Consider the following 55,090-nt stretch of genomic DNA (forward strand, 5'->3'; position numbering starts at 1 on the left):
TCACCGGAGAGTTGCAGGGCCATGAGCACCGGCTGCTGAAGGACATCAAGGCGCTGGACCTGCTCTACGACAAGACGCTGGAATTCTACGACGAACTCGCCCTCTACATCGCCGCCGGGGAGGAAAAGCTGCGCCGGATCGACGCCGAGGACATCCCCGCGGCAGAGGCCCGCGCCGGCGACGGCACGGGCGACGACGTGATCGACGCCCAAAGCCTGCGCGACCTGCGCGCCGCCCGCGACGACCTGGAGCGGCGGGTCCACGACCTGCGGCTGACCCGTCAGGTCACGATGCAGTCCCTGCCGTCGATCCGGCTGGTGCAGGAGAACGACAAGTCGCTGGTGATGAAGATCAACTCCACCCTGGTCAACACCGTGCCCCTGTGGGAGACGCAGCTGGCCCAGGCGGTGACGATCCAGCGGTCCGAGGAGGCCGCCGACGCGGTGAGATCGGCCAACGACCTGACCAACGAGCTGTTGACCTCGAACGCCAGGAACCTGCGCGGGGCCAACGCCAAGGTCCGCACCCAGGTCGAGCGCGGCGTGTTCGACATCGAGGCGGTCAAGACCGCCAATGCCGAGCTGATCGCCACCATAGAAGAGAGCCTGGCCATCGCCGACCGGGGCAAGGCCGCGCGCAGCGCCGCCGAGGGCGACCTGGCGAAGATGGAATCCGACCTGCGCGACACCCTGTCCCGCGCCCGCGGCCGCGCCACCGCCGGGGGCGGCTGAGATGGGCGGGCGCGCGGCCCTGTCGGCTCTGGCGGCGGTCCTGGCCGCCGCGGGGTGCGTCCAGTCCACCGACACGGTGCCGGACAAGACCCCCCCCCAGGCGCGCGCCGCCCCTGAGCCGCCGCGCTCTCCCCGGCCCCCGGCCGCCCTACGAACCGATCCCGAGAGCGAGGCTCTGCGGGCCTATTACACGCGGGTCCAGGCCGGGCTGGAGGCTCAGGGGCTGCTGCGCCGGGACGGCGGCGGGCCGGATACGCCCTATGACGCCGACCGGCTGGCCGAGACGTTCCTGCAGCTGGCCTTCTACGAGGAATACGCCCCCGATACGGGCGTGCTGATCGCGCGCGAGACGCGCTCTCGGCTGCACCGCTGGACGGAGCCGGTGCGGATCGAGACCCGGTTCGGACGCTCCGTGCCGGCCGGTGAGCGGGTGCGCGACCGGGGCGACGTGGCGCGGTTTGCCGGCCGGCTGTCGCGGGCCGCGAACCACCCGATCTCTGCCGTGCCCCAGGGCGGCAACTTCGTGGTCTACATCGTCAATGAGGCGGAGCGCCGCGCGCTTGGCCCGGAGCTTTCGGCCCTGGTGCCGGGCATGGGGCCCACGGCGCTGGATTCGGTTCTGAACCTGCCGCGGTCCAGCTATTGCCTGGTCTTCGCCGCCGACCGGGAGGAGACCGGCGGCTACAGCCGCGCCGTGGCGATCATCCGGGCCGAGCACCCCCCCCTCCTGCGGCTGTCGTGCATCCACGAGGAGGTGGCGCAAGGGCTGGGGCTGGCCAACGACAGCCCGCGCGCCCGGCCGTCGATCTTCAACGACGACGAGGAATTCGCGCTTCTGACCACCATGGACGAGCAACTGCTGCGGATCCTCTACGACCCGCGGCTGAAACCCGGCATGAGCGAGGAAGAGGCGCGCCCCATGGTCTTTCGCATCGCGCGGGAGATCATGGGCGCGCAAAGCTGAGGCGCCGCCCCATCCGCAGGCCGGGCCGACAAGGCCCCGGGGATGGCGGGCGGCGCGGAAAAAGGGACGGACATGGCGATTTTCGATTTCCTCTCTGGCCAGTTCATCGACGTCATCCATTGGGTGGACGACCGGCAGGACCGGATGGTCTGGCGGTTCGAGCGTCAGGGCCACGAGATCAAGTACGGCGCCAAGCTGACGGTGCGCGAGGGCCAGGCCGCCGTCTTCGTCCACGAGGGGCAGCTGGCGGATGTGTTCATGCCCGGGCTCTACCTGCTGGAGACCAACAACCTGCCGCTGCTGACCAGCCTCCAGCACTGGGACCACGGTTTCCGCTCACCCTTCAAGTCCGAGATCTACTTCGTCAACACCACCCGGTTCACCGACCTCAAATGGGGCACCAGGAACCCGGTGATCCTGCGCGATCCGGAATTCGGGCCGACCCGCGTGCGCGCCTACGGGACCTATGCCGTCAAGGTCGCCGATCCCGGCCTGTTCCTGACCGAGATCGTCGGCACCGACGGCGAGTTCACCGCCGACGAGATCAGCTTTCAGATCCGCAACGTGATCGTGCAGGAATTCAGCCGCGCGGTGGCGCGATCGGGGATCCCGGTCCTCGACATGGCGGCGAACACGGGCGACCTGGGCAAGCTGGTGGCGGCCCAGATCGCCGGGACCGTCGCCGCCTACGGGCTGGGCATCCCGGAACTCTACGTCGAGAACATCTCATTGCCGCAGGTCGTGGAATCGGCGCTGGACAAGCGGACCTCCATGGGCATCAGCGGCGATCTGGGGCGGTTCACCCAGTACCAGGCGGCCGAGGCGCTGACCCGGCCCGGTTCCGGCGCCGGGGCGGCGATGGGCACGGGCTTCGGCGCCGGCCTGGGGATGCAGATGGGCGGGATGGCGGCCGGCCCCTGGGGTCCGCGCCCGGCCGCGCCGCCGCCGCCGCCGCCCGCGCCGGAACGGGTCTGGCACATCGCGGCGGAGGGCCGGACCAGCGGGCCGTTTTCCACCGCGCGGCTGGGTCGGATGGTCGCAGAGGGCACGCTTTCCCGCGACAGCCTGGTCTGGACCCAGGGGCAGGACGGCTGGATGCGGGCCGAGGACCTGGCCGATCTGGCCCGGCTCTTTACCGTCATGCCGCCACCGCCGCCGCCGCCGGGGCGGGAACCGGAATGATCCGGCACGCATTCCCAGCGGGATTCCGGCCCGGATCGAAGGATATGTTCCATGGCCCAGAGAGACTCCTACTCCGCGTCCCAGATCGCGCTGCACTGGGCCATCGTGCTGGCCGTCGCCGCGACCTGGCTGGCCAGCGACGGCATGGGCAAGCTGGTGGATCAGAAAATGCAGGGCACCCTGACCACGACCTGGCCGCTGCACGTGATCCTGGGGCTGACGGTCCTGACCCTTGCGGCGATCCGGCTGGTCGTGCGCCTGTCGCGGGGGGCGCCGGGCGCCAAGCCGGGCACGCCGGAACCGCTTGCCAAGGCGCGGCACTGGGGGCACGTCCTGCTCTACGTGCTGTTGATCGGCACGCCGCTGGGCGGGATCGCGGTGTGGTTCCTGGGGATCGACGCCGTCGCGCCATGGCATCCGATCGCCGGCAACGCGCTGGTCATCCTGGCCGGTCTGCACGCGGCACTGGGACTCTACCATCATTATGTGCGCAAGGACGGCACGCTGCGGCGGATGATGACGCCGAACCCCTGAACCTGGCCGCGCGCGGATGAGCATGGCGAAACTCCGCGCCGCGCGCCCGCGTGGCTTGGCCATGTCGCTTGGCCGATCGCTCCACCGCCGCCTGCCGGCCCGCCGGGCCTGGCTGAAGTCGCTGCATCTGGCGATGATCCCGCTGTTCGCCTGGTTCATGGTGATGCAGCCCGACGACGTGGTGCCCATGGGTGAGCTTGCCTGGGACATCCATTCCAAGCTGGCGCTGGTGTTCGTGTCCATGGTGCTCTTCTGGTATGCCGACTACCTGCGCCGCGGTCTGGCGGGACGGCCGGGGCCGAAGCTGGGACCCCGCGCACGGGCGTTTCACCGCGGCCTGCACCGCACGCTGATCTGGGGGCTGTTCCTGGTGGCGCTGTCGGGGTTCGGGCTGGGGCTGACCTCTGCCACGCTTCTCAAGGCGGGCGACATCCTGCCCGTGGCGCCGCCCCTGGACATGCCGCGGCTCAACGCGCTCATCGGCTGGTTCCACACGGTGGAGTTCTACGCGCTGGGCGGCGTCGTCCTGGTCCATGCGGGGTTCCATGTCTGGCGCCATGTCCGCCTGCGCGACAACGCGCTCAGGATCATGGCGCCCCGGGCGCTGCACCGGTTCCTGTAGGCCCGGCGGACGATTGCGAAGGCCCGCGGGCTCTTCTATCCCGGGGGGGGCGGATGACCGACGCGAGAGGCCCTTCGATGGTCGAGGATCAGCGCTTTCCCTGCCCTTCCTGCGGCGCGGACCTGACCTTCGACCCCGGCTCCGGCGATCTGGTCTGCGGGTTCTGCGGCCACCGCGAGGCGACCGCGGGCGCCGCCTATGCCGGGCCGGCGCTGCGAGAGATCGACTTCGCGCGCGCCATGGCCGACGGCCTGGGCGGCGCCGACACCGCCGAGACGCGGGTGAGCCATTGCCCGAACTGCGGCGCCGACATCACCCTGTCGCCGCAGATCCACGCCACGGTCTGCCCGTTCTGCGCCACCCCCTTCGTGGGCGATACCGGGGTGGAGCGGCGGATCAAACCCCAGGGCGTGCTGCCCTTCCGTGTCACGGAAGCCGAGGCGCGCAAGGCCCTGACCGACTGGCTGCACGGTCTGTGGTTCGCGCCGAACGCGCTGCGCCGCTTCGCGCGCAAGGGGCGGGCGATGACCGGGGTCTATCTGCCGTTCTGGACCTTCGACGCCCGGACCCGGGCGCGCTATCGCGGCGCGCGGGGCCATGTCGAGACGCGCAGCTATACCGATGGGGAAGGCCGGCGCCGGACCCGCACCGTGACCAGCTGGTTTCCCGCCTCCGGCGAGGTGTCGCGCGTCTTCGACGACATTTTGGTGTCCGGCTCAGGCACCCTCCCCGACGCGGATCACGCAGGCCTGGCACCCTGGGATCTGGCCGCCCTGGCGCCCTATTCCCCCAGCTATATCGCCGGTTTCCAGGCAGAGGCCTACGCCGTCGGCCCCGAGCCGGCCCGCGACACGGCCATGGCGATGATGGAACGCGCGATCCACGCCAACATCCGCCGCGACATCGGCGGCGACCGGCAGCGGATCGACCATGTGGCGTTCCAGGCCCGCGACGTGACCTTCAAGCACGTGCTGCTGCCGGTCTGGCTGGCCGTCTACACGTTCCGCGGCCGCATGTTCCGCGTCGCGCTGAACGGCCAGACCGGCCGGGTGACCGGAGAGCGGCCCTATTCGTGGATCAAGATCGGGCTTGCCGCCCTATTGGCGTTGATCGTGGCGGGCATCGCCTATTACACCGGGCAGCAGTCCTGAACGGAGGCGACACCATGATCCTGTGCGCGGGCGAAGCCCTGATCGACATGCTTCCGCGCGAAAGCGCCGCCGGAGAGCCTGCCTTCGCCCCCCATGTGGGCGGCGCGGTGCTGAACACCGCGGTGGCGCTGGCGCGGCTGGGGCGGCCGACGGCGTTCTTCTCGGGCATCTCCACGGATCTCTTCGGCGCGCAGATCGCCGGGGTGCTCAAGGCGGACGGGGTGGATGTGTCCTGGTCCCATCGCAGCGACCGGCCCACGACGCTGGCCTTCGTCACGCTGACCGGCGGCCAGGCGAAATACGCCTTTTACGACGAGAACACCGCCGGGCGGATGCTGGCAGAGGCCGACATCCCGCACGACATCGCGGCTGAGGCCTGTTTCTTCGGCGGCATCTCCCTGGCGGTGGAGCCCTGCGCGGACACCTATGAGGCGCTGTCGGCCCGGCTTGCGCCCGGCATGCCGATGATGATCGACCCCAACGTGCGCCCGGGCTTCATCCGCGACCGCGACGCCTATACGGCGCGGATCTGGCGGATGATCGGGCGGGCGGACGTGGTGAAGATCTCGGACGAGGATCTGGACTGGCTGATCGCGGGCGGCACGCTGGAGGACAAGGCACGCGCCGTGCTCGACCGCGGCCCGTCGCTGGTCTGCCTGACCCGCGGCGCAGAGGGCGCGACCGGGATCACGCGGCAGCACAGCGTTCCCGTCGCGTCGCGCCGGGTCACGGTGGTGGACACGGTGGGCGCGGGCGACACGTTCAACGCCGGCCTGCTGGCGTCGCTGTCGGAACAGGGGCTGCTGACGAAGGCGGCCATCGGCGCGCTGCCGGCCGAGGCGATCGAGGCGGCGCTGTCCCTGGGTGCGGCGGCCGCCGCCGTCACCGTGTCGCGCGCCGGGGCCAACCCGCCGCGCCGGGACGAGCTGACCGCCTAGAGCGGGATGAAATCAGCCTGAATCGATAGAGGATTCACAGGCCTGCATTTTGGTGATTCACTGTTGCCGACCACAAGATGGAGGGCGAGTAGTGGGTAGAGCACTTTCAATGGACCTTCGAGAGAGGGCAATGGCGCGGCTGTTGGGGGGCGAGAGCGTGCGTCAGGTCGCAGCGGCCCTGGATGTGGCTCCGTCCAGTGTTGTGAAGTGGTCGCAGCGTTTGCGTGCGACCGGGAGTTGCGCTCCGGCAGGGACAGGCGGCCACCCGCCACGCAAGATTGCAGGCGGGCATGAGGCGTGGCTTCTGGAGCGGATAACGGAGCCGTTCACACTGCGCGGACTGGTGGTGGAACTGGCCGAGCGCGGGCTCAAGGTCGACTACCGCACCGTCTGGGCCTTCGTGCGCCGCACGGGCTACTCGTTCAAAAAAAGACCCAACTCGCCGAGGAGCAGAACCGCCCCGACGTGAGCCGCCGCCGTGTGCGCTGGAAGCGGCACCAGGGCCGGATCGACCCCCGTCGTCTCGTGTTCATTGATGAAACCTGGGCCAAGACCAACATGGCCCCGCTGCGCGGCTGGGCTCCCAGAGGTGAACGCCTGATCGGGCGGGCCCCGCATGGTCACTGGCGCACCATGACCTTTATCGCAGCGCTGCGTCATGATCGGATCGACGCGCCCTTTGTTTTGGACGGTCCCGTCAACGGCGAAGCGTTCCGGGCTTATGTCGCGCACGTGCTCGTCCCAACCCTGCGCCCGGGCGATGTGGTGGTTATGGACAATCTGGGCAGCCACAAAGGGCAAGCCGTGCGGCAGGCGATCCGTAACGCGAAAGCGCATCTACTTTTTCTGCCGCCCTACAGCCCCGACCTGAACCCGATTGAACAGGTCTTCTCGAAGCTCAAACACATGCTCCGCAACGCAGCCGAGCGCACAATGGAGGCAACGTGGCGCAGGATCGGGACACTGCTCGACCGCTTCAGCCCACAGGAGTGCGCGAACTACCTCGCCAATACTGGATACGCTTCAAGCTAATCTCATCATGCTCTAGGGGCGGTTCAGCCGTCCGGGCCGTGGATCGCCTGTTGCACGATCCCCGCAAGGGCCAGATAGAGCGACGCGGCGATCAGCCCGACCTGAAGCGCCGGCCAGGGTTCGAAATCCTGCCAGGCCGCGGCGCCGGCCATCAGCGTCCAGGCCAGGGCCACCGGCAGCGTCACCCGGCGCCAGCGTTTGGTGCGCACCGGGTGGACGAATTTCAGCGGCAGGAACATCGCCACGGCCAGAAGCACCGTGATGGCCAGGATCGTCCACCACCGGGGCTCGACCGCGAAGAACACCAGCACAGCCATGTTCCAGCAGCCCGGAAAGCCCGAGAACGAATAGTCCCGCATCTTCATGCGGGTATCGGCGAAATAGACCACGCCGGCATAGGTGATGACGATGATCGCGATCCATCCGGTCCATCCCGGCAGCAATCCCGACGCGAAGAGCGCGTAGGCGGGGATGAACACATAGGTCAGGTAGTCGATGATGAGGTCCATCAGCACGCCGTCGTACTCTGGCGCGTTGGACTTGACGTCGTAGCGGCGGGCAAGGGGGCCGTCGATTCCGTCCACGGCGAAGGCCACCACCAGCCAGAGCCACATCAGACCCCAGGCGGACTCGACGGCGGCCAGCATCGCCAGCATGGCGAAGACCGCGCCGCTGGCGGTGAGAAAGTGAACCGAAAGGGCCTTGAGCGACGCGGTCATCGGGCAAGGATGGCAGGGAGAGGGAGGCGGCGCAACGGGCGGATCAGCGGTTCGCGGCCGGCTTGCGCTCGACCTTGACGGCAAGCCTGTCGAGCCGCCGCGACAGCCGCCGCTCCAGCGCGCCGCGCGCCAGCTTGAGCGACTGGATCAGGATCCGCGCCGTCATGGTCGACGGCTTGAGATCGACCGAGGCGAAGACCCGCGTGCCCTTGTCGCCCAGGTCCATGAGTTCGACGTTGCCCAAAGCCATCAGCCCGTCGATGGTCCCGCGGATCGCAAGCTGCTGATCGGGATCGAAGGTCACCACGGCCATGTCGGCCCGGCGCCGCCGCCCGCGATAGTCGAAGGCCACCCGCCACGCGGCCCGTGCCGGCGCGCTGCCGTCGTCCAGCCGGGACACGTCCACATCGGCGCCGCGGGCCTGGGCCTCATGGGCGGGGAAGTCGGCCAGCTTCGCGAAGACGTCGGCGGGCTGTGCTGCGATATCCTTGCGGGTTGAGATCTTCATGGCGATAGGCCCGGGATTCGCGCGGTTGGGCGGCAGGGTGAAGTCAATTCAGCCGGTCCGCAAGCCAGTTCATCAACAGGAAATGCGCGATCGCGCCCGGGCGGGCGGCGCCGACCCTTGGGTGCTCTCCGGCCATAACGGTCAGCACCTCCTCGCGCCGCATCCAGATCGCGTCCTCGATCTCGGTCGGATCGACGCGGATGCCGGTGCTGACGGCCGCGGCGTGGCAGCCGATCATCAGCGATGCGGGGAAGGGCCAAGGCTGGCTGGAAAGGTACGATACCGTCCCTATCCGCACGCCGGTCTCTTCCCATGTCTCGCGGCGGACGGCGGCCTCCACGGTCTCACCCGGCTCCACGAACCCCGCGAGCAGCGAATACATCCGCTCCGGCCAGCCGGGGGAGCGGCCCATGAGGACGGCGTTGCCGGCGGTGACCAGCATGATCACCACCGGATCGGTGCGCGGGAAATGATGGCGTCCGCAGGCGGGACAGGTGCGCTGCCAGCCAGCCTGGGACGGCAGGCTGGCTGCGCCGCATCGCGCGCAGAAGCCGTGGGTTCGGTGCCATTCGAAGAGCCCGCGCGCGGTGGCCGACAGTTCCGCGTCGCGGCGCGACAGCAGCGTCATGGCGGCGCGCAGGTCGGTGAAGGCACCCGTGGCGATCAGCGGATGACGCTGCACCGATGCATCCGCGAACGTCCCCGGCGCGCCCGCGCCCTCGGCGGGCGTCCAGTGCGACAGGTCCACGGCAAAGCGCGGCACGCCGCCGTCGCGGCCCAGGAACAAGGGCGGCGGCGCCCCATCGAGCGCCGGATGATCGGCGGCCAGGTCCACCAGCAGATGGCCGCCGCTTTCCGCATCGGTGTCCAGAAGCGGCTTGCCGCGCCAGAGCACGATGGTGCGCGCGGCGGGATCCGACAGGAGCGCCTTTTGCGCCGCCGCGCCGCGCTCTGCCGCCGCGCGATCCAGGCCGGAGCTGCCGAAGGTCACCTGTTCCGCGGTCCTCATGGGCCGGACCATCCCCCGCCGGGCGCCGGGGTGCAAGGCGCAAGCCAACGGCGTTTGCAACCTATGCGTGAAGTGATACGGAAGGGCATACACTGGGGAGTGTGTCGGTGACAGTGACTTTACGGCAGCCGGCGATGGCGGCCGCACGGGTTCTTCTGCGGATACTGGCGACGACGGACCTTCATGCGGAGATCCGGCCGTTCGACTATGCCGCGCGCCGGGCCGACCCCTCCAAGGGCCTCAGCCGCGCGGCAAGCGTCATCGCGCGGCTCTCGCAGGAGGTGCCCAACCGCATCCTGCTGGACAATGGCGACTTCCTCTTCGGCCGCAGTTACGGGGGGTTGTCGGATCGCGGCACCCGCGGCGTGGTGGCGGCGATGAACACGCTCGGCTACGATGCGGGCACGCTGGGCAACCACGAGTTCGACGCCGGAGTCGGGATGCTGGAAAGCGCCATGGCCGGGATCGACCGGCCGCTGGTCTGTGCCAACCTGTTCCTGAGAGAGACCGGCGCACCCTTCCTGCCGCCCGACGTGCTGATTCGGCGCGACGTCGAGGACGTGGCCGGCAACCGCACGACGGTGCGGATCGGCGTGGTGGGCTTCCTGCCGCCATCGACCATGCAGAGCACGGGACAGGCGGTGTCCCGCAAGCTGATCGTCGCGCCGGTGGCCGAGATCGCGGCCGAGCGGATCGCGGATCTCAGGGCGCGGGGTGCGGATCTGGTGATCGCGCTCTGCCACGAGGGGCTTTCGGCGGCGGATGGCGACGATCTGGCCCGGCAGCTTGCGGGGATGGGCGGGATCGACGCCATGGTGCTGGGCCACAGCCACGGGCTCTTTCCCGGGCCGGGCTATGACAAGGCGCCCGGCGTGGACCTGCGGCGCGCGACGGTGATGGGCGTGCCGACCGTCATGCCCGGATTCTGGGGGCGGCACGTGGGCCAGATCGACCTGGCGCTGGATCCCGCCCCCCGGGGATGGCGTGTCGCCCCCCTGGCGGCGCAATGCCATCCGGTGGCGCGTCTGGCCCAGGACCGGATCGTGGCGCTGGTTCCCTGCGCGCCGGCGGTGCTGCGGGCCAGCGCGCCGCTCCATGCGGAGGCGCTGCGCCAGAGTGGTCAGGCGCTGGGCCGCGTGTCGGCGCCGATGCAGACCTATTTCACCCGCGCCGGCAGTTGCCGGGCCACCCGCACCGTGGCCCGCGCCATGCGCCGCGCGGTCGAGCGGAAGCTGGCCGGCACGCGATGGGCCGAAATCCCCGTGGTGGGCCTGGCCGCACCCTCGGCCTGCGGCGGCCGCGGCGGGCCCGAGGACTACCTGGACCTGCCTGCGGGGCCGGTCTTCGACGCCGATCTGCGTCGGTTGCACCCGTTCAGCGACCGCGTCGCGGGGATCGTCACCGACGCGGGCCAGCTGACGCTGTGGCTGGAACGCAGCGTCAGCGCCCTGGCCCAGGTGCTGCCCGGACGGCTGGTGCCTTCGTTGGTCGACCCGGAGTTCCCGGCCGCCGATTTCGACCTGCCGGAGCCGGCGACGTTTCGCGTGGATCTGTCCCGCCCGGCGTCCTTCGGGCCGCGCGGCACGCGACGTGGCGCGCCCGCCGGCCGGGTCCATGGGCTGGAGCTGGACGGCGCGCCACTGGATCCGCGGCGGCCCGTGGTGCTGGCCACCACGGCGCATCGCGTGAACGGCGGCGCCGGATTTCCGCGCCCCGACGGCCGCACAGTGATCGAGACGGACGAGACCGTTCCCCTGGCGATCCAGCTGCTGCTGAGCGGGCCGGAGGATCTGGCCGCGGCGACGGCCTTCCGGCTCGACCCGCTGGCCCAGGCGCTGGCGCTGTTCCAGACCGGGCCAGCCGCATCGCTGCACCGTCCCGCCTTGCCGGGCATTCAGGTGCGGGACATGGGGGTCAACGCCAACGGGTATCTGTCCTATCTTCTGGCCTTCGGCGGCGAGGCTTGAAACCGGTCCCCGCCGGGGGTATCTGATCGGCTGAGAGGTTGGCACGGGCAGGCACCTCGCCAACCCGGTCAGGTCCGGAAGGAAGCAGCCGTAACGAGCCTCGTCTGGGTCGTTGTCCAGCCTCTCACCCCTCTCCCACGGCCCGCCCGGCCCCGTGCCGCGTCAGCGCACGCGGGGCGGCCTGGAGCGATAGACCGGCAGCCGCCAGCCAAGCGCCAGAGAGCCGGCGCGGAGCGCGAAGGTGGCGACCGCGCCCGCGGTCAGCGCCGGGGGAGGGCCCGCGCCCAGCCATGTGGCCAGGACCGACGCTGCGGACCCGGCAAGCGCGGCGGTCGCGTAGATCTCACCCTGCCGCAGCACCAGCGGCACCTCGTTCGCGACCACGTCGCGCAGCAGCCCGCCGAAGGTGCCGGTGGCCACGCCCATGACCAGCACGATGGGCCAGCTCTGCCCGCTTTCCAGCGCGACGCCGGTGCCTGCCGCGACGGCCGTCGCCAGCGCGCCGGCGTCCAGCCAGTAGAGCGCGCCGAGCCGGCTTTCCAGCAGATGGGCGGTGAAAAAGACCAGCACGGCGGCAAGCCCGGCCAGTCCGAGATAGCTGGGGCTTTCGATCCACAGCACCGGCCTGTCCAGCAGCAGGTCGCGCAGGGTGCCGCCGCCCAGGGCGGTGACCGTGGCCAGGAACGCAAAGCCGACCAGGTCGAGCTGCGCGCGCGAGGCGGTCAGCGCGCCGGTCAGCGCGAACACGAACACCGCCGCGTGGTCGAGGATCGAGACCGCGGTCATGGCGCGCTCACCGCTTGTAGGGTGCCATGCCGGCGCGGGCCAGTTCGTCCGCGCGCTCGTTCTCCGGGTGGCCGGCGTGGCCCTTGACCCACTCCCATTGTACGCGATGGGTGGCCTGCGCGGCATCGAGGCGCTTCCACAGATCCTCATTCTTCACCGGCTTCCTGGCCGAGGTCTTCCAGCCGTTCTTCTTCCAGCCGTGGATCCAGGAGGTGACGCCGTTCTTCACGTACTGGCTGTCGGTGACCATGGTGATCGTCGTGGGCCGGGTCAGCGATTCCAGCGCCGCGATGGCGGCCAGAAGCTCCATGCGGTTGTTGGTGGTCCCGGCCTCTCCGCCCGACAGTTCACGGCGCTTGACCTCAGACGGGCCGTCGCGGGCGATCAGCAGCGCGCCCCAGCCGCCGGGGCCGGGGTTTCCGGAGCAGGCTCCGTCGGTATAGGCGTAGAGATCGGGCATCGGGCCTCCGCTGGTCCGGGCCTTCCTAGGGCAGGGCGGCGCCGGACAGAAGGGGGGTCAGAGCGCCACGGGAAGAAGGCAGATCACGACCACGCCCGTCAGGATCAGCCGCAAGGAGAGCCACCAGACAGGGGCCAGCCCCTGAGCCTGGAACATCGCGTCGAGTCCCAGGATGCCGACGAACCCCGCGATCAGGTAGATGGCCGCCGAGGTCGGTCCGCCGCCGACGAAGAAAAACGCCCACAGCGCGGGCAGGGTCGACAGCGCATAGCCGGTCGCCGCGACCACGCCCGCCGCGCGGGTGGCAAACCCCCAGAGCACGCCGGACATGAAGCTGAGGATCACCGTCCCGTAGGCCAGCTGTACATACGGTCCGGTGAATCGCGGGCCCAGGACCCCGGCCGACCATTGCGCCAGAGACGGGTTCAGCGTCGTGGCAAGGCCCCAGAGAAACGGCATCAGCCCTGCAAGGCCGAGGGTAAGCGGTGCTGTGGGGATGCGTGTCATGTCTGGCCTTCGGCGTCGTGGACAGCAGAGCCTAGGGCGGTCGGGCCCGGGCACAAGCGCCGCGATGGCCGATTTCGGCGGCGGCGCGCGCGCCGGTCAGGCGCGCTCCAGCGCCAGCCGCGCGGCAAGCCCAGCAAAGAGCGCCGCGATGCCGCGCGAAAGCTAGCGAAGCGCGGACGGGTTCTGGAGCACGCGGTCCCGCGCCCGGGCCGCAAGCGCGCCGTAAAGGACAAAGACCGCGAAGGTGAGCGCCATGAACAGGCCCCCGAGGACGGCCATCTCCAGGGTCGCGGTGCCGGGATCGCCGGACAGGAACGGCGGCAGAAGCGCCAGAAAGAACACCGACAGCTTCGGGTTCAGGATGTTGATGAGCGCGCCGCGAAGGGCGATGCGGGGGCCGGACAGGGGCGCCGCATCCGGCGCGACAGACAGCGCGCCGCCCGTGCGGAGCGCCTGCCACGCCAGCCAGAGAAGATAGGCGATGCCTGCCAGTTTCACGACCTGGAAGGCCAGCGCGCTGGCGTGAAGAAGGGCGGCGAGCCCCACGGTGGCCGCGGCCAGATGCGGCACGATCCCGATGGTGCAGCCCAGCGCCGCCCAGACCGAAGCGCGCCGTCCGCGTCCCAGCCCCAGCGCGACGCAGTAGAGCACGCCGGTGCCGGGGATCACGACCACCACGAGCGCGGTCAGCAGGAACTGGAGCGAGATCACCGGCGGCTCTCCCCGGGTGGACGTGACGGCACGGGCGCGCGCGTCAAAGGCTCAGGCCGGTTCGCGCAGCACGCGGGGGACCTTGAACTCGACGTGTTCCTCGGCGGTGACGACCTTTTCGACGGTGACCGCGAAACGGGCGCGGAACGCATCCACGACCTCGTCGATCAGGACTTCCGGTGCGGAGGCTCCGGCGGTGATGCCGACGGTCGAGATCCCGTCCAGCGCGCGCCAGTCGATGTCGTCGGCACGCTGGACCAACTGGGCGTAGGGACAGCCGGCGCGGCGCCCGACCTCGACCAGGCGCCGGGAGTTCGAGGAGTTCGGCGCGCCCACCACCAGCATCGCGTCGATGGCGGGTGCCATGGCCTTCACGGCCTCCTGACGGTTGGTGGTGGCGTAGCAGATGTCTTCCTTGTGGGGGCCGACGATGGCCGGAAAGCGGGCCCTGAGGGCAGCGACGATCTCTGCGGTGTCGTCCACCGACAGGGTGGTCTGGGTGATGAACGCCAACCGCTCGGGATCGCGCACCTCCAGCTTGGCCACATCATCGGGCGTTTCGACCAGCAGCACCTCTCCCGGGGGCAACTGGCCCATGGTACCCAGCGTCTCCGGGTGGCCGGCATGGCCGATCATCACCATCTGGCGGCCGTTCTGGGAATGCCGCTCCGCCTCGATATGGACCTTCGAGACCAGCGGGCAGGTGGCGTCCACATAGACCATTTCTCTGGCGCGGGCTTCGGCGGGCACGGATCTGGGCACGCCATGGGCCGAGAAGATCACCGGGCGGTCGGAGGGCGCGTCGTCCAGATCCTCGACGAATACCGCGCCCTTGCCGCGCAGACCGTCCACGACGAACTTGTTGTGCACGATCTCATGGCGGACATAGACCGGCGCGCCCCATTTTTCGAGCGCCATCTCCACGATCTTGATCGCGCGGTCCACGCCGGCGCAGAATCCGCGCGGCGCGGCAAGGTAGAGGGTGAGCGGCGGTGCGGTCATGGAACGGTCTCCTTGCCCGACACCTAGTCGCCCGCGCGCCGCGCGTCCAGATCGGCCGGCCCGCCCGGAGCGACGGCCGGAGCCTCCGGCGGGGATATTTTGGGGAAAGATGAAGGGGCGCGTCACCCCGATCCGGCATGCGGCGCGGCCGGCACGCCGGATCGGAGCTTCACCTTTCACGGCCATCGGCTTCCCAGCCTGTACCGCCCCCCTACGATGACGCACGAAGCCTAACGGATGGTGAACGTCATTCATCTTTCCGCAAATATCCCGGGGGAGCCCGAAGGGCGGGGGCAGCGCCCCCCCTGTACCCGTTCGGGCCGCGCGGCGCGGTCACGATGCCCTATCCGGTCAGACCTGCGGTGGCCGCGGCCAGGACGGCGTAGCGGCCGGTCTTGGCGACGCTTACCAGCGTCAGGAACAGCCAGAACGGCGTTCGAAGCACTCCGGCGATCACGGTGATGCCGTCGCCGAACGGTGCCCAGCTCAGCAGCAGGCTCCACACCCCCCAGCGCCGGTACCAGTCTTGTGCGCGGTCCAGTTGCGCATCCGTCGCGGGAAACCAGCGCTTGCCGCGGAATCGCTCGAGGCCGAGGCCCATCGCGTAGTTCACGACCGATCCCAGGACGTTGCCGACCGACGCCACCAGCAGCAGCGCCCAGACCGGAAGCGTGCCGCGCAGCTGGAGACCGGCGAAGACGATCTCGGACTGGAAGGGCAGGATCGTCGCGGCGCCGAAAGCCGCGACGAAGAGCCCGGCGAGCGATCCGGCCAGTTCCAAGGCCCGTCCCGTTCAGGCGCTGGCAGAGCGGGCGGCTTGCTGCTCTTCGCGCGGCGGACGGCCGATGACCTCACGCAGCTCGGCGAGTTCGATGAAGTTGTCGGCCTGGCGGCGCAGCTCGTCCGCGATCATCGGCGGCTGCGAGCGGATGGTCGACACCACCGATATCCGGACGCCGGCGCGCTGCAGCGCCTCGACCAGGGGGCGGAAGTCGCCGTCGCCGGAGAACAGCACCGCATGGTCGATCCGCGGCGCAAGCTCCATGGCATCGACCGTCAGTTCGATGTCCATGTTGCCCTTCACTTTCCGGCGACCGCTGGCGTCGGTGTATTCCTTGGCCGGCTTCGTCACCAGGGTGAAGCCGTTGTAGTGCAGCCAGTCCACCAAGGGCCGGATCGGGGAATATTCTTCGCTCTCCAGAAGCGCGGTGTAATAGAAGGCCCGCAGAAGTTTGCCGCGCCGCATGAATTCCTGGCGCAAAAGTTTGTAGTCGATATCGAATCCCAAGGCCTTCGCGGCCGCGTAGAGATTCGCTCCGTCGATGAACAGAGCCAATCGCTCGTCCCGGTAAAACATCATGTTTCCTTTTCGCGCGCGGACCGAGGAAATGCTCGTTTCTCCGCGCATAGATGATGGCGTCCGTCGGCCTTATATAAGTGGCGCGGGACGCTCAACATATCCCTACGGACTAGAAACATGACATCCATGCTTGTCGCGCTTGGCGCCAATATTCCGGGTCCGGCAGGGCCGCCGGCCGACACGATCGCCGCGGCGATCCAGGCCATTGGAAACAGGGGCGTTTCCGTTCACAGCATGGCCCGCCTCTATGTCAGCGACGCGGTTCCGGCCGGGTCCGGTCCGGCATTCGTGAACACATGTGTCGCGGTCGAGAACGCGGCGTCGCCGCGATCCTTTCTGGACATGCTGCACGGGATCGAGGCGGAACTGGGCCGCCGCCGCATCCGCCGCTGGGCGCCGCGCACACTGGATCTCGACCTGATTGCCGCCGGGGATCTGGTGCTGCCGGACCCGCCGACGCAGACACGCTGGCGGATGCTGTCCCCGGACGCGCAGGCGCGGGACGCGCCGGACGGACCCGTCCTGCCGCACCCCCGGATGCAGGACCGCGCCTTCGTTCTGAAGCCGCTTGCCGACATCGCGCCGGACTGGCGCCACCCGCTGCTGGGCCTGAGCGTCGCCGACATGCTGTCGGCCCTGCCGCAGGCCGACCGCGATGCCGTGCGGCCCATGGCCTGAGGCGGCAGGCACCGTCCTTTCGCCTTGTCAATCCCCATCGGTTCGCCTATCTCGGCAGTCTCATTCCCCGGGGCCGCCGACCGGCCCGACCGTATCTGCTGGAGGCATCCAATGGCCCGCGTGACCGTCGAAGACTGTGTTGACAAGGTTCCGAACCGGTTCGAACTGGTGATGCTGGCCGCGCATCGCGCGCGGGAGATCACTGCCGGCTCTGCTCCGACGGTGGACCGCGACAACGACAAGAACCCGGTGGTGAGCCTGCGCGAGATCGCGGACGAGACCCAGCAGGCCGACCAACTGCGCGAGCGGATGATCGAGAGCAACCAGACCCAGATCGAGGTCGACGAGCCTGAGGAGGACGCCATGGCGCTCCTGATGGGGGTCGAGCAGGACAAGCCGGCCGAGGACGACATGTCCGAGGAAAAGCTTCTGCGCGCGCTGATGGAAGCCCAGAAGCAACAGTGACCCGGAGCGCAGAGGCGCTTGTTGAATGGATGACGGCGCGATCTGGACGGGAGATGCGGAACGGCTTGCCGCCCGCGTTCGCGCCTACAACCCGAAGTCCGACGCCGACCTGATCCGCCGCGCCTATGTCTACGGCGCCCAGATGCATGAGGGCCAGTACCGCCATTCAGGCGAGCCCTACATCACTCATCCCGTCGCCGTGGCCATGGTCCTGGCCGAGCAGCAGCTGGACGACGCCACCATCGTCACCGCGCTGCTCCACGACACGATCGAGGACACGCGATCGACCTACGGCGAGATCTCGAACACGTTCGGGCATGAGATCGCGGACCTGGTCGACGGGGTCACCAAGCTCACCAAGCTGCAGCTGAGCTCGACCGAGACCAAGCAGGCCGAGAATTTCCGCAAGCTCTTCATGGCGATGAGCCGCGACATGCGGGTGATCCTGGTCAAGCTGGCCGACCGGCTGCACAACATGCGCACGATTAAGTCCATGCGCCCCGACAAGCAGGAGCAGAAGGCGCGCGAAACCATGGACATCTACGCGCCGCTGGCCGGGCGCATGGGGATGCAGTGGATGCGCGAAGAGCTGGAGGACCTGGCCTTCGGCGTGCTCAATCCGGAAGGGCGGCAGTCGATCATCCGCCGCTTCGTGACCTTGCAGCGCGAGACCGGCGATGTCGTGGACAAGATCACCGCAGACATCCGCATCGAACTCGACCGCGCCGGGATCGCCGGAGAGGTGCAGGGGCGGGCCAAGAAGCCGTTCTCGATCTGGCGCAAGATGGAAGAGAAGAAGATCGGCTTCTCGCGGCTCAGCGACATCTACGGGTTCCGGGTGATCGTCGATACGGAGGAGGCGTGCTACCGGGTGCTGGGGGCGATCCACCAGCGCTGGCGGGCCGTGCCGGGCCGGTTCAAGGATTACATCAGCCAGCCGAAGTCGAACGGATACCGGTCGATCCACACCACCGTCTCGGGGCGCGACGGCAAGCGGGTGGAGGTCCAGATCCGCACCCGCGCCATGCACGAGGTGGCCGAGACCGGCGTGGCCGCGCATTGGTCCTACCGCGACGGGCAGCGGGTCGAGAACCCGTTCGCCGTCGATCCCAAGGGCTGGATCAGCGATCTGACAGAGCAGTTCGACGCGGCCGCGGACCACGACGAGTTCCTGGAGGCGGTGAAGCTGGAGATGTACACCGACCAGGTGTTCTGCTTCACCCCGAAGGGAGAGGTGGTGAAGCTGCCCAAGGGCGCCACGCCGCTGGATTTCGCCTATGCCATCCATACCCGTATCGGGGACCGGGCGGTGGGCGCCAAGGTGGATGCGATCCGGGTGCCGCTGTGGCATCGCCTGAGGAACGGCCAGTCCGTGGAGATCCTGACCGCCGAGGGCCAGAGCCCCCAGGCCAGTTGGCTTGACCTGGCGGTAACGGGGCGGGCGAAGTCGGCGATCCGCAAGACCCTGCGGGAGGCCGACCGGGACCGCTTCATCCGGCTGGGCACAGAGCTTCTCCGCGTGGCGTTCGACCAGATCGACAAGCGCGTGACGCAAAAGGTGCTGACCACCGCCGCGCGCGCTCTGGGACTGTCTTCGCCGGACGATTTGCTGGCTCAGCTCGGCTCGGCCGAGATCGAGACCCGGCGCGTGATCGAGGCGCTGTATCCGGGCCTGTCGGTCGACAACCGCGATGAGATCGACGCAGCCGCCGCCATCGTCGGGCTGGACCCGGAAGCCGCGTTCCGCCGCGCGCGCTGCTGCCAGCCGTTGCCCGGAGAGCGGATCGTCGGCATCACCTATCGCGGTGAAGGGGTTCTGGTCCATGCCATCGACTGCGAGACCCTGATCGACTACGAGAACGAGCCGGAGCGCTGGATCGACCTGGCCTGGCACGCCGGCAACCACCCCCCCGTCCACGACACGACCTTCGATCTGACGATCGCCAACGACGCCGGCGTGCTGGGGCGGATCTGCACGCTGATCGGTGCCCAGAAGGCCAACATCTCCGACCTGAACTTTCTGGAGCGGCGGCAGGACTTCTTTCGCGTGAAGATCGACGTAGAGGTGAAGAGCGTCGAGCACATGCACGCCGTGCGCATGGCGCTGGACGCCGAGCCCGACGTGGCCACGATAGAACGGGTGCGCGATCCCGGCCGCCTGCTCTGAACCGGAATGTTCAAGCGCCGCGATCCCAGGACCATCCTTGCCCGCACGGGCCGTCTGCTCTGGCCCCGCGGCGGTTGGTTCAGGGCGCTCACCTACGTGGCCCACCGGGTGCGCCGGCTGCCCGATCCCGCCTACAAGATCAGCCGCGGCATCGCGGCAGGCGTGTTCACCTGCTTCACCCCGTTCTTCGGCCTCCATTTCCTGATTTCTGCCGGACTGGCCTGGATCATGGGCGGCAATGTCCTGGCGGCCCTTCTGGCGACGTTCTTCGGCAATCCGCTGACCTTCCCGATCATCGCCGGTCTCTCCGTGGAACTGGGCAACCGGATGCTTGGCCGTGAGACCTACGTGCCGCTCTGGCAGGTGTTCGACGCCTTCAGCCGCGTGTCGATCGAACTGTGGCTGAACCTCAAGGCGGTGTTCACCTCTCGCACCGTGCAATGGATCCACATGGAGAGCTTTCTCGACAACGTGTTCCTGCCCTACCTTGTCGGCGGGCTGATTCCCGGGATCATCGCGGGCATCGCGGCCTATATGATCTCTCGGCCCGTCATCGGGGCCTACCAGAAAACCCGGACCGCCCGTCTGAAGGCGCGCGTCGCCAGGCGGCGCGAGCAGATAGAGGAGCGCATGGCCGAAAAGGGGGGCGACCCATGAACGACAGGCTGAGGCTTGGGGTGAACATCGACCACGTGGCGACGGTCCGCAACGCGCGCGGCGGCGACCTGCCCGATCCGGTGCGCGCGGCCCGGCTGGCAGAAGAGGCGGGTGCGGACGGGATCACCGCCCATCTGCGCGAGGACCGCCGCCACATCTCGGACGCCGATATCGAGGCGCTGATGGACGCCCTGTCGCTGCCGCTGAACCTGGAGATGGCGGCCACCGACGAGATGAAGGCCATCGCGCTGCGCCACCGGCCCCACGCGGTGTGCATCGTCCCCGAGCGGCGCGAGGAGCGAACCACCGAAGGCGGGCTGGAGGTCGCGCGCGACGAGAACCGCCTGGCGCATTTCATCGGGCCGCTGGCGGAGGCGGGCAGCCGGGTGTCGATCTTCATCGCCGCCGACCGTCCGCAGATCGAGGCCGCGGCGCGGATCGGCGCGGCGGTGGTGGAACTGCACACCGGAGCCTATTGCGATGCCCATGCCGACGGCCGGATCGCCGATCGCGACGCCGAGCTGGCGCGGCTGACCGACATGGCGGCGCTCGCTCAGGATCTGGGGCTGGAGGTCCATGCCGGCCATGGGCTGACCTACGACACGGTGCCGCCCGTCGCGGCACTGCCGCAGGTGCGCGAGCTCAATATCGGGCATTTCCTGATCGGCGAGGCGATCTTTCGCGGCCTGGCCCCGGCGATCGCGGAGATGCGCCGGGTGATGGACGCCGCGCGGACGTAAGGTCCCGTGTGCGCGGCGGGCTTCAGTCCTGCGCGCGGAGGATCCGGGCGGGACGCGCGCCCAGCGGCGCCCAGGCAAAGGCCAACCCGGCCGCCAGCGTGACCAGCACGCCGCCCGCCACGATAACCAGGGCGGAGAGCGGCGCGAAACGGAACTCGGTCTCCATGATATAGACCGAAACGCCCCAGCCGGCCGCCGCACCCGCCGCGGCGGCCACCAGACCGGCCGCCAGACCCAGGATCGCCCAGCGAAGCGCGAAGCTGGCAAGGATCGTGGCGCGGGCGGCGCCGACGGTCTTGAGCACCGCGGCCTCATAGGTGCGCGCCCGCGTTCCCGCGGCCGCGGCCCCGATCAGAACCACGGCGCCGGTGACCAGCGTGGCCCCCGCGCCGTAGGTGACCGCCGCCGCGACCCCGGCCAGGATATCGGCCACCCGGTCGATTGCGTCGCGGACGCGGATGGCGGTGATGTTGGGATAGGCGTCGGCCACCTCCCGCAGGATCCGCGCCTCGGCCCCCGGTTCGGCATAGACGGTGGCGATCCAGGTGTGCGGCGCGCCGTTCAGCGCCGCCGGGTTCATGGCCATGACGAAGCCGATTCCGGCATTCGAGAAATCGACCTCGCGGAACGAGGCGATCTCTGCCTCGATGTCGCGGCCCAGGATATTGACGGTCAGCCGGTCGCCCAGCGACAGGCCCAGCTCCGCGCCCTCCTCTGCGGCGAAGCTGATGAGGTTCGGGCCGGTATAGTCGGGCGGCCACCATTCGCCCGCGATGATGTCGGTGCCCGGCGGCGGCGTCCGGGAGTAGGTCACGCCGCGGTCGCCGCGCAGAACCCAGTGGTCGCCGGCCACTTCCGTCGCGTCCCGGCCGTTGATCCGGGTGATGATGCCGCGCAGCATCGGCGCGGCCTCTACCTCCGTGACTGCATCGTCGGCGGCAAGGATGTCCTTGAAGCCGTCGATCTGGCCGGGCTGGATGTCGACCATGAAATAGGACGGCGCGCGCTCTGGCAGATCACGCTCGATGGCGGCGCGGAGGTTGGCGTCGATCTGTCCCACCGCGGCCAGGACCGTGAGCCCGAGTCCCAGCGACAGCACCACGGCCACGGCCTCTCCTCCCGGACCGCCCACGGCCCCCAGCGCGGTCCTGAGTGCCGTGCGGCCGCGAAGCGCTGGACGGCGGGCGGCGGCGCGGGCCAGCCGCCGCGTCAGGACCGCCGTGCCCAGAAGTGCCGCAAAGGCGGCGATCAGCCCGCCCGCAGTGTAGAACGTCAGGGCGGGGATCCCCGAAAGCCACGCCGCGCTGCCGGTCAGCAGGACCAGAAGCGCGCCGGTGGCCACGATATAACCGCGCCGGGGCAGTCCCGCAGGCAGCCCGCCCGCATCGCGAAAAAGGGCCGCGGCGCGGATGTCCTGCGCCTTGGCCAGCGGCCAGAGCGTGAAGAGGGCCGCGGCGAGGGTTCCGTAGAGCGCGGCTTCGGCCAGCGGCCCGGGATAGACGGAGATCGCCGCGGGCACGGGCAGCCGCGTGGTCAGCAGCGGTTCCGCCAGCAGCGGCAGCGCCGCGCCGAGGGCCAGTCCAAGGAGCGTCGCCAGCGCCGTGATCGCGCCGATCTGCAGGGCGAAGGCGGTGAAAAGCGTGCGGGACTCGGCGCCCAGCGTCTTGAGCGTGGCGACGGTGGCGGTCTTTTCCACCATATGCGCGCGCACCGCAGAGGCGACCCCGATGCCGCCCACCGTCAGCCCGGCCAGGCCGACGAGCACCAGGAACGCCGACAGGCGTTCGACGAACATCTGGATGCCCGGCGCGCCGTTGCGACGGTCCCGCCAGCGATAGCCGCCATCGGGCAGGGCGGCGGACAGCCGCGCCTCTGCCGCGTCGAGGTCGGTGCCGGGCGGCATGCGGATGCCGTATTCGGTCTCGTAGAGCGTTCCTGGTGCGATCAGCCCGGTGCCGTCCAGGTCGTCGGTGAAGAGCAGCGTGCGGGGGCCGAGGGCGAAGCCGCCGCCGGCGTCGTCGGGTTCCGAGACGATCCGGGCGGCAAGGCGAAAGGTTTTTTCGCCCAGCCGGAAGGTGTCGCCGGTATCCAGGCCCAGCCGGTCGGCCAGAACCGGGTCCATGGCGGCCCCCGGCGGATCCCCCGCCAGCGTGTCGGCCAAGGCGCCGGGCGGATCGAGGGTGAGCGTGCCGTAGAGCGGATAGGCGGCATCCACGCCCTTGACCTCTGTCAGGGCCCGCTCCGTGTCCCCGTCGCGGGGGACGGTGACCATCGACCGAAAGGAAATCTTCTCTGACACATCGCCCAGGGCGTCCAGCGCGGCACGTTCGGCGGGGTCGGCGAAGCGGTAGGTGAACTCCGCGCTTGCGTCTCCGCCCAGCAGGGTGGCGCCCTCACGCGACAATCCTTCGGTGATCGCCGCGCGGACCGACCCCACGGCGGCGATGGCGGCGATGCCCAGCGTCAGGCAGGCCAGGAACACGCGAAACCCGCGCAGGCCCTGGCGAAAGCCGCTGCGCAGCTCTCTTCGCGCGATGCGAAGGGCGGGGGTCATGGGCGCACGGGCAGGGCGGCCGGCCCCTCTGTCCCCCGGCGATGCCGCATGGCGGGCGGCGGGCAGGTCATTCGGCGGCCTCCGCCCTGCGGGTCAGGCGACCGTCCTCCAGCCGGATCGTGCGCGAGCAGCGGGCGGCCAGGTCCGGCGCATGGGTCACCAGGACCAGCGTGGCGCCGGAGCGGGCGTTGAGGCCGAAGAGCAGGTCCATGATCGCCTGTCCGGTCGTGCCGTCGAGATTGCCGGTGGGCTCATCGGCCAGCAGGATGTCGGGCCGGGGTGCCGCGGCGCGGGCCAGGGCCACGCGCTGCTGCTCGCCGCCCGAAAGCTCGGACGGGTAATGGTCCATCCGCGCGCCCAGGCCCATGGCGGACAGTTCCGCGGCGGCGCGGTCGAAGGCGTCGGCATGCCCGGCCAGTTCCAGCGGCGTGGCGACGTTCTCCAGCGCGGTCATGGTGGGGATTAGGTGGAAGGACTGGAACACCACCCCCATATGAGAGCGGCGAAACCGGGCGAGCGCATCCTCCGACAGGGCCGTGAGGTCATGCCCGAGGGCGGTCACGGTGCCGCCGGTGGCGCGCTCCAGCCCGCCCATGACCATGAGGAGAGACGACTTGCCCGACCCCGAAGGTCCCACCAGCCCCAGCGTCTCGCCGCGCGCGACGTCGAGAGTCACGCCGCGCAGGATCTCGACCGGACCGGCGTTGCCGTCCAGCGTGAGGCGCGCGTCCGAAAGGCTCAGGACGGTGTCGGCATCGGCCATGGCGGGCTCCCTGTTCCGCAGGGCATATGGGGCCGTGCGCGCGGGCCTCAAGCCGGTCGCGGCGATGTGTCTGCTGGCAGGACCGGCGGCGGCAGAGGTCACGGTGGCCGCTTTGGGGGATTCGCTGACCCAGGGCTACGGGCTGCCGCAGGAAGACGGGTTCGTGCCGCAATTGCAGGCCTGGCTGGATGCGCGGGGCGCGGAGGCGACCGTGGTGAACGCGGGCGTGTCGGGCGACACCACGGCGGGCGGCCTCAGCCGGGTGGACTGGACGCTGACGCCGGACGTGGATGCGATGATCGTGGCGCTGGGCGGCAACGATCTGCTGCGCGGCATCGATCCGGCCAACAGCCGCGCCAATCTGGACGGCATCCTGTCGGCCGCCGACGCCAGGGGCGTGGCGGTGCTGCTGGTGGGCATGGAGGCGCCAGGGAACTACGGGGCCGACTACAAGGCGGCGTTCGATGGAATGTACGGCGATCTGGGCCGCAAATGGGACGTCCCGGTGGCGGGGTCCTTCCTGGGTGCGCTGGCCGGTATCGCGGACCGGCAGGGCGCGATGCGCGACTACATGCAGCAGGACGGGATCCATCCCAATGCGGATGGCGTGGCCCTCATCGTCGAGGCGCTGGGTCCCGCGGTGCTGGATCTGGTCGAGCGCGCGGGCGGCTAGGGGGCGCCGCGGCGGATCTTGTAGGCGCCTTCCGGCAGATCCAGGGCGGCGGCCAGGTCCGACAGCTGCACCGGCGACAGGGTGATCGTCACCACCCGATCGGTCTGCGGATCCAGTTGTTCGAGCGTCACGCAATCCTCGAAGGCGTTCACGGTGACGTCCTCCTGCCGGTGGCTGGCGGGCTCATCCACCAGGGTGATGACGGTGGCGTCGAATTCGTGCTCGATGGTGAACATGGGGACTCTCGGGGTCTGGGCGCGCTGGGGTTAGCGTAACCCGCTGGCCTGCGCGATGCACCCGGGTATTGTGGGGATCGAAACCGTTCGAGGCCCGTTCCGGAGACCCCCATGCGCGCGATTGTCGTCAGTCTTTTCCTTCTCGTGGTGACCGCTTGCGGTCCGCAGGTCATCATCGGGGTGCCGGCCCCCGTGGCGCCGGGCCCCGCCGGCGCCGGGCCGCGCGCCCCGGTCCCGGTCCCGGCCCGCGGCCCCAGCCGGGCGGCGCAGGATTTCGTGCAGGTTGTGGACGACGTGATGCCCGTGGCGCGCGCGCTTTGCCGAAGCCGCACCCGGGGCGTGCGCTGCGACTATGCGGTGGTGGTGGACGACCGTCCGGGCCTGCCGCCCAACGCCTTTCAGACCCTGTCGCCACAGGGCCAGCCGGTGGTGGGATTCACCCTGCCGCTGATCCTGCTGGCGCGAAATATCGACGAGTTGGCCTTTATCCTCAGCCACGAGGCCGCGCATCACATCGAAGGTCACATCGCCCGCGGCCAGCAATCCGCGGCGGTCGGCGCGACGCTGGCGGCTGCGCTTGCCACCGCGGGCGGCGGCGACCCGGTGGCGATAGAGCGGGCGCGCAACTTCGGGGCCTTCTACGGCGCCCGGCGCTACGCCAAGGGGTTCGAACTGGAGGCGGACGCCCTGGGCGCGGTCATCGCCCGCCGGGCGGGGTACGATCCCGTGCGCGGGGTCATGTTCTTTCAGGACGCGCCGGATCCAGGCAACCAGTTCCTGGGCACCCACCCGCCCAATGCCGACCGCATCGCCACCGTGCGCCGGGTCGTCGGGCGCTAGGCCGCGTCCGGACGCCCGGCCCGGCCGGGGGCCTGTCAGTCGCCCGCCGGTTCGGACGGGCGGGCGGTGCATGGGCGCTGTCCGCCGATCCATTCCGAAAGCCCGGCCGAGTGTCAGGCCGGGTCGTCATTTTGGACGGCCCTTTGGGATTGTCGGCCGAGAGGCGTTGGCGCCGGGCACTCGACCGCAGCGGGCTTGGGCCGCCGGCCAGTCCGGACCGCCCTCAAAGGGCGATGCTACCCGTCCAGCGTCCCCCACAGATCGTAGGCCCCGGCCTCGTCGACGGTGACGCTGACGATCTGGCCCGGCGACAATCCCTTATGCCCGGCGTCGATGTAGAGATGGCCGTCGATCTCGGGCGCGTCGCCCATGGTGCGGCAGGTGGCGGCGTCCTCTTCGACCAGATCGACGATGGCCTGGAGGCGCGTGCCGACCTTGGCGGCCAGCTTCGCCTCCGAAATGGCCTGGGCCTTTTCCATGAACCGCTCCCAGCGGTCCTGTTTGACCTGCGGCGCCACGTGATCGGGCAGGGCGTTCGACCGCGCGCCGGCGACGTTCTCATACTGAAAGCAGCCCACACGGTCGAGCTGCGCCTCGTCCAGCCAGTCGAGCAGGGTCTGGAATTCGGTTTCCGTCTCACCCGGATAGCCGACGATGAAGGTCGAGCGCAGGGTCAGGCCGGGGCAGGACGCGCGCCAGGCCGCGATCTCGTCCAGGGTACGGGCGGCGGCGGCGGGGCGGGCCATGCGCTTGAGCAAGTCCGGGTGGGCATGCTGGAACGGAATGTCGAGATAGGGAAGCAGGCCCGACGCCGGATCGGCCATCAGCGGCACCAGTTCGCGCACATGGGGGTAGGGATACACATAGTGGAGCCGCACCCAGGCGCCCAGCGTGCCGAGATCCCGCGCGAGGTCGATAATCGGCGCCTTGGCCGCGCGGTCGCGCTGGTCCGTGCCATAGGCAGAGGTATCCTGAGAAATCACCAGGAGTTCGCGGACCCCGGCCTCGACCAGCCTCTCGGCCTCGCGCATCACCGCGAGGTGGGGACGCGATTCCAGCCGTCCGCGCATGTCGGGAATGATGCAGAAGCGGCATGTGTGATTACAGCCCTCCGACACCTTCAGGTAACTGTAGTGCCGGGGCGTCAGGCTGACCCCGCTGGCCGGCAGCAGATCCACGAACGGGTCGGGGCTGGGCGGCACGGCCGCATGCACCGCGTCGAGCACCCGTTCGTATTGGTGCGGACCGGTCACGGCCAGCACCCGGGGGTGCGCGCCGGTGATGTAGTCGGGCTCCGCTCCCAGGCAGCCGGTGACGATGACGCGCCCGTTCTCGCGCAGGGCCTCTCCGATCGCCTCCAGGCTCTCGGCCTTGGCGGAGTCGAGAAAACCGCAGGTGTTCACGATGACCGCGTCCGCGCCGGTGTAGTCGGAGGAGATCGCGTAGCCCTCGGCGCGCAGGCGGGTCAGGATGCGCTCGCTGTCCACCAGCGCCTTGGGGCAGCCAAGCGACACCATGCCGATGGTGGGCCGGCCGTCGCGCCTGGGCCGCGCAGCGTCCGATGGCAGGGCCGGACCGGTGGTGTCGAGGTCGCGCGCAAGCCGGGCGTTCGCGTCCTGCGGAACGCGGGCATTCGCCATATCCGGGCGGAGGTTCGGGGGGTTCTGGGCCATGTGCCGCCTCTAGCGTATTGCCCCGGTCACGGAAAGGGCGTCGACGCAGCGCCATTTACAGCGCGGGGCGGGCGCCAGAACCGTGCCCGAGAGGACCTGTTAGCGGCGCGTGCCCGCCTCCAGCCGCGCCCGTGCGACGAGAGCGGAGAGGCCACCAGCTTGTCCCGCGCAAAGTTCGCCGCCGCCCGGGCCACCGGCGCGGCGGCGAACCGCGTGACCGTCAGCCGGGGACGGTCCCCCCGCCCACCGCCACCCGGCATGCAGACCCTCCATCGCCGGATCCGGACCGGGCGGCCCTGCGCGCATGGGCGTCGTGAGGGCTTGCATCGGGTGGCCATCGCGGCAAGTGTCGGTTCCGTGATCCGCGCCATTGTCCTGTTGTCTCTGTCCCTTGCCGCCTGCGCGCCCCGCCCAGGTGTCGAAGTGGCGCGTGCGCCGGCCGCTGCCGCCGGCCTCTACCCGAACGAGACCCCGCGCCTTCGGAGCCTGATCCGGCGGTACGCGCAACTCCACGGCGTGCCGGAGAGCCTTGTCCATCGGGTCATCCAGCGCGAGAGCGGCTACCGCCCCGCCGCCCGCAACGGTCCCTACTACGGGCTGATGCAGATCCTGCCCCAGACCGCACGGACCATGGGCCATGACGGCCCGCCCAGCGCGCTGCTGGAGGCCGAGACAAACCTTGCCTATGCGGTGAAATATCTGCGCGGTGCCTGGATGATATCGGGAGGCGACGAGTCCGAGGCCGTAGGCTGGTACGCGCGCGGCTACTATTACGAGGCCAAGCGCCAGTGTCTTCTGGTCGAAACCGGCCTTAATTCGCGGGAGACCGCGGCCAGCTGCCGCTGATCCAGCCCCGCCGGGAAACCGGGCATTCTGCCCGCAATCCGGTCGCCGGCACCAGGCTGACGTCCAGGGCCGCGCCGCGACCTTTCCGATTTCCGTCGGCGCGCCTAAGTCTGCGGCCATGACATTTGCCGATCTCATCGATACACAGGCCGCGCAGATCCTTCTGCTGGGCGCGATCCTCGTGGCGGTCTTCTTGATTCACAAGATCGCGTGGCGCTTCCTCGGCCGCTGGTTCGACGCGCGCCGGGGCGTGTTCTGGCGCATCGCCGGGCAGTTGCGCCGTCCGTTGCGCATGGCGCTGCTGGTGCTGGCGCTGGCCCTGTCGATGCCGTTGCTGACCCTGCCTCTGGGGTGGGAGACCGTGCTGGAGCGCGTCGCCCGCGCCGCGCTGGTCGTGGCCGGCGGCTGGGTGGCGCTGGTCACCGTGTCGGTCCTGACCGAGCGCGCGATTTCGCGTGTCTCGTTGGATGAGGAGGACTATGGCTCTCGCAGCCACGCCACACAGTTGCGGGTGCTGCAGAAGGTGGCGCAGATCCTGATCGTGCTCCTGACGGCCGCGGTGGTGCTCTGGTCCTTCGAAAGCGTGCGCTCCGTCGGCGTGTCGCTCTTCGCTTCCGCGGGGGCGGCAGGGCTGGTGCTGGGCTTCGCCGCGCGGCCGGTGCTGGCCAATCTGATCGCCGGGATACAGATCGCGCTGACCCAGCCGATCCGCCTGAACGATGTGGTCATCGTCGAGGGGGAGTGGGGCTGGATCGAGGAAATCCGCGCCACCTACGTCATCGTTCGCATCTGGGACCTGCGCCGTCTGGTCGTGCCGCTGAGCTATTTCATCGAAAAGCCGTTCCAGAACTGGACCCGGGACAGCTCGACCATCATCGGCCAGGTCATCTGGTATCTGGACTGGACCGCGCCCGTGGGGGCGATGCGAGAGAGGCTGGCCGAGATCCTGGCGGCGAGCGATCTCTGGGACGGCAATACCTGCGTGCTGCAGGTGGTCGAGACCACGGCGGACGCGATCCAGCTCCGTGCGCTGATGAGCGCGCGCAACGCGCCGCGCGCCTGGGATCTGCGCTGCGAGGTGCGCGAGAAGATGATCGCATGGCTGCAGGAACATCACCCGAGCGCGCTGCCGCGCCTGCGCGCGGAAATGGCGCATGGCGCGTCGGACTATCCCGGCGGGGTGACGCAGCTGGAGTCCGAGACGGACACGCCGGGAATCGCCGATATTTCCGACCCGTCCCCCCGCCGCCATGATGAGGACTGAGCGCGGCGGGAGCAGCGGTTCCGGGACGGGGCCATCGGTTTCCGGGGTCCGATCCCGCCGCGTTCGCCCGGATTGCACGGCATACGTCCCTGCACCTCACCGTGGAAAACAGCCAGGCGAGTGCGCGCATCGACGGGCGGTCGTTCCCGGAGCAGGGCGGAGCCGTGGGGAGCTGGATGTGGTAGCGTGGGGCGGACTTGAACCGCCGACCCCAGCATTATGAGTGCTGTGCTCTAACCAGCTGAGCTACCACGCCACATCCGCGCCCGCAGGTATCCCCGGCGGAATCGGCTGTCAAGGACCGCGCGGCGCGCGCCGCGGATTTGGCACCTCCGGCCGGACCGGCATAAGCGTACGGTATGCGATCGAAAGGGGTTCCTTTCGCCGCAGCGCTCCCACAATATGGATGTTCCCTTTCGAAGGCCGCCGCCCATGCCCGCTCCGCCCGATTTCTGGTCCCGCCGCCGCCGTGCCGTCGCCGAGGACGCCGCGCGACAGGACGAGGCGCTCGCGGCAGCCGAGACTGCCCGCGCGCAAGATGCGTTTGCCGCCAAGGACGATGCGGAGCTTCTCGACCTTCTGGGGCTGCCGGAACCGGAGAGCCTGACACCGGCGGATGCCGCGGCGTTCATGGCGCGCACGATCCCCGTCCGGCTGCGGCGCCGCGCGATGCGCGCGCTGTTCCACCGCTTTCCGGAGCTTTCCGTGCCAGACGGACTGCTGGACTACGATGACGACTATACCGATGCCGGGCTTGCGGACCGTCCCGAGCCGAGGGTCTGGAACGCGGTGCAGCGTATCGCGCGATCCATCCCCGAGCCGCAGCCGGAGGGGGCCCCGGCGCAGACCGCGCATGATCCGGCCGCCGGGGCGGGTATCTCGCCGCCGGACGTTTCGCCGGCCGCAGGGACCGATGCCGATGCCGATGCCGACGGGCCGGAACCGCCGCCGCGCCGCATGGTGTTCCGCTTCGAGGACACGGACCGATGACGCTTCCCGACCCGCCCGACATCGCGCCGGAGGATCGCGCCCGCGCGGAGGTCTATTCCTACCTGTCGCTGATGCTCGCCGCGCCGCCCGATGCGGCGCTTCTGGCGCGGACCGCCGCCCTGACCGGAGACGACGAGACCGCGCTGGGACGGGCCATCGCGCGGATCTCCGCGGATGCCGCCCGGATCGACGTGGTCCAGGCGGAGCGCGAGTTCAACAAGCTCTTCATCGGGATGGCGCACGGAGAATTGCTGCCCTACGCCAGCCATTACATCACCGGTTTTCTCAACGACAAGCCGCTGGCCAACCTGCGCGGCGACATGGCCCGGCTGGCGATCTCCCGCGCACCCAACGTGTTCGAGCCGGAAGACAACATCGCGTCGGTCCTGGAGATGATGGCCGGGCAGATCATGGGCCGGTACGGCGCCATCGCTCCCGTTGCCGCGCAGCAGAGGTTCTTCGATGCGCATCTTCGGCCCTGGGCCGGGAATTTCTTCGACGATCTGGCGGAGTCGCCGACCGCGCGGCTCTACGCGGGCGTCGGCGTGCTGGGGCGCGATTTCATGGCGATCGAGCGCGAGGCGTTCGATCTGCTCTGAGCCCCGCGTTCATGCGCGGCCGATGTCGGCCCAGACGGGCAGGTGGTCGGACGCCCTGAGTGCCGAGGCATCGTGGAACACACCGGCCCGTTCGCAGCGCCAGTGCGATCCCAATGCGATCCGGTCGAGGCAGGCGACCGGACGCGCCGCGTGAAAGCTGGGGCCGGGGCAAAGCAGATCGAACCGGTCGAGAGGGGCGAAGCCGGCAACCCGCGACCATTCGTTCATGTCGCCTGCGATCACCGCACGTTCGTGCCGTGCCCCGATCTCTGCCACGATCCGCTGAAGCTGCTTCTGCCGGCTGCGGCGAGCCAGGCCCAGATGGGTCGCGCAGAACAGCAGCGGGCCGAGCGCCGTGTCGATCTCCGCCATCAGGGCGCCGCGCGGCTCCAGCCCCGGCAGATGGATGCCGTGGGCGACGCGTGCGGCAAGGCCGTTCCGCACCAGGATGGCGTTGCCGTGCACCCCGATGCTGGGTCCGTTGTCGACGGAGAGGGCGGTCATCCCGGCGGCGGAAAGCGCCTCCGGCGGCATCGCGCTGGGCCGGGAGCCGAGGCGCTTGTCGGCCTCCTGCAGGGCCAGGATATCCGCGTCCAGCCGCGCGATCGCACGGGCCACGCGCAGCGGATCGCGCCGCCAGTCGAGTCCCACCGCCTTGCGGATGTTGTACGAGGCGATTCGGATCATAGCTGCGGTGCCATCAACCGCGAGACGCGTGCCAGAACCCGGCGCAGCGCGGGCTGGTCGGACAGGGACTTTTCCAGCCGGTAGGCGTTCTCCATGTCGCGGGCCAGCATCGTCTCGACCGCCCGGGCGGCCCGTTGGCTTTCGATCAGCACCGTCAGCTCGAAATTCAGCAGACCGGAGCGGATGTCCAGATTGACCGACCCGACGGACACCAGGTCGTCGTCGATCAGCGCCACCTTCTGGTGCAGGAAGGCCGGGGTGTAGCGGTGGATCCTGCCGCCCGCCTGCCGCAATTCGTCGAAATAGGAGTACGCGGCCCAGTACGGCAGCCACTGATCGGGCGTGTCGGGCACCAGGATGCGCAGATCCACCCCGCGCAGCGCGGCAAGCTGCAGCGCGCCCATCACATCGGTGTCGGGCACGAAATAGGGGGTCGCGATCCACAGACGCTTTTGTGCGCGCTGGGCGAGGGCGACGAAATAGAGATTGCCGCTGTCGAGCCGATCGGTCGGCCCGATGGGCAGGGCGACGGCGCGCATGTCGCCGGAAGGCGGGGCCGGGCGCAGCATCCCGCGGATGTCCTCATCGATGGCCCAGGCCCAGTCGGCGGCGAAACTGCGCTCGAGCTGGTCCACCACCGGGCCGTTGACCTCGCAGAACGTGTCCCGCCAGGGCCCCAGGCCGGACTGCCCCAGATAGGCGCGGGTGCAGTTCAGCCCGCCTGTGAAACCGCGCGTGCCGTCCACCACCACCAGCTTTCGGTGGTTGCGGTAGTTCCACTGGAACGGTCCCAGGGCGCGGGTCGGCCCCTTGGGGCGGGCATGGCGGACGCCGGCCTGAGAGGCGTGACGCCAGTAGCGCCGGGGCAGGCCGATCAGCGGAAGTTCGTCGTGGAGAAGATAGACCTTCACCCCCGCCCGCGCCCGCGCGCACAGAATATCGCGCAAGCGTCGGCCCACATGGTCGTCGGCGATGGTGTAGTATTGCACCAGAACGTAGTGCTCGGCCGCTTCGATGGCCGCGAAAACGGCGTCGAAGGTCTGTTTCCCGTCGATCAGGAGGCGCATGTCGCAGCCTTCGCATACCGGGTTCGAGGACAGTCGCGAAAACACCGAAAGCCTGTCGTCGGGGGCCGCCGGTGCATGGGGGTCGATCCCGTCCTCACCGATGCGGGCATCGGATTCGCGGCGCCTCTGCGCGAACTTGGCGTAGTTGGCATAGCCGAAGACCGCATAGGCCGGCACGCCCACGTACGGATAGGCAAGGATCAGCACGATCCACCCGACCGCGCCCTGCGGTGTATGCGCGGTCCTGATCGCAAGATAGGCGGCGCCGACGGCCGGGATGGTAAAGATCGCCCGCGCGATCAGGTCTTCGATCTGGAAGAACATCGGTCCTCTTGGGATAATGCTGCGGCGGCATCCTAGCGCGGGTCGGCGCGGAGATGCCATCCGTGCTTGAAACATGCGCGCCGGCGCCGTATCTGCGGCCTGTCCGCTCCGGAGTTTCGACATGGCCGCCAAGACCAATCCGTTCCAGTTCATCCAGCAGACCCGCGCGGAGATCGCCAAGGTCGTCTGGCCGACCCGGCGCGAGGTCCTGCTGACGACCGTGATGGTGTTCATCATGGCGTCGCTCACCGCGGTGTTCTTCTTCTTCGTCGATTTCCTGATCCGCACCGGGCTGGAGATCCTTCTGGGCGCCGTCGGCTGAACCTGCCGGGCCCGGCGCTCCGCTTCGGCGCGCCTATTGAAATCTCCGAAACAGCCGCGTATGTGGGCGCCGAACGTGGCGTGCAGCAGATCCGGTTGCACGCCGCTTTTTTTACTCCGGACGGCAAGGTCCGCATCCAGGTCGAGGAACGCGTCATATGGCGAAGCGGTGGTATTCGGTCAGCGTGCTGTCGAACTTCGAGAAGAAGATCGCCGAGCAGATCCGCTCCGAGGTCGCCGAGAAGGGCCTCGAGGCGCAGATCGACGAGGTGCTGGTTCCCACCGAAGAGGTGATCGAGGTCCGGCGCGGCAAGAAGGTCTCGACCGAGCGGCGGTTCATGCCGGGCTACGTGCTGGTCCATATGGAGATGTCCGACCTGGGCTACCACCTCATCACCTCCATCAACCGCGTGACCGGGTTCCTGGGGCCGCAGGGCCGTCCGATGCCGATGCGCGACGCCGAGGTCGAGGCGATCCTGGGCCGCGTGCAGGAGGGCGAGGATTCGCCGCGGATCGAGATCAGCTTCGAGACCGGCGAGAAGGTGCGTGTGATCGACGGCCCGTTCGAGGGGTTCGACGGAACGGTGGAGGACGTGGACGAAGGTCAGCAGACGCTCAAGGTGTCGGTGTCGATCTTCGGACGGGCAACACCGGTCGAGCTGGATTACTCTCAGGTCTCCAAGGAGATGTGAGCGTTCGACGTGGGAGCTTCGGGCCACGGGTCCAGGCGAACCACGGCATGCGCCTTCGGGCGCGACTGTAGGGCGGGGATGCCCCCGCCGCGAACCGAAAGGAGGCCGTGATGGCCAAGAAGAAGATCGGCAGCATGAAGCTGCAGGTGCCCGCGGGCCAGGCGAACCCATCGCCCCCCGTCGGCCCGGCGCTGGGTCAGCGCGGCATCAACATCATGGAGTTCTGCAAGGCGTTCAACGCCAAGACGCAGGAGATGGAACAGGGGTCCCCCTGTCCGACCGTGATCACCTATTACCAGGACAAGTCCTTCACCATGGAGATCAAGACGCCGCCGGCGTCGTGGTACCTGAAGAAGGCCGCCAAGGTGAAGTCCGGCGCCAAGACGCCCAGCCGCGAGACCGTGGGCACCGTCACCGTCAAACAGGTCCGCGAGATCGCCGAGGCGAAGATGAAGGACCTGAACGCCACCGATGTCGAAGCCGCGATGAAGATCATCCTGGGTTCCGCGTCCTCCATGGGTATCGAGGTGAAGTGATGGCCAAACTGACCAAACGCCAGAAAGCCCAGAGTGCCGCTCTCGAAGGCAAGGAGAACCTGTCGGTCGAGGAGGCCGTCGCGCTGATCAAGCAGAACGCGACCTCGAAATTCGACGAGACGGTGGAGATCGCGATGAACCTCGGCGTCGATCCGCGCCACGCCGACCAGATGGTCCGCGGCACGGTGACGCTGCCCGCGGGCACCGGCAAGACGGTCCGCGTGGGCGTGTTCGCGCGCGGCGCCAAGGCCGAGGAAGCCGAGGCCGCTGGAGCCGATGTCGTGGGCGCCGAGGATCTGATGGAGCAGGTGCAGGCCGGCAACATCAATTTCGACCGCTGCATCGCCACGCCCGACATGATGCCCATCGTCGGCCGGCTGGGCAAAATCCTCGGCCCGCGCAACCTGATGCCGAACCCCAAGGTCGGTACCGTGACCATGGACGTGAAGGAGGCCATCGAGGCCGCCAAGGGCGGTCAGGTCCAGTTCCGCGCCGAGAAGGCGGGCGTCGTCCATGCCGGAATCGGCAAGGCATCCTTCGACGAGGCCGCCCTGGCCAAGAACGTCCGCGCCTTCGTGGACGCTGTCACCAAGGCGCGGCCGGCGGGCGCCAAGGGGACCTATATGAAGCAGGTCTCCCTCAGCTCGACCATGGGCCGGGGTGTCACCGTGGACGTCGTGTCGGCGACCGGCAACGACTGACGGACCCTGGTGCGGGGGTCGGGAAAGGGCGCATCCGGACGATGCGCCCTTTTGCCGCCGTGCAGGTGTGACGCGCCATCCTCCGGCTGGCACCTTTGAACGCGTTGGGGCGGCGATCTGCGGTGCCCGGGCCGTCGCCGCTCCGTGCGGACCATGCCCCGGCTGCGCATGCGTCGCGGGACGCCGCCGTGCCGGTTCGCGAATCGGCCCTTGCCCCTGCCGGCCCCAGACCTTAGTGAGACCACCGGAGACCCCGTCGCGATTCGCGTGGGGTCTTCATTCGTCCGAGACGGTGGGTGGGGTCGCCTGAGCGATGCCCGTAATTCCTGCCCGAGGCGGGAAGAGACATGTCTTGGGGCCGTTCCGATGGCCGCCACAGGGATGCGACGACCCGTTCGGACTGCGGTGCATCGGCCGATGCACCGTGACTGAGCCGGAGGGGTCGCCCTCCAAACTTGGAGTGAAACTGTGGATAGAGCCCAGAAAGAGAAAGTGGTCGAGGAACTCGGCCAGATCTTCGCAAGCTCTGGCGTCGTGGTCGTGTCGCACTACCAGGGCCTCACGGTGGCGGAGATGCAGGATCTGCGGGCGCGGATGCGTTCCGCCGGCGGGTCCGTTCGCGTGGCCAAGAACAAGCTCGCCAAGATCGCCCTGGACGGTGCGCCGATGGCCGACATCAGCGAGCTGTTCCTGGGCCAGACCGTCCTGTCCTATTCCGAAGACCCCGTGGCTGCGGCCAAGGTGGCGGACGAATACGCCAAGGAGAATCAGAAGTTCGTGATTCTCGGCGGCGCCATGGGCGAGACGAAGCTGGACACCGCCGGTGTCACGAGCGTGGCGAAGATGCCCAGCCGCGAGGAGCTCATCGCTTCCATCGCGGGCTGCATCGGCGCTCCCGCCTCGAACATCGCCGGTGCGATCGGTGCGCCTGCGTCGAACATCGCGAGCATCCTGTCGACCATCGAGGAGCGGGCGGAAGCCGCCTGACCCTCACGAGGCGCGGGTTGAAACCCGCGACGTTGGAACACATCTGAACGAACGGAAACAAGACAATGGCTGACCTGAAAGCACTTGCTGAACAAATCGTGGGCCTGACGCTTCTCGAAGCGCAGGAACTCAAGACCATCCTCAAGGACGAATACGGCATCGAGCCCGCCGCCGGCGGCGCGGTGATGATGGCCGGCCCCGCCGACGGCGCCGCCGCCGCAGAGGAGGAGCAGACCGAATTCGACGTGATCCTGAAGAGCGCCGGCGCTCAGAAGATCAACGTCATCAAGGAGGTTCGCGCCATCACCGGCCTGGGCCTCAAGGAGGCCAAGGATCTGGTCGAGGCCGGCGGCAAGGCCGTCAAGGAAGGCGTCGACAAGGCCGAGGCGGAGACCATCAAGGGCAAGCTCGAGGCCGCTGGCGCCGAGGTCGAGCTCAAGTGATCCTGGGGCTTCGGCCCGCATGATCGGACATTGACCGACCCCGGAGATTTCTCCGGGGTCGGTCGCCGCGTCTCGGCAAGGGTCAGATGACCTTTTCCCAGGTGCGGCGCCGGATCGGGAGGCTGCCTGTGGGAGGGCAGCCAGGTATGGATCCGGCCCCCCGTTTCGCCCGGACGCCCGGCCTTTCCCAGAGGCCGGCGCGTCTGCGAAGAGAAAAGGTGCACTCTACATGGCGACCAGCTATCTCGGCCAGAAGCGGCTCCGGAAGTACTACGGCAAGATCAGGGAAGTTCTGGAGATGCCGAACCTCATCGAGGTTCAGAAGGCCAGCTACGACCTCTTTCTGAAATCCGGCGACCAGTCCGAGCCGCAGGACGGCGACGGCATCAAGGGTGTCTTTCAGTCGGTCTTTCCGATCAAGGACTTCAACGAGACCGCGGTGCTCGAATTCGTGTCCTACGAATTGGAGAAGCCGAAATACGACGTCGAGGAATGCCAGCAGCGCGACATGACCTATTCGGCGCCGCTGAAGGTCACGCTGCGCCTGATCGTGTTCGATGTGGACGAGGATACCGGCGCCAAATCCGTCAAGGACATCAAGGAGCAGGACGTGTTCATGGGCGACATGCCCCTGATGACGCCCAACGGCACCTTCGTCGTCAACGGCACGGAGCGGGTCATCGTCTCCCAGATGCACCGCTCTCCCGGTGTGTTCTTCGACCACGACAAGGGCAAGACCCATTCTTCGGGCAAGCTGCTGTTCGCCTGCCGCATCATTCCTTATCGCGGCTCCTGGCTGGATTTCGAGTTCGACGCAAAGGATCTGGTCTTTGCCCGGATCGACCGCCGCCGGAAACTGCCGGTTACGACCCTGCTCTACGCCCTGGGACTGGACCAGGAAGCGATCATGCAGGCCTATTACGATGAGGTTCCTTTCCGACTCGTTAAGAACAAGGGCTGGGCAACGAAATTCTTCCCCGACCGCGCCCGCGGCACCCGCCCGACCTATGACCTGGTGGATGCCGCCACCGGTGAAGTCATCGCGGAAGCCGGCCAGAAGGTCACGCCGCGCACGGTCAAGATGCTGAAGGACGAGGGCAAGGTCTCTGAACTGCTGCTGCCGTTCGACCAGATCGTCGGACGCTACGTCGCCCGCGACATCATCGACGAGGAGACCGGCGCGATCTTCGTCGAGGCCGGGGACGAGCTGACCTGGGAGGTCGACAAGGATGGCGAAGTGTCCGGCGGCTCCCTCAAGGAGCTGATCGACAACGGAATTACCGAGATCCCGGTGCTCGATATCGACAATATCAATGTCGGCCCGTACATGCGCAACACCATGGCGGCCGACAAGAACATGGGCCGCGACACCGCGCTCATGGATATCTACCGCGTCATGCGCCCGGGTGAGCCGCCCACCGTCGAGGCCGCGTCGAACCTGTTCGACACACTGTTCTTCGACGGCGAGCGCTATGACCTTTCGGCCGTGGGCCGGGTCAAAATGAACATGCGCCTGGACCTCGACGCCGAGGACACGGTGCGGACCCTCCGCAAGGAGGACATCGTGTCCTGCATCAAGGCGCTGGTGGACCTGCGCGACGGCCGCGGCGACATCGACGACATCGACCACCTGGGCAACCGCCGGGTGCGCTCGGTCGGTGAGCTGATGGAGAATCAGTACCGGGTCGGCCTGCTGCGCATGGAGCGCGCGATCAAGGAGCGGATGTCCTCGGTCGAGATCGACACCGTGATGCCGCAGGACCTGATCAACGCGAAGCCGGCCGCGGCGGCCGTCCGGGAGTTTTTCGGCTCCAGCCAGCTGTCGCAGTTCATGGACCAGACCAACCCGCTGTCCGAGGTCACGCACAAGCGCCGCCTGTCGGCCCTGGGACCGGGCGGCCTGACCCGCGAGCGCGCGGGCTTCGAGGTGCGCGACGTGCACCCGACCCACTACGGCCGGATGTGTCCGATCGAAACGCCGGAGGGGCCGAACATCGGCCTCATCAACAGCCTCGCCACCTTCGCGCGGGTGAACAAGTACGGCTTCATCGAGACGCCCTATCGCGTGGTGACCGAAGGGCAGGTGACCGATGAGGTCCACTACATGTCCGCCACCGAGGAGATGCGCCATACCGTCGCCCAAGCCAACGCCAAGCTCGACGACCAGGGCCGGTTCATCCAGGAGTTCGTGTCGACCCGCCAATCCGGCGACTACACGCTTGCGCCGAACGAAAGCGTCGATCTGATCGACGTGAGCCCCAAGCAGCTGGTGTCGGTCGCCGCGTCGCTGATCCCGTTCCTGGAGAACGACGACGCCAACCGCGCGCTGATGGGCTCGAACATGCAGCGCCAGGCGGTTCCGCTTCTGCGGGCCGAGGCGCCGCTGGTCGGCACGGGCATGGAAGAGAAGGTGGCCCGCGACTCGGGCGCCGCGATCACCGCGCGCCGCGCCGGGGTCATCGACCAGGTGGACGCCACCCGGATCGTGATCCGAGCCACGGAGGATCTGGAACTGGGCGATGCCGGCGTGGACATCTACCGCCTGCGCAAGTTCCAGCGGTCGAACCAGAACACCTGCATCAACCAGCGTCCGCTGGTGAAGGTGGGCGACACGGTGACCAAGGGCGAAGTCGTGGCCGACGGCCCCTCCACGGATATGGGCGAACTGGCTCTCGGCAAGAACGTGGTTGTCGCGTTCATGCCCTGGAACGGCTACAACTACGAGGACTCGATCCTGATCTCGGAGCGGATCACCCGCGACGACGTGTTCACCTCGATCCATATCGAGGAGTTCGAGGTCGCCGCGCGCGACACCAAGCTGGGACCGGAAGAGATCACCCGCGACATCCCGAACGTCGGCGAGGAGGCGCTGCGCAACCTCGACGAGGCGGGCATCGTCTATATCGGGGCCGAGGTCGGTCCGGCGGACATTCTTGTGGGCAAGATCACCCCCAAGGGCGAAAGCCCGATGACACCGGAGGAGAAGCTGCTGCGCGCCATCTTCGGAGAAAAAGCGTCCGACGTGCGCGACACCTCCCTGCGCCTGCCGCCGGGCGATTACGGTACGATCGTCGAGGTCCGGGTGTTCAACCGCCACGGCGTCGAAAAGGACGAACGCGCCCTGCAGATCGAGCGCGAGGAGGTCGAGCGCCTGTCCCGCGACCGCGACGACGAGCTCGCGATCCTCGACCGCAACATCTACGCGCGACTGCGCGAGCTCATCATGGGCAAGATGGCGGTGAAGGGCCCCAAGGGCGTCAAGCCGAACACCAAGATCGGCGAGGCGCTGCTCGACGATCAGTTGAGCCGCGGCCAGTGGTGGCAGCTTGCCCTCGGCGATGAGGACGATGCCAAGATCATGGAGGCCCTGAACGACCAGTACGAGGCCCAGAAGCGCGCGCTCGACGCCCGTTTCGAGGACAAGGTCGAGAAGGTGCGCCGTGGCGACGACCTGCCGCCGGGTGTGATGAAGATGGTCAAGGTCTTCGTCGCGGTGAAGCGCAAGCTGCAGCCGGGCGACAAGATGGCCGGACGCCACGGCAACAAGGGTGTGATCTCCAAGGTCGTGCCGATGGAGGACATGCCGTTCCTTGAGGACGGGACGCCGGTGGACTTCGTGCTGAACCCGCTGGGCGTGCCGTCTCGGATGAACGTCGGCCAGATCCTGGAAACCCACATGGGCTGGGCCGCGCGCGGTCTGGGCATCCAGGTCGACGACGCGTTGGGCGAATACCGCCGCAGCGGCGACATGTCCCCGGTGCAGGATGCGATGCGGATCGCCTATGGCGACGACGTGGTGGACGAGGCTGGGCTCGACGACGACATGCTGCTGGAAGCGGCCGGGAACGTCGTGCGCGGCGTGCCCATCGCCACGCCGGTCTTCGACGGCGCAAAGGAGGCGGATGTGAACGACTCGCTCACGCGGGCCGGGTTCGACACGTCGGGCCAGTCGCGTCTGTTCGACGGGCGCACCGGCGAAGAGTTCAGCCGCAAGGTGACGGTGGGGGTGAAATACCTGCTCAAGCTGCACCACCTGGTGGATGACAAGATCCACGCACGCTCCACCGGGCCGTACTCGCTGGTCACCCAGCAGCCCCTGGGCGGCAAGGCGCAGTTCGGCGGACAGCGCTTCGGCGAGATGGAGGTCTGGGCGCTGGAAGCCTATGGGGCGGCCTACACCCTGCAAGAGATGCTGACGGTGAAGTCCGACGACGTCGCCGGCCGGACCAAGGTCTACGAGAGCATCGTCAAGGGCGAGGACAACTTCGAGGCCGGCGTGCCGGAATCGTTCAACGTGCTCGTCAAGGAGGTCCGCGGGCTGGGCCTCAACATGGAACTCCTGGATGCGGAGGATGAGGGAGAGCAGGCCGGCGAAGACGCCGAGTGATCTGAGCGGGGTGCGATTTTTCGACGAAAAATCGGCCCCGTCCCCTCTGACGCACCCTTATGATTAAGGACGGAATATGAACCAGGAACTCACCACCAACCCGTTTTCGCCCCTGGCGGCGCCCAAGACCTTCGACGAGATCAAGGTCTCTCTGGCCTCCCCGGAGCGGATCCTGTCGTGGTCCTTTGGCGAGATCAAGAAGCCCGAGACCATCAACTACCGGACCTTCAAGCCCGAGCGTGACGGGCTGTTCTGCGCCCGTATCTTCGGGCCGGTGAAGGACTACGAGTGCCTTTGCGGCAAGTACAAGCGGATGAAGTATCGCGGCATCGTCTGCGAGAAATGCGGCGTCGAGGTCACGCTGCAGAAGGTCCGGCGCGAGCGCATGGGCCACATCGAGCTGGCCGCGCCCTGTGCGCACATCTGGTTCCTGAAGTCGCTGCCCAGCCGCATCGGCCTGATGCTGGACATGACCCTGCGCGACCTGGAGCGGGTGCTTTACTTCGAGAACTACGTTGTGATCGAGCCGGGCCTCACGGACCTCACCTACGGTCAGATGCTGACCGAGGAAGAGTTCATGGACGCCCAGGACGCCTATGGCATGGACGCCTTCACCGCCAATATCGGCGCCGAGGCGATCCGCGAGATGCTGTCGATGATCGACCTCGAGGCCGAGGCCGACCGCCTGCGCGAGGAACTCAAGGAAGCCACCGGTGAGCTGAAGCCCAAGAAAATCATCAAGCGCCTGAAGATCGTCGAAAGCTTCCTGGAATCCGGCAACCGCCCGGAATGGATGGTGCTGACGGTGATTCCGGTGATCCCGCCCGAGTTGCGTCCGCTGGTGCCGCTGGACGGCGGCCGGTTCGCGACGTCGGACCTGAACGACCTCTACCGCCGGGTCATCAACCGCAACAACCGCCTCAAGCGGCTGATCGAGCTGCGCGCGCCCGACATCATCATCCGCAACGAAAAGCGGATGCTGCAGGAATCCGTCGATGCGCTGTTCGACAACGGCCGCCGCGGCCGCGTCATCACGGGGGCCAACAAGCGCCCGCTGAAGTCGCTGTCGGACATGCTTAAGGGCAAGCAGGGCCGCTTCCGCCAGAACCTTCTGGGCAAGCGGGTGGACTTCTCGGGCCGCTCGGTCATCGTGACCGGACCGGAACTTAAGCTGCACCAGTGCGGCCTGCCGAAGAAGATGGCGCTGGAGCTGTTCAAGCCGTTCATCTACTCGCGGCTTGAGGCCAAGGGCCTGTCGAGCACCGTCAAGCAGGCCAAGAAGCTGGTGGAAAAGGAGCGTCCCGAGGTCTGGGACATCCTGGATGAGGTCATCCGCGAGCATCCGGTGCTGCTGAACCGCGCGCCGACGCTGCACCGTCTGGGCATTCAGGCGTTCGAGCCGGTGCTGATCGAAGGCAAGGCAATCCAGCTTCATCCGCTGGTCTGCTCGGCCTTCAACGCCGATTTCGACGGCGACCAGATGGCCGTTCACGTGCCCCTCTCGCTGGAAGCGCAGCTGGAAGCGCGCGTGCTGATGATGTCCACCAACAACGTGCTGTCGCCGGCCAACGGCGCGCCGATCATCGTGCCGTCGCAGGACATGATCCTGGGCCTCTACTACATCACGATGGATCGCCGCGGCATGAAGGGCGAGGGGATGGTGTTTTCGTCGGTGGACGAGGTGCAGCACGCGCTCGACGCGGGTGAAGTGCATCTCCACGCGCGGATCCAGGCCCGTCTGTCGCAGATCGACCCGGACACCGGCGAAGAGGTGACGAAGAGGTTCGAGACGACGCCGGGCCGGATCCGTCTGGGCGCGCTTCTGCCGCTGAACGCCAAGGCGCCGTTCGACCTGGTCAACCGCCTTCTGCGCAAGAAGGAGGTTCAGCAGGTCATCGACACGGTCTATCGCTACTGCGGCCAGAAGGAGTCGGTCATCTTCTGCGACCAGATCATGACCATGGGCTTCCGCGAGGCGTTCAAGGCCGGGATCTCCTTCGGCAAGGACGACATGGTGATCCCGGACACCAAATGGCCGATCGTGGAGGACACCCGCGAGCAGGTTAAGGACTTCGAGCAGCAGTACATGGACGGCCTGATCACCCAGGGTGAGAAGTACAACAAGGTCGTGGATGCCTGGTCGAAGTGCAACGACAAGGTCACCGAGGCGATGATGACAACCATCTCGACCCCCGGCACGGATGCCGACGGGTCCGAGGCCGAGCCGAACTCGGTCTACATGATGGCGCATTCGGGCGCGCGGGGATCGGTCACGCAGATGAAACAGCTGGGCGGGATGCGGGGTCTGATGGCCAAGCCGTCGGGCGAAATCATCGAGACGCCGATCATTTCCAACTTCAAGGAAGGCCTGACCGTGCTGGAGTATTTCAACTCCACCCACGGCGCGCGGAAGGGTCTTTCGGACACGGCGCTGAAGACGGCGAACTCGGGCTACCTGACCCGCCGTCTGGTGGACGTGGCGCAGGATTGCATCGTGCGTCAGCACGACTGCGGGACAGAGCGTGCGGTGACCGCCAAGGCCGCCGTCAACGACGGTGAGATCGTCGCTTCGCTGTCCGAGCGTGTCCTGGGCCGTGTCGCGGCGGAGGACATCCTCAAGCCGGGTACGGACGAGGTTCTGGTCAAGGCTGGCGAGCTTCTCGACGAGCGCAAGGCCGATATGGTGGACGAGCTGCGCGTGGTCGAGGCCCGCATCCGCTCGCCCCTGACCTGCGAGGCCGAGGAGGGCGTCTGTGCCATGTGCTACGGTCGCGACCTTGCGCGCGGCACCATGGTCAACCAGGGCGAGGCCGTGGGGATCATCGCGGCACAGTCCATCGGTGAGCCGGGCACCCAGCTGACGATGCGGACGTTCCACATCGGCGGCGTGGCTCAGGGTGGTCAGCAGTCGTTCCAGGAAGCCGGTCACGACGGCAAGGTCGAGTATCGCAACGCGCAGGTTCTGACCAACGACTCCGGCGACAGCATCGTGATGGGTCGCAACATGACCTTGGCGGTGATGGACGAGAACGGCGTCGAACGGGCCACCTACAAACTGGGCTACGGCACCACGCTGAGGGTGACCGACGGCGCCGACATCAAGCGCGGCGACCGGCTGTTCGAATGGGATCCCTACACCCTGCCGATCATCGCAGAAGCCGCGGGCCGGGCGAAGTTCGTCGATCTCATCACCGGCATCTCGGTGCGGGATGAGACCGACGACGCGACCGGGATGACCCAAAAGATCGTCTCGGACTGGCGCTCGGCACCCAAGGGGTCGGACCTCAAGCCGGAGATCGTCATCGCGGACGGGAACGGAGAGCCGGTACGGACCGATCAAGGCAACCCGGTCACCTACCCGATGTCGGTCGACGCGATCCTGTCCATCGAGGACGGCGCCGACATCAAGGCCGGCGACGTGGTGGCGCGGATCCCGCGGGAAGGGGCCAAGACCAAGGACATCACCGGCGGTCTGCCGCGTGTGGCCGAGCTGTTCGAGGCCCGCCGTCCCAAGGACCACGCGATCATTGCCGAAGCCGACGGCCATGTGAAGTTCGGGCGCGACTACAAGAACAAGCGCCGGATCGCCATCGTGCCGACAGAGGAAGGCGCCGAACCGATCGAGTACATGGTGCCCAAGGGCAAGCATATCCCGGTGCAGGAGGGCGACTTCGTCAAGAAGGGCGACTACATCATGGACGGCAACCCGGCACCGCACGACATTCTGGCGGTGATGGGTGTCGAGGCCCTGGCCGAGTACATGATCGACGAGGTTCAGGACGTTTACCGGCTCCAGGGCGTGAAGATCAACGACAAGCATATCGAGGTGATCGTCCGCCAGATGCTGCAGAAGTGGGAGATCCAGGACTCCGGGGACACCACGCTCCTGAAGGGGGAGCATGTCGACAAGGTCGAGTTCGACGAGGCCAACGAGAAGGCGATGAAGAAGAACGGCCGCCCCGCACAGGGCGAGCCGATCCTGCTGGGCATCACCAAGGCGTCGTTGCAGACCCGCAGCTTCATCTCGGCGGCATCGTTCCAGGAGACGACCCGCGTGCTGACCGAGGCATCGGTGCAGGGCAAGCGGGATCGGCTTGTCGGTCTGAAGGAGAACGTCATCGTCGGCCGGTTGATCCCGGCGGGCACGGGCGGCGCGACCCAGCAGACCCGGCGCATCGCGGCGGAGCGCGACCTCAAGGTGCTCAAGACCGCCCGCGCCGCAGCCGAGAAGGCCGCGCAACTGGCGGCTCCGTCAGAGGAGCCGTCAGAGCAGCCCGAGGCCGAAGCGTTCGGCTTTGCCGAGGACTCCCGCGACTCCTGATCGTCGTGGAGCGCGTATGACATGGAAAAGGCCCTGCTTTGGCGGGGCCTTTTTTCCCGGCCCGGGCGGCTGTTGACACCCCCCGAGTCGGCCTCTATACGGCCCCAACCGTGCGACCGGGAGTCATCCCGGGCCGGCTAGCAAATTGATGGACGTGGTCAAGATCCAGGCCCACAAGCCTCGATCCTCTGCATACCCACCGCTTGGGCCGTACCGGCCCGATGCGGTGTTTGCGCTTTGCGGACGCGTGAGGCGCACGAGACGAGATGAACCGGGGTGCGCGCGCCCCAAGAGATAGACATGTGTTGCAACACGGGGATTGAACCGGAATGCCAACGATCCAGCAGCTGATCCGCAAGCCGCGGCAGCCCAAAGTGAAACGCTCGAAGTCGCTGCACCTCGAAGGCTGCCCGCAAAAGCGCGGCGTCTGCACCCGCGTGTACACGACGACGCCGAAGAAGCCGAACTCCGCCATGCGGAAGGTCGCCAAGGTGCGCCTGACCAACGGCTACGAGGTCATCAGCTACATTCCGGGCGAGAGCCACAACCTGCAGGAGCACTCGGTCGTGCTGATCCGCGGCGGCCGGGTCAAGGACCTTCCGGGCGTTCGCTACCACATCCTGCGCGGCGTGCTCGACACGCAGGGCGTCAAGGACCGCAAGCAGCGCCGCTCCAAGTATGGCGCCAAGCGCCCGAAGTAAGAGGAAGCCCAGATGTCCCGTCGTCACGCCGCCGAAAAGCGCGAGATCCTGCCCGACGCCAAATTCGGCGACAAGGTGGTCACCAAATTCATGAACAACCTGATGGTCGACGGCAAGAAATCCGTCGCCGAAACCATCGTCTACAACGCGTTCGACCGCGTCGAAGGCAAGCTGAAGAAGTCGCCCATCGAGGTGTTCCACGAGAGCCTGGACAACATCAAACCGTCGGTCGAGGTCCGCTCGCGCCGGGTCGGCGGTGCGACCTATCAGGTTCCCGTCGAGGTCCGCCCCGAGCGCCGCGAGGCGCTGGCGATCCGCTGGCTCATCGACGCCTGCCGCAAGCGCAACGAGAACACCATGGAAGAGCGTCTGGCCGCCGAGCTGGTTGATGCCGTCCAGGGACGCGGCACCGCGGTGAAGAAGCGCGAAGACACCCATAAGATGGCCGATGCCAACAAGGCGTTCAGCCACTACCGCTGGTAATCCGACCGGCGGCACCAGACTTTACGAGGACGCATCATGCCCCGCGACTATTCGCTCTCTCGCTACCGCAATTTCGGCATCATGGCCCATATCGATGCCGGCAAGACCACGTGCACCGAACGTATCCTGTTCTACACCGGCAAGTCCCACAAGATCGGCGAAGTCCATGACGGCGCCGCGACCATGGACTGGATGGAGCAGGAGCAGGAGCGGGGCATCACCATCACCTCGGCCGCGACGACGACGTTCTGGTTCCGGACCGAGGACGGCGAGAACCCCACGGGGATCTACGGCGACACGCCGAAGGACGCGTCGTTCCGGTTCAACATCATCGACACGCCGGGCCACGTGGACTTCACCATCGAGGTCGAGCGGTCGCTCGCCGTGCTTGATGGTGCGGTTGCCGTGCTGGACGCCAATGCCGGGGTCGAGCCGCAGACCGAGACCGTGTGGCGGCAGGCCGACCGCTACAAGGTGCCGCGCATCGTGTTCGTCAACAAGATGGACAAGATCGGCGCGGATTTCTGGAACTGCGTGCGCATGATCAAGGACCGGACGGGCGCCACCCCCGCACCGATCCAGATGCCCATCGGTTCCGAGGACAACCTCGAAGGCATCATCGATCTGGTCGCCATGAAGGAGTGGGTCTGGAAGGGTGAGGATCTGGGCGCCTCCTGGGTCGTGCAGGACGTGCGCGACGAGTTGAAGGAGCAGGCCGAGGAGATGCGCCAGCAGCTCATCGAGATCGCCGTCGACATGGACGACGATGCGATGGAGCAATACCTGGAGGGCAAAGAGCCCGACCAGGCAACCCTGCGGTCCCTGATCCGCAAGGGCACCCTGTCGATGTCCTTTGTCCCGGTGCTGGCCGGATCCGCATTCAAGAACAAGGGCGTGCAGCCCCTTCTGAACGCGGTCATCGACTATCTGCCGGGTCCGCTCGACGTGCCGGCTTACATGGGCTTCTCCCCCGACGACGAGACCGAGACCCGCAACATCGCCCGCCACGCGGACGACGATGAGCCGTTTTCCGGACTTGCGTTCAAGATCATGAACGACCCCTTCGTCGGCACCCTGACCTTTACCCGGATCTATTCCGGCAAGCTGGCCAAGGGCGATGCGGTGCTCAACACCACCAAGGGCCGGAAAGAGCGCATCGGCCGGATGATGATGATGCACTCGAACAACCGCGAAGAGATCGAGAACGCCTATGCCGGCGACATCATCGCGCTGGCGGGCCTGAAGGACACCACCACCGGCGACACGCTGTCCGACAGCCAGAACCAGGTGGTGCTGGAAACGATGACTTTCCCCGATCCGGTCATCGAGATCGCGGTCGAGCCGAAGACCAAGGCCGATCAGGAAAAGATGTCCACTGGGCTTCAGCGCCTGGCGGCAGAGGATCCGTCCTTCCGCGTGGAAACCGACATCGAATCCGGCCAGACGATCATGAAAGGCATGGGCGAGCTTCACCTCGACATCCTGGTCGACCGCCTCAAGCGGGAGTTCAAGGTCGAGGCCAACATCGGCGCCCCTCAGGTGGCCTACCGTGAGACCATCGGCCATGAGGTCGAGCATACCTACACCCACAAGAAGCAGTCGGGTGGATCGGGTCAGTTCGCCGAGGTGAAGCTGGTGATCTCCCCGACCGAGCCGGGTGAGGGCTATTCGTTCGAGAGCAAGATCGTCGGCGGATCGGTGCCCAAGGAATACATCCCGGGCGTCGAGAAGGGCATCCGGTCGGTCATGGACAGCGGCCCTCTCGCCGGGTTTCCGGTGATCGACTTCAAGGTGCAGTTGGTCGACGGCAAGTTCCACGACGTGGACTCGTCGGTCCTGGCGTTCGAGATCGCGGCCCGGATGGGCATGCGCGAGGGAATGCGCAAGGCCGGCGCCAAGCTTCTGGAGCCGATCATGCGCGTCGAGGTCGTGACGCCGGAGGAATACACCGGCAACGTCATCGGCGATCTCACGTCCCGGCGCGGCCAGGTGCAGGGCCAGGAGCCCCGCGGCAACGCCATCGTCATCGACGCCTTCGTGCCGCTGGCCAACATGTTCGGCTACATCAACAACCTGCGCTCAATGTCGAGCGGGCGTGCGCAGTTCACGATGCTGTTCGATCATTATGAGCCGGTTCCGCACAACATCTCGGAAGAGATCCAGGCGAAATACGCATAAGCGGCGCGCCCGGATCCGCTCCGGGCCCCGATCACACCAGATCCGGCAGACCCTGCGGCAGCGCGCCGGGGCGCGCCATCAATGACAGACAGGAGGCCATCATGGCGAAGGCAAAATTCGAACGTAACAAGCCGCATGTGAACATCGGGACGATCGGTCACGTTGACCACGGCAAGACGACGCTGACGGCTGCGATCACGAAGTATTTCGGCGATTTCCGGGCCTATGACCAGATCGACGGTGCGCCCGAGGAGAAGGCGCGGGGGATCACGATCTCGACGGCGCATGTGGAATACGAGACCGACGCGCGGCACTACGCCCATGTGGACTGCCCCGGCCACGCCGATTACGTGAAGAACATGATCACGGGTGCCGCTCAGATGGACGGCGCGATCCTGGTGGTGAACGCCGCCGACGGCCCGATGCCGCAAACGCGCGAGCACATCCTTCTGGGCCGTCAGGTCGGCATCCCGTCGATGGTGGTCTACATGAACAAGGTCGACCAGGTGGACGACGAGGAGCTTCTCGAACTGGTCGAGATGGAGATCCGCGAGCTTCTGTCGAGCTACGAGTATCCCGGCGACGACATTCCGATCGTGAAGGGCTCGGCGCTGGCGGCGATGAACGGCGAGAACCCGGAGATCGGCGAAAATTCGATCCGCGAGCTGATGGCGGCGGTGGACGAGTACATCCCGACGCCCGAGCGGGCCATCGACCAGCCGTTCCTGATGCCGGTCGAGGACGTGTTCTCGATCTCCGGCCGCGGCACGGTGGTGACGGGGCGCGTGGAGCGCGGCGTGATCAACGTGGGCGACTCGATCGAGATCGTGGGCATCCGCGACACCAAGACCACGACCTGCACGGGCGTGGAGATGTTCCGCAAGCTTCTGGACCGGGGCGAGGCGGGCGACAACATCGGCGCGCTCCTGCGCGGCATCGACCGCGAGGGGGTCCAGCGCGGCCAGGTGCTGTGCAAGCCCGGCTCGGTCAAGCCGCACACCAAGTTCGAGGCCGAGGCCTACATCCTGACCAAGGAAGAGGGCGGCCGGCACACGCCGTTCTTCGCCAACTACCGGCCGCAGTTCTACTTCCGCACCACGGACGTGACCGGGACGGTGCAGCTGGCCGAGGGCACCGAGATGGTGATGCCGGGCGACAACGTGTCGTTCGGGGTCGAGCTGATCGCGCCGATCGCCATGGAGGAGAAGCTGCGCTTCGCCATCCGCGAGGGCGGGCGCACCGTCGGCGCCGGGGTGGTGTCGAAGATCCTGGAGTAGGGACCGGCGTCGCCGCCGGCGACCCGATCCCGGTGGCAGAGGGCGATCGGCCGCGAGGCCCGTCGCCCGACGCCCCACCCCGACCCGCCGCGCCCCCGCGCCCGGCAGATCGGGGACCCGAGCAAACAGGTCCGACGTGGGGGCGGGATCCGCCCGTCTCCACCTCTCGACCGCACACCCGTCAAGGGAACCTGACCAATGGCCGCCAGCCAGAATATCCGTATCCGCCTGAAGGCGTTCGACTACCGGGTGCTCGACAGCTCCACCCAGGAGATCGTGTCGACCGCGAAGCGTACCGGTGCGTCCGTGCGCGGACCGATCCCGATGCCCAACAAGATCGAGAAGTTCACCGTCCTGCGTGGGCCCCACGTGGACAAGAAGTCCCGCGACCAGTTCGAGATCCGCACCCACAAGCGGATGCTCGACATCGTGGACCCGACGCCCCAGACCGTGGACGCGCTGATGAAGCTCGACCTCGCGGCCGGCGTGGCCGTGGACATCAAGGTGATGGGAGGCTGACATGCTGCGTTCAGGTGTGATCGCCAAGAAGATCGGCATGACCCGGATCTTCCAGGACGACGGCCGGCAAGTGCCCGTCACCGTCCTGCAACTCGACAAGCTGCAGGTCGTCGCCCAGCGCACGGCAGAGCAACATGGCTATACCGCCGTGCAACTGGGTGCCGGCAACGCCAAGCCCAAGAACGTGTCCAAGGCGATGCGCGGTCACTTCGCCATCGCCAAGGTCGAGCCGAAGCGCCGCATCGCGGAATTCCGGGTCGCCCCGGAGAACCTGATCGACGTGGGTGAGGAAATCACCGCGAACCACTATTTCGCAGGTCAATTCGTGGACGTGTCCGGCACCTCGATCGGCAAGGGCTTTGCCGGCGCGATGAAGCGGCACAATTTCGCGGGTCTGCGTGCCTCCCACGGCGTGTCGATCAGCCACCGTTCGCATGGCTCCACCGGCCAGTGCCAGGATCCCGGCAAGGTCTTCAAGGGCAAGAAGATGGCCGGTCACATGGGCGCTGCCCGGGTGACCACGCAGAACCTGCAGGTCGTCAAGACCGATGCCGACCGGGGCCTGATCATGGTCAAGGGCGCGGTCCCCGGATCCAAGGGCGGCTGGGTCACGATCAAGGATGCGGTCAAGAAGCCGGCGCCAGAGGGTCTGATCTATCCCGCCGCGTTGAAGTCCGCGGCCGAGGAAGCGGAGCGCGCCGCGCAGGCCGCCGCCGAGGACGCCGCCGCCGCGGAGGCCGCGGAGCAGGAGCGCCTGGCCGCCGAGCAGGCCGCCCAGGAGGCCGAGGCCCTGAAGGCCGCCAAGGAAGAGATCGCTTCCGAGGGGGCTGAGACGGATAATTCCGATGCCGCGCCCGAGAAGAAGGAAGGTGACGAATGAAAACCGATGTCCTGACGCTCGACGGCGGCAAAAACGGGTCCGTGGATCTGAACGAAGAGATCTTCGGCCTGGAGCCGCGCGTCGACATCCTGCACCGCGTCGTCCGCTGGCAGCGCAACAACGCCCAGCAGGGAACGCATAAGGTCAAGACCCGCTCTGAGGTCAGCTATTCGACCAAGAAGATCTATCGCCAGAAAGGCACCGGCGGCGCCCGCCACGGCGCCCGCTCTGCGCCGATCTTTCGCGGCGGCGGCATCTACAAGGGTCCGGTTCCGCGCAGCCACGGCCATGAGCTGACCAAGAAGTTCCGCAAGCTGGGCCTGCGCCACGCGCTGTCGGCCAAGGCCAAGGAAGGCAATCTGGTCATCCTGGAGGCTGCCGAACTGGCGGAAGCCAAGACCAAGATGCTGTCGTCCAAGCTCCGCGAGCTGGGCTGGAGGCGCACGCTGGTGATCGACGGGGCCGAGGTGAACGACAACTTCGCCCGCGCCGCGCGCAATATCGAGGGCATCGACGTGCTGCCGTCCATGGGTGCTAACGTCTACGACATCCTGCGCCGTGACACGCTCGTGATCACCAAGGCCGGGATCGAAGCTCTGGAGGCTCGACTGAAATGAGCGCGAAGACCGAACATTACGACGTGATCCGCAAGCCGATCATCACCGAGAAGGCGACAATGGCGTCCGAGAACGGCGCCGTCGTATTCGAAGTGGCCAAGGACGCGACAAAGCCCGCCATCAGGGAGGCCGTCGAAGCGCTCTTCGGGGTCAAGGTGAAGGCGGTGAACACCTCCATCACCAAGGGCAAGGTCAAGCGGTTCCGGGGCATCATGGGCCGGCGCAGATCGGTCAAGAAGGCCTACGTGACCCTCGAAGAGGGCAACACGATTGACGTCACGACGGGTCTGTAATAGCTGACCCGTTCTGCGGCCCCGGACCACTTTGGGGCCGCGTATCTCACTGATCCGGGACCTACGGGGCCCTTAAATTGCGGCGGGACCGACCCGTCGCCACAATCAACGGAAGACAGAAAGCATGGCACTCAAGTCGTATAAGCCGACGACGCCGGGCCAGCGCGGGCTGGTGCTGATCGACCGTTCGGAGCTGTGGAAAGGCCGTCCAGTCAAGGCCCTCACCGAGGGTCTGAGCCAGCACGGGGGCCGGAACAACACCGGACGAATCACGATGCGCCGCCGCGGCGGCGGGGCGAAGCGTCTCTATCGTATCGTGGACTTCAAGCGCACCAAACATGATGTCGAAGCCGTCGTGGTTCGGATCGAATACGACCCGAACCGTACGGCTTTCATTGCGCTGATCCAGTATGCGGATGGCGAGCAGCGCTATATCCTGGCGCCGCAAAGGCTGACAGTCGGCGACAAGATCGTTTCCGGCGCGAGGGTCGACGTAAAGCCCGGCAACGCGATGCCGTTCTCGGGGATGCCGATCGGCACGATCGTCCACAACATCGAGCTGAAGCCCGGCAAGGGCGGCCAGATCGCGCGGGCCGCGGGCACCTACGCCCAGTTCGTCGGACGCGACGGCGGCTACGCCCAGATCCGTCTGTCGAGCGGAGAGCTTCGGCTGGTCCGGCAGGAATGCATGGCGACGGTCGGCGCGGTGTCGAATCCCGACAACTCGAACCAGAACATCGGCAAGGCGGGCCGCAACCGGCACAATGGCATCCGCCCGTCGGTCCGCGGCGTGGTCATGAACCCGGTCGATCACCCCCACGGCGGTGGCGAAGGCCGGACCAGCGGTGGCCGCCACCCGGTGACGCCCTGGGGCAAGCCCACCAAGGGCGCCCGCACCCGCAACACCAACAAGGCGTCGCAGAAGCTCATCGTGCGCTCGCGTCACGCCCGCAAGAAAGGCCGGTAAGACATGTCACGTTCCGTCTGGAAAGGGCCTTTCGTGGACGCCTACGTCCTCAAGAAGGCCGAGAAGTCCCGCGAGTCGGGCCGCAACGAGGTCATCAAGATCTGGTCGCGCCGTTCCACCATCCTGCCGCAGTTCGTTGGCCTCACCTTTGGGGTCTACAACGGGAAGAAGCACATCCCGGTGAACGTGTCCGAAGAGATGATCGGCCAGAAGTTCGGCGAATACTCTCCGACGCGGACCTATTACGGTCATGCGGCCGACAAGAAAGCCAAGAGGAAGTAAGCCATGGGCAAGGACAACAATCCCCGCCGCGTGGCCGAAAACGAGGCGATGGCGAAGACGCGGATGCTCCGCACCTCTCCGCAGAAGCTGAACCTCGTGGCCGGTCTGATCCGCGGCAAGAAGGTCGATCGTGCGCTGCAGGATCTGACCTTCTCCAAGAAACGTATCGCCGCCGACGTGAAGAAGTGCCTTCAGTCGGCCATCGCGAATGCCGAGAACAACCACAACCTCGACGTGGACGAGTTGGTCGTCGCCGAGGCCTATGTCGGCAAGAACCTGACGCTCAAGCGGGGCCGTCCGCGGGCGCGCGGCCGGTTCGGGCGCATCGTAAAGCCGTTCTCGGAAATCACCATCAAGGTCCGCCAGGTCGAGGAGCAAGTCTGATGGGTAACAAAGTCAACCCGATCGGCATGCGGCTCCAGGTCAACCGGACCTGGGACAGCCGCTGGTACGCCGACACCAAGGATTACGGTGATCTTCTTTTGGAGGACATCCGGATCCGCGAATTCATCAAGGAAGAGTGCAAGGCCGCGGGGATCTCCCGCGTCATCATCGAGCGTCCGCACCGCAAGTGCCGCGTGACCATCCACACGGCCCGTCCCGGCGTCATCATCGGCAAGAAGGGCGCGGATATCGAGACGCTGCGCAAGAAGCTCGCCTCGATGACCGACAGCGAACTGCATCTTAACGTCGTCGAGGTCCGCAAGCCGGAGCTCGACGCCGTTCTAGTGGGCGAAAGCATCGCCCAGCAGCTTGAACGCCGGGTGTCCTTCCGCCGCGCCATGAAGCGGTCGGTCCAGAACGCCATGCGCATGGGCGCGCTCGGCATCCGGGTGAACCTTGCGGGTCGTCTCGGCGGCGCCGAGATCGCGCGGACCGAGTGGTACCGCGAGGGCCGGGTGCCGCTGCACACGCTGCGCGCGGACATCGACCACGCCACGGTTGAGGCCAAGACGGCCTACGGCATCATCGGGATCAAGGTCTGGATCTTCAAGGGCGAGATCCTCGAGCACGATCCGCAGGCCCGCGACCGCCGCGCCCAGGAACTTCAAGACGGTCCCGCCCCGCGCGGCGGCCGGCGTTAAGGAGAGCTGAGACA

56 protein-coding genes, 1 tRNA gene, 1 other RNA gene and 1 pseudogene (2 of these 59 only partly in view) are annotated in these 55,090 nt (G+C 67.7%); 42 read left to right on the forward strand and 17 right to left on the reverse strand.

The features are described from left to right. The 8 genes from KW83_RS05175 to KW83_RS19665 form a co-directional block, all read left to right on the forward strand. On the forward strand, positions 1–731 hold the 3' portion of the coding sequence (locus KW83_RS05175) for a toxic anion resistance protein (RefSeq protein ID WP_036175606.1). Its footprint begins 430 nt before the window's first position; the window shows 731 of its 1,161 coding nt (coding positions 431–1,161); its start codon lies beyond the left edge, outside the window; the stop codon is at positions 729–731. Between the two features lies 1 nt (position 732). Next, positions 733–1,695 carry a DUF2927 domain-containing protein gene (locus tag KW83_RS05180; RefSeq protein WP_036175609.1) on the forward strand — a complete coding sequence of 321 codons (963 nt, stop codon included), beginning with the start codon at positions 733–735 and terminating at the stop codon, positions 1,693–1,695. Positions 1,696–1,767: 72 nt separating this feature from the next. Beyond that, positions 1,768–2,877, forward strand: coding sequence for an SPFH domain-containing protein (locus tag KW83_RS05185; RefSeq protein ID WP_036176029.1), 1,110 nt, complete (start codon positions 1,768–1,770; stop codon positions 2,875–2,877). A gap of 51 nt (positions 2,878–2,928) precedes the next feature. Continuing rightward, positions 2,929–3,411 carry a cytochrome b gene (locus KW83_RS05190; protein ID WP_036175612.1) on the forward strand — a complete coding sequence of 161 codons (483 nt, stop codon included), beginning with the start codon at positions 2,929–2,931 and terminating at the stop codon, positions 3,409–3,411. Positions 3,412–3,433: 22 nt separating this feature from the next. Then, positions 3,434–4,033: a cytochrome B gene (locus tag KW83_RS05195; protein WP_235191361.1), complete on the forward strand. Its 600-nt coding sequence runs from the start codon at positions 3,434–3,436 to the stop codon at positions 4,031–4,033. Between the two features lie 53 nt (positions 4,034–4,086). Then, the gene (locus KW83_RS05200) at positions 4,087–5,184 is read left to right on the forward strand and encodes a TFIIB-type zinc ribbon-containing protein (RefSeq protein WP_235191362.1); all 1,098 of its coding nucleotides are present in this window, start codon (positions 4,087–4,089) and stop codon (positions 5,182–5,184) included. Positions 5,185–5,198: 14 nt separating this feature from the next. Then, a complete protein-coding gene (locus KW83_RS05205) occupies positions 5,199–6,122 on the forward strand; it encodes a carbohydrate kinase family protein (RefSeq protein WP_036175618.1) in 924 nt (307 codons plus the stop codon). Between the two features lie 91 nt (positions 6,123–6,213). After that, a protein-coding gene (locus KW83_RS19665) for an IS630 family transposase (RefSeq protein WP_161785428.1) occupies positions 6,214–7,154 on the forward strand; the annotation gives its coding sequence in 2 pieces (ribosomal slippage) (positions 6,214–6,546 and positions 6,549–7,154; 939 coding nt in all). A 23-nt stretch (positions 7,155–7,177) separates the two neighbouring features. Here the strand turns inward: KW83_RS19665 and KW83_RS05220 are convergent. The 3 genes from KW83_RS05220 to nudC are packed head-to-tail and all read right to left on the reverse strand — an operon-like array spanning position 7,178 to position 9,390. Next, entirely contained in the window at positions 7,178–7,873 is a 696-nt protein-coding gene (locus tag KW83_RS05220) for a CDP-alcohol phosphatidyltransferase family protein (RefSeq protein ID WP_036175621.1), read from the reverse strand. A gap of 43 nt (positions 7,874–7,916) precedes the next feature. Continuing rightward, positions 7,917–8,381 carry an SRPBCC family protein gene (locus KW83_RS05225; protein ID WP_036175624.1) on the reverse strand — a complete coding sequence of 155 codons (465 nt, stop codon included), beginning with the start codon at positions 8,379–8,381 and terminating at the stop codon, positions 7,917–7,919. A 43-nt stretch (positions 8,382–8,424) separates the two neighbouring features. Next, positions 8,425–9,390: an NAD(+) diphosphatase gene (gene nudC, locus KW83_RS05230; protein WP_036175627.1), complete on the reverse strand. Its 966-nt coding sequence runs from the start codon at positions 9,388–9,390 to the stop codon at positions 8,425–8,427. 134 nt (positions 9,391–9,524) lie between these two features. Here nudC and KW83_RS05235 point away from each other — a divergent pair, with 134 nt between their 5' ends. Together KW83_RS05235 and ffs are read left to right on the forward strand one after the other, a co-directional pair. Further along, positions 9,525–11,357: a metallophosphoesterase gene (locus KW83_RS05235; RefSeq protein WP_036175630.1), complete on the forward strand. Its 1,833-nt coding sequence runs from the start codon at positions 9,525–9,527 to the stop codon at positions 11,355–11,357. 32 nt (positions 11,358–11,389) lie between these two features. Further along, positions 11,390–11,486, forward strand: an RNA gene (gene ffs, locus KW83_RS19670) — signal recognition particle sRNA small type. Between the two features lie 33 nt (positions 11,487–11,519). Here ffs and KW83_RS05240 read toward each other — a convergent pair. The 7 genes and pseudogenes from KW83_RS05240 to KW83_RS05270 all read right to left on the reverse strand — a co-directional run bounded on the left by KW83_RS05240 (position 11,520) and on the right by KW83_RS05270 (position 16,180). Beyond that, on the reverse strand, positions 11,520–12,143 hold the full coding sequence (locus KW83_RS05240) for a trimeric intracellular cation channel family protein (protein ID WP_036175633.1): 624 nt from the start codon (positions 12,141–12,143) through the stop codon (positions 11,520–11,522). Positions 12,144–12,150: 7 nt separating this feature from the next. Continuing rightward, the gene (gene rnhA / locus KW83_RS05245; protein WP_036175636.1) at positions 12,151–12,603 is read right to left on the reverse strand and encodes a ribonuclease HI; all 453 of its coding nucleotides are present in this window, start codon (positions 12,601–12,603) and stop codon (positions 12,151–12,153) included. Between the two features lie 57 nt (positions 12,604–12,660). Continuing rightward, the gene (locus tag KW83_RS05250; protein WP_036175639.1) at positions 12,661–13,110 is read right to left on the reverse strand and encodes a DUF3429 domain-containing protein; all 450 of its coding nucleotides are present in this window, start codon (positions 13,108–13,110) and stop codon (positions 12,661–12,663) included. 96 nt (positions 13,111–13,206) lie between these two features. Continuing rightward, positions 13,207–13,821, reverse strand: a pseudogene (locus tag KW83_RS05255) (LysE family translocator). A 51-nt stretch (positions 13,822–13,872) separates the two neighbouring features. Then, positions 13,873–14,823, reverse strand: a complete 951-nt coding sequence (gene ispH, locus KW83_RS05260) for a 4-hydroxy-3-methylbut-2-enyl diphosphate reductase (protein WP_036175642.1) — start codon at positions 14,821–14,823, stop codon at positions 13,873–13,875. Between the two features lie 343 nt (positions 14,824–15,166). Next, the gene (locus tag KW83_RS05265) at positions 15,167–15,604 is read right to left on the reverse strand and encodes a YqaA family protein (RefSeq protein WP_036175644.1); all 438 of its coding nucleotides are present in this window, start codon (positions 15,602–15,604) and stop codon (positions 15,167–15,169) included. Between the two features lie 12 nt (positions 15,605–15,616). Beyond that, on the reverse strand, positions 15,617–16,180 hold the full coding sequence (locus KW83_RS05270) for a LabA-like NYN domain-containing protein (protein ID WP_036175646.1): 564 nt from the start codon (positions 16,178–16,180) through the stop codon (positions 15,617–15,619). Between the two features lie 120 nt (positions 16,181–16,300). Between KW83_RS05270 and folK the strand changes: the two genes are divergently transcribed. The 5 genes from folK (at position 16,301) to KW83_RS05295 (ending at position 20,890) form a co-directional block, all read left to right on the forward strand. Then, positions 16,301–16,861, forward strand: coding sequence for a 2-amino-4-hydroxy-6-hydroxymethyldihydropteridine diphosphokinase (gene folK, locus KW83_RS05275; RefSeq protein WP_036175648.1), 561 nt, complete (start codon positions 16,301–16,303; stop codon positions 16,859–16,861). Between the two features lie 111 nt (positions 16,862–16,972). Then, a complete protein-coding gene (rpoZ, locus tag KW83_RS05280) occupies positions 16,973–17,326 on the forward strand; it encodes a DNA-directed RNA polymerase subunit omega (protein ID WP_036175650.1) in 354 nt (117 codons plus the stop codon). A 25-nt stretch (positions 17,327–17,351) separates the two neighbouring features. Then, positions 17,352–19,493, forward strand: coding sequence for a RelA/SpoT family protein (locus KW83_RS05285; RefSeq protein ID WP_036175652.1), 2,142 nt, complete (start codon positions 17,352–17,354; stop codon positions 19,491–19,493). A 6-nt stretch (positions 19,494–19,499) separates the two neighbouring features. Then, on the forward strand, positions 19,500–20,150 hold the full coding sequence (locus KW83_RS05290; protein WP_036175653.1) for a DUF2062 domain-containing protein: 651 nt from the start codon (positions 19,500–19,502) through the stop codon (positions 20,148–20,150). Then, a complete protein-coding gene (locus KW83_RS05295) occupies positions 20,147–20,890 on the forward strand; it encodes a pyridoxine 5'-phosphate synthase (protein ID WP_036175655.1) in 744 nt (247 codons plus the stop codon). The genes KW83_RS05290 and KW83_RS05295 overlap by 4 nt, the downstream gene beginning before the upstream one ends. 22 nt (positions 20,891–20,912) lie before the next feature. Here KW83_RS05295 and KW83_RS05300 read toward each other — a convergent pair whose 3' ends face one another. Next, entirely contained in the window at positions 20,913–23,444 is a 2,532-nt protein-coding gene (locus tag KW83_RS05300) for an ABC transporter permease (RefSeq protein WP_036175658.1), read from the reverse strand. A 67-nt stretch (positions 23,445–23,511) separates the two neighbouring features. Then, positions 23,512–24,207 (reverse strand): ABC transporter ATP-binding protein, encoded by a 696-nt coding sequence (locus tag KW83_RS05305; RefSeq protein WP_036175661.1) that lies wholly within the window; start codon positions 24,205–24,207, stop codon positions 23,512–23,514. Here KW83_RS05305 and KW83_RS05310 point away from each other — a divergent pair. Further along, positions 24,206–24,880 (forward strand): arylesterase, encoded by a 675-nt coding sequence (locus KW83_RS05310; protein WP_051928282.1) that lies wholly within the window; start codon positions 24,206–24,208, stop codon positions 24,878–24,880. The two genes, KW83_RS05305 and KW83_RS05310, sit on opposite strands and share 2 nt — an antisense overlap. Here KW83_RS05310 and KW83_RS05315 read toward each other — a convergent pair. After that, a complete protein-coding gene (locus KW83_RS05315; RefSeq protein ID WP_036175665.1) occupies positions 24,877–25,116 on the reverse strand; it encodes a hypothetical protein in 240 nt (79 codons plus the stop codon). The genes KW83_RS05310 and KW83_RS05315 overlap by 4 nt on opposite strands. 111 nt (positions 25,117–25,227) lie before the next feature. On the opposite strand from KW83_RS05315, the gene KW83_RS05320 reads away from it, so the two are divergent. Further along, positions 25,228–25,956 (forward strand): M48 family metallopeptidase, encoded by a 729-nt coding sequence (locus KW83_RS05320; RefSeq protein ID WP_036175668.1) that lies wholly within the window; start codon positions 25,228–25,230, stop codon positions 25,954–25,956. A 236-nt stretch (positions 25,957–26,192) separates the two neighbouring features. Here the strand turns inward: KW83_RS05320 and rimO are convergent, their stop codons facing one another. Beyond that, a complete protein-coding gene (gene rimO, locus KW83_RS05325) occupies positions 26,193–27,629 on the reverse strand; it encodes a 30S ribosomal protein S12 methylthiotransferase RimO (RefSeq protein ID WP_036175671.1) in 1,437 nt (478 codons plus the stop codon). A gap of 357 nt (positions 27,630–27,986) precedes the next feature. On the opposite strand from rimO, the gene KW83_RS05330 reads away from it, so the two are divergent. Next, entirely contained in the window at positions 27,987–28,475 is a 489-nt protein-coding gene (locus tag KW83_RS05330) for a lytic transglycosylase domain-containing protein (RefSeq protein WP_235191363.1), read from the forward strand. A 118-nt stretch (positions 28,476–28,593) separates the two neighbouring features. Next, the gene (locus KW83_RS05335) at positions 28,594–29,739 is read left to right on the forward strand and encodes a mechanosensitive ion channel family protein (protein WP_051928283.1); all 1,146 of its coding nucleotides are present in this window, start codon (positions 28,594–28,596) and stop codon (positions 29,737–29,739) included. A 179-nt stretch (positions 29,740–29,918) separates the two neighbouring features. On the opposite strand, the gene KW83_RS05340 is transcribed toward KW83_RS05335, so the two are convergent. After that, positions 29,919–29,995: transfer RNA gene (locus tag KW83_RS05340), tRNA-Met, on the reverse strand. A 176-nt stretch (positions 29,996–30,171) separates the two neighbouring features. Between KW83_RS05340 and KW83_RS19025 the strand changes: the two genes are divergently transcribed. Together KW83_RS19025 and KW83_RS05350 are read left to right on the forward strand one after the other, a co-directional pair. Then, a complete protein-coding gene (locus KW83_RS19025; RefSeq protein ID WP_051928285.1) occupies positions 30,172–30,729 on the forward strand; it encodes a DUF3306 domain-containing protein in 558 nt (185 codons plus the stop codon). Beyond that, positions 30,726–31,328 (forward strand): TorD/DmsD family molecular chaperone, encoded by a 603-nt coding sequence (locus KW83_RS05350; RefSeq protein ID WP_036175674.1) that lies wholly within the window; start codon positions 30,726–30,728, stop codon positions 31,326–31,328. Before KW83_RS19025 ends, KW83_RS05350 begins: the two co-directional genes overlap by 4 nt. Positions 31,329–31,337: 9 nt before the next feature. Here KW83_RS05350 and KW83_RS05355 read toward each other — a convergent pair whose 3' ends face one another. Both KW83_RS05355 and KW83_RS05360 read right to left on the reverse strand, forming a co-directional pair. Further along, complete coding sequence (locus KW83_RS05355; RefSeq protein ID WP_036175677.1) at positions 31,338–32,015, reverse strand: endonuclease/exonuclease/phosphatase family protein; 678 nt, start codon at positions 32,013–32,015, stop codon at positions 31,338–31,340. Further along, positions 32,012–33,406, reverse strand: coding sequence for a phospholipase D-like domain-containing protein (locus tag KW83_RS05360; protein WP_036175680.1), 1,395 nt, complete (start codon positions 33,404–33,406; stop codon positions 32,012–32,014). Before KW83_RS05360 ends, KW83_RS05355 begins: the two co-directional genes overlap by 4 nt. A 121-nt stretch (positions 33,407–33,527) precedes the next feature. On the opposite strand from KW83_RS05360, the gene secE reads away from it, so the two are divergent. From secE to rplP, 21 genes are all read left to right on the forward strand, one after another. Next, positions 33,528–33,728: a preprotein translocase subunit SecE gene (secE, locus tag KW83_RS20445; protein WP_036175683.1), complete on the forward strand. Its 201-nt coding sequence runs from the start codon at positions 33,528–33,530 to the stop codon at positions 33,726–33,728. 157 nt (positions 33,729–33,885) lie between these two features. Beyond that, positions 33,886–34,419, forward strand: coding sequence for a transcription termination/antitermination protein NusG (nusG, locus tag KW83_RS05370; protein WP_036175686.1), 534 nt, complete (start codon positions 33,886–33,888; stop codon positions 34,417–34,419). 110 nt (positions 34,420–34,529) lie between these two features. After that, a complete protein-coding gene (rplK, locus tag KW83_RS05375) occupies positions 34,530–34,955 on the forward strand; it encodes a 50S ribosomal protein L11 (protein ID WP_036175689.1) in 426 nt (141 codons plus the stop codon). Next, on the forward strand, positions 34,955–35,656 hold the full coding sequence (gene rplA / locus KW83_RS05380) for a 50S ribosomal protein L1 (RefSeq protein WP_036175692.1): 702 nt from the start codon (positions 34,955–34,957) through the stop codon (positions 35,654–35,656). The genes rplK and rplA overlap by 1 nt, the downstream gene beginning before the upstream one ends. A gap of 468 nt (positions 35,657–36,124) precedes the next feature. After that, complete coding sequence (rplJ, locus tag KW83_RS05385; RefSeq protein ID WP_036175695.1) at positions 36,125–36,643, forward strand: 50S ribosomal protein L10; 519 nt, start codon at positions 36,125–36,127, stop codon at positions 36,641–36,643. Between the two features lie 65 nt (positions 36,644–36,708). Continuing rightward, the gene (rplL, locus tag KW83_RS05390) at positions 36,709–37,086 is read left to right on the forward strand and encodes a 50S ribosomal protein L7/L12 (RefSeq protein WP_036175698.1); all 378 of its coding nucleotides are present in this window, start codon (positions 36,709–36,711) and stop codon (positions 37,084–37,086) included. 229 nt (positions 37,087–37,315) lie between these two features. Further along, positions 37,316–41,473: a DNA-directed RNA polymerase subunit beta gene (rpoB, locus tag KW83_RS05395; protein WP_036175701.1), complete on the forward strand. Its 4,158-nt coding sequence runs from the start codon at positions 37,316–37,318 to the stop codon at positions 41,471–41,473. Positions 41,474–41,549: 76 nt separating this feature from the next. Beyond that, positions 41,550–45,794: a DNA-directed RNA polymerase subunit beta' gene (gene rpoC, locus KW83_RS05400; protein WP_036175703.1), complete on the forward strand. Its 4,245-nt coding sequence runs from the start codon at positions 41,550–41,552 to the stop codon at positions 45,792–45,794. Positions 45,795–46,123: 329 nt separating this feature from the next. Further along, positions 46,124–46,495: a 30S ribosomal protein S12 gene (rpsL, locus tag KW83_RS05405; RefSeq protein ID WP_036175706.1), complete on the forward strand. Its 372-nt coding sequence runs from the start codon at positions 46,124–46,126 to the stop codon at positions 46,493–46,495. A 12-nt stretch (positions 46,496–46,507) separates the two neighbouring features. Beyond that, a complete protein-coding gene (gene rpsG, locus KW83_RS05410) occupies positions 46,508–46,978 on the forward strand; it encodes a 30S ribosomal protein S7 (protein ID WP_036175709.1) in 471 nt (156 codons plus the stop codon). A 36-nt stretch (positions 46,979–47,014) separates the two neighbouring features. After that, on the forward strand, positions 47,015–49,156 hold the full coding sequence (fusA, locus tag KW83_RS05415; protein ID WP_036175712.1) for an elongation factor G: 2,142 nt from the start codon (positions 47,015–47,017) through the stop codon (positions 49,154–49,156). Between the two features lie 101 nt (positions 49,157–49,257). Next, positions 49,258–50,433 carry an elongation factor Tu gene (tuf, locus tag KW83_RS05420; protein ID WP_036175715.1) on the forward strand — a complete coding sequence of 392 codons (1,176 nt, stop codon included), beginning with the start codon at positions 49,258–49,260 and terminating at the stop codon, positions 50,431–50,433. A gap of 198 nt (positions 50,434–50,631) precedes the next feature. Beyond that, a complete protein-coding gene (rpsJ, locus tag KW83_RS05425) occupies positions 50,632–50,952 on the forward strand; it encodes a 30S ribosomal protein S10 (RefSeq protein WP_036175718.1) in 321 nt (106 codons plus the stop codon). A gap of 1 nt (position 50,953) precedes the next feature. Then, positions 50,954–51,832: a 50S ribosomal protein L3 gene (gene rplC / locus KW83_RS05430; RefSeq protein WP_036175720.1), complete on the forward strand. Its 879-nt coding sequence runs from the start codon at positions 50,954–50,956 to the stop codon at positions 51,830–51,832. Beyond that, positions 51,829–52,449, forward strand: coding sequence for a 50S ribosomal protein L4 (gene rplD / locus KW83_RS05435; protein WP_036175723.1), 621 nt, complete (start codon positions 51,829–51,831; stop codon positions 52,447–52,449). Before rplC ends, rplD begins: the two co-directional genes overlap by 4 nt. After that, positions 52,446–52,742 (forward strand): 50S ribosomal protein L23, encoded by a 297-nt coding sequence (locus KW83_RS05440; protein WP_036175726.1) that lies wholly within the window; start codon positions 52,446–52,448, stop codon positions 52,740–52,742. The genes rplD and KW83_RS05440 overlap by 4 nt, the downstream gene beginning before the upstream one ends. A 124-nt stretch (positions 52,743–52,866) precedes the next feature. Further along, the gene (gene rplB / locus KW83_RS05445; protein ID WP_036175729.1) at positions 52,867–53,709 is read left to right on the forward strand and encodes a 50S ribosomal protein L2; all 843 of its coding nucleotides are present in this window, start codon (positions 52,867–52,869) and stop codon (positions 53,707–53,709) included. A 3-nt stretch (positions 53,710–53,712) separates the two neighbouring features. Next, the gene (rpsS, locus tag KW83_RS05450) at positions 53,713–53,991 is read left to right on the forward strand and encodes a 30S ribosomal protein S19 (RefSeq protein ID WP_036175732.1); all 279 of its coding nucleotides are present in this window, start codon (positions 53,713–53,715) and stop codon (positions 53,989–53,991) included. Between the two features lie 3 nt (positions 53,992–53,994). Further along, complete coding sequence (gene rplV / locus KW83_RS05455) at positions 53,995–54,375, forward strand: 50S ribosomal protein L22 (RefSeq protein WP_036175735.1); 381 nt, start codon at positions 53,995–53,997, stop codon at positions 54,373–54,375. Next, positions 54,375–55,076 carry a 30S ribosomal protein S3 gene (rpsC, locus tag KW83_RS05460; RefSeq protein WP_036175737.1) on the forward strand — a complete coding sequence of 234 codons (702 nt, stop codon included), beginning with the start codon at positions 54,375–54,377 and terminating at the stop codon, positions 55,074–55,076. Before rplV ends, rpsC begins: the two co-directional genes overlap by 1 nt. A gap of 13 nt (positions 55,077–55,089) precedes the next feature. Further along, position 55,090: a 1-nt sliver of a 50S ribosomal protein L16 gene (gene rplP / locus KW83_RS05465; protein WP_036175739.1), read on the forward strand. The gene runs 413 nt beyond the window's last position; just 1 of its 414 coding nucleotides falls inside the window; its start codon straddles the right edge of the window (only 1 of its three bases is visible, at position 55,090); the stop codon falls past the right edge of the window.

It is taken from the genome of Palleronia rufa (assembly GCF_000743715.1).
GTDB lineage: Bacteria > Pseudomonadota > Alphaproteobacteria > Rhodobacterales > Rhodobacteraceae > Palleronia > Palleronia rufa.

Excerpts from the sequence above, each read along its gene's own strand:
- rplD (WP_036175723.1), top strand. The coding sequence starts at position 51,829 with ATGAAAACCGATGTCCTGACGCTCGACGGCGGCAAAAACGGGTCCGTG.
- ispH (WP_036175642.1), bottom strand. The coding sequence starts at position 14,823 with ATGACCGCACCGCCGCTCACCCTCTACCTTGCCGCGCCGCGCGGATTC.
- rpsG (WP_036175709.1), top strand. The coding sequence starts at position 46,508 with ATGTCCCGTCGTCACGCCGCCGAAAAGCGCGAGATCCTGCCCGACGCC.
- rplK (WP_036175689.1), top strand. The coding sequence starts at position 34,530 with ATGGCCAAGAAGAAGATCGGCAGCATGAAGCTGCAGGTGCCCGCGGGC.
- KW83_RS05195 (WP_235191361.1), top strand. The coding sequence starts at position 3,434 with ATGGCGAAACTCCGCGCCGCGCGCCCGCGTGGCTTGGCCATGTCGCTT.
- KW83_RS05295 (WP_036175655.1), top strand. The coding sequence starts at position 20,147 with ATGAACGACAGGCTGAGGCTTGGGGTGAACATCGACCACGTGGCGACG.
- rnhA (WP_036175636.1), bottom strand. The coding sequence starts at position 12,603 with ATGCCCGATCTCTACGCCTATACCGACGGAGCCTGCTCCGGAAACCCC.
- KW83_RS05185 (WP_036176029.1), top strand. The coding sequence starts at position 1,768 with ATGGCGATTTTCGATTTCCTCTCTGGCCAGTTCATCGACGTCATCCAT.
- rimO (WP_036175671.1), bottom strand. The coding sequence starts at position 27,629 with ATGGCCCAGAACCCCCCGAACCTCCGCCCGGATATGGCGAATGCCCGC.
- rpoB (WP_036175701.1), top strand. The coding sequence starts at position 37,316 with ATGGCGACCAGCTATCTCGGCCAGAAGCGGCTCCGGAAGTACTACGGC.
- tuf (WP_036175715.1), top strand. The coding sequence starts at position 49,258 with ATGGCGAAGGCAAAATTCGAACGTAACAAGCCGCATGTGAACATCGGG.
- KW83_RS05300 (WP_036175658.1), bottom strand. The coding sequence starts at position 23,444 with ATGACCCCCGCCCTTCGCATCGCGCGAAGAGAGCTGCGCAGCGGCTTT.
- KW83_RS05180 (WP_036175609.1), top strand. The coding sequence starts at position 733 with ATGGGCGGGCGCGCGGCCCTGTCGGCTCTGGCGGCGGTCCTGGCCGCC.
- KW83_RS05360 (WP_036175680.1), bottom strand. The coding sequence starts at position 33,406 with ATGTTCTTCCAGATCGAAGACCTGATCGCGCGGGCGATCTTTACCATC.
- rplB (WP_036175729.1), top strand. The coding sequence starts at position 52,867 with ATGGCACTCAAGTCGTATAAGCCGACGACGCCGGGCCAGCGCGGGCTG.
- KW83_RS05440 (WP_036175726.1), top strand. The coding sequence starts at position 52,446 with ATGAGCGCGAAGACCGAACATTACGACGTGATCCGCAAGCCGATCATC.
- KW83_RS05250 (WP_036175639.1), bottom strand. The coding sequence starts at position 13,110 with ATGACACGCATCCCCACAGCACCGCTTACCCTCGGCCTTGCAGGGCTG.
- KW83_RS05355 (WP_036175677.1), bottom strand. The coding sequence starts at position 32,015 with ATGATCCGAATCGCCTCGTACAACATCCGCAAGGCGGTGGGACTCGAC.
- KW83_RS05270 (WP_036175646.1), bottom strand. The coding sequence starts at position 16,180 with ATGTTTTACCGGGACGAGCGATTGGCTCTGTTCATCGACGGAGCGAAT.
- KW83_RS05315 (WP_036175665.1), bottom strand. The coding sequence starts at position 25,116 with ATGTTCACCATCGAGCACGAATTCGACGCCACCGTCATCACCCTGGTG.
- rpoC (WP_036175703.1), top strand. The coding sequence starts at position 41,550 with ATGAACCAGGAACTCACCACCAACCCGTTTTCGCCCCTGGCGGCGCCC.
- rpsS (WP_036175732.1), top strand. The coding sequence starts at position 53,713 with ATGTCACGTTCCGTCTGGAAAGGGCCTTTCGTGGACGCCTACGTCCTC.
- KW83_RS05225 (WP_036175624.1), bottom strand. The coding sequence starts at position 8,381 with ATGAAGATCTCAACCCGCAAGGATATCGCAGCACAGCCCGCCGACGTC.
- KW83_RS05235 (WP_036175630.1), top strand. The coding sequence starts at position 9,525 with ATGGCGGCCGCACGGGTTCTTCTGCGGATACTGGCGACGACGGACCTT.
- rpsJ (WP_036175718.1), top strand. The coding sequence starts at position 50,632 with ATGGCCGCCAGCCAGAATATCCGTATCCGCCTGAAGGCGTTCGACTAC.
- KW83_RS05350 (WP_036175674.1), top strand. The coding sequence starts at position 30,726 with ATGACGCTTCCCGACCCGCCCGACATCGCGCCGGAGGATCGCGCCCGC.
- fusA (WP_036175712.1), top strand. The coding sequence starts at position 47,015 with ATGCCCCGCGACTATTCGCTCTCTCGCTACCGCAATTTCGGCATCATG.
- KW83_RS05335 (WP_051928283.1), top strand. The coding sequence starts at position 28,594 with ATGACATTTGCCGATCTCATCGATACACAGGCCGCGCAGATCCTTCTG.
- KW83_RS05190 (WP_036175612.1), top strand. The coding sequence starts at position 2,929 with ATGGCCCAGAGAGACTCCTACTCCGCGTCCCAGATCGCGCTGCACTGG.
- rplV (WP_036175735.1), top strand. The coding sequence starts at position 53,995 with ATGGGCAAGGACAACAATCCCCGCCGCGTGGCCGAAAACGAGGCGATG.
- KW83_RS05200 (WP_235191362.1), top strand. The coding sequence starts at position 4,087 with ATGACCGACGCGAGAGGCCCTTCGATGGTCGAGGATCAGCGCTTTCCC.
- KW83_RS05320 (WP_036175668.1), top strand. The coding sequence starts at position 25,228 with ATGCGCGCGATTGTCGTCAGTCTTTTCCTTCTCGTGGTGACCGCTTGC.
- KW83_RS05205 (WP_036175618.1), top strand. The coding sequence starts at position 5,199 with ATGATCCTGTGCGCGGGCGAAGCCCTGATCGACATGCTTCCGCGCGAA.
- secE (WP_036175683.1), top strand. The coding sequence starts at position 33,528 with ATGGCCGCCAAGACCAATCCGTTCCAGTTCATCCAGCAGACCCGCGCG.
- rplC (WP_036175720.1), top strand. The coding sequence starts at position 50,954 with ATGCTGCGTTCAGGTGTGATCGCCAAGAAGATCGGCATGACCCGGATC.
- rpsL (WP_036175706.1), top strand. The coding sequence starts at position 46,124 with ATGCCAACGATCCAGCAGCTGATCCGCAAGCCGCGGCAGCCCAAAGTG.
- KW83_RS05290 (WP_036175653.1), top strand. The coding sequence starts at position 19,500 with ATGTTCAAGCGCCGCGATCCCAGGACCATCCTTGCCCGCACGGGCCGT.
- nusG (WP_036175686.1), top strand. The coding sequence starts at position 33,886 with ATGGCGAAGCGGTGGTATTCGGTCAGCGTGCTGTCGAACTTCGAGAAG.
- folK (WP_036175648.1), top strand. The coding sequence starts at position 16,301 with ATGACATCCATGCTTGTCGCGCTTGGCGCCAATATTCCGGGTCCGGCA.
- KW83_RS05310 (WP_051928282.1), top strand. The coding sequence starts at position 24,206 with ATGGCGGGCTCCCTGTTCCGCAGGGCATATGGGGCCGTGCGCGCGGGC.
- nudC (WP_036175627.1), bottom strand. The coding sequence starts at position 9,390 with ATGAGGACCGCGGAACAGGTGACCTTCGGCAGCTCCGGCCTGGATCGC.
- KW83_RS05220 (WP_036175621.1), bottom strand. The coding sequence starts at position 7,873 with ATGACCGCGTCGCTCAAGGCCCTTTCGGTTCACTTTCTCACCGCCAGC.
- rpsC (WP_036175737.1), top strand. The coding sequence starts at position 54,375 with ATGGGTAACAAAGTCAACCCGATCGGCATGCGGCTCCAGGTCAACCGG.
- rplA (WP_036175692.1), top strand. The coding sequence starts at position 34,955 with ATGGCCAAACTGACCAAACGCCAGAAAGCCCAGAGTGCCGCTCTCGAA.
- KW83_RS05305 (WP_036175661.1), bottom strand. The coding sequence starts at position 24,207 with ATGGCCGATGCCGACACCGTCCTGAGCCTTTCGGACGCGCGCCTCACG.
- KW83_RS05285 (WP_036175652.1), top strand. The coding sequence starts at position 17,352 with ATGGATGACGGCGCGATCTGGACGGGAGATGCGGAACGGCTTGCCGCC.
- KW83_RS05240 (WP_036175633.1), bottom strand. The coding sequence starts at position 12,143 with ATGACCGCGGTCTCGATCCTCGACCACGCGGCGGTGTTCGTGTTCGCG.
- KW83_RS19025 (WP_051928285.1), top strand. The coding sequence starts at position 30,172 with ATGCCCGCTCCGCCCGATTTCTGGTCCCGCCGCCGCCGTGCCGTCGCC.
- rplL (WP_036175698.1), top strand. The coding sequence starts at position 36,709 with ATGGCTGACCTGAAAGCACTTGCTGAACAAATCGTGGGCCTGACGCTT.
- rpoZ (WP_036175650.1), top strand. The coding sequence starts at position 16,973 with ATGGCCCGCGTGACCGTCGAAGACTGTGTTGACAAGGTTCCGAACCGG.